The sequence below is a fragment of the Microcoleus sp. B5-D4 genome, from assembly GCF_036705145.1.
GTDB lineage: Bacteria > Cyanobacteriota > Cyanobacteriia > Cyanobacteriales > Microcoleaceae > Microcoleus.
Map to the genome: position 1 here is coordinate 35,961 of NZ_JAUBTV010000018.1, position 57,671 is coordinate 93,631.

43 protein-coding genes and 4 pseudogenes (1 of these 47 only partly in view) are annotated in these 57,671 nt (G+C 45.4%); 18 read left to right on the forward strand and 29 right to left on the reverse strand.

Going from position 1 to position 57,671, the window contains the following annotated elements:
- Positions 1–655, forward strand: a 655-nt coding sequence (locus QUB10_RS11410) for a hypothetical protein (protein WP_333202133.1), incomplete at its 5' end; no start/stop codon positions are given.
- Between the two features lie 108 nt (positions 656–763).
- Entirely contained in the window at positions 764–1,279 is a 516-nt protein-coding gene (locus QUB10_RS11415) for a hypothetical protein (protein ID WP_333202135.1), read from the forward strand.
- Between the two features lie 268 nt (positions 1,280–1,547).
- Here the strand turns inward: QUB10_RS11415 and QUB10_RS11420 are convergent, their stop codons facing one another.
- Positions 1,548–2,141, reverse strand: a complete 594-nt coding sequence (locus QUB10_RS11420) for a Uma2 family endonuclease (RefSeq protein ID WP_333202137.1) — start codon at positions 2,139–2,141, stop codon at positions 1,548–1,550.
- Positions 2,142–2,332: 191 nt separating this feature from the next.
- On the opposite strand from QUB10_RS11420, the gene QUB10_RS11425 reads away from it, so the two are divergent.
- From QUB10_RS11425 to QUB10_RS11435, 3 genes are all read left to right on the forward strand, one after another.
- The gene (locus QUB10_RS11425; protein ID WP_333202138.1) at positions 2,333–3,733 is read left to right on the forward strand and encodes a DUF2157 domain-containing protein; all 1,401 of its coding nucleotides are present in this window, start codon (positions 2,333–2,335) and stop codon (positions 3,731–3,733) included.
- Positions 3,734–3,842: 109 nt separating this feature from the next.
- Positions 3,843–4,559, forward strand: coding sequence for a GDYXXLXY domain-containing protein (locus tag QUB10_RS11430; protein WP_333202140.1), 717 nt, complete (start codon positions 3,843–3,845; stop codon positions 4,557–4,559).
- A gap of 366 nt (positions 4,560–4,925) precedes the next feature.
- Positions 4,926–6,050, forward strand: a complete 1,125-nt coding sequence (locus QUB10_RS11435) for a hypothetical protein (protein WP_333202141.1) — start codon at positions 4,926–4,928, stop codon at positions 6,048–6,050.
- Between the two features lie 60 nt (positions 6,051–6,110).
- Here QUB10_RS11435 and QUB10_RS11440 read toward each other — a convergent pair whose 3' ends face one another.
- Entirely contained in the window at positions 6,111–6,368 is a 258-nt protein-coding gene (locus tag QUB10_RS11440; protein ID WP_333202143.1) for a hypothetical protein, read from the reverse strand.
- 421 nt (positions 6,369–6,789) lie between these two features.
- Between QUB10_RS11440 and hemH the strand changes: the two genes are divergently transcribed.
- On the forward strand, positions 6,790–7,953 hold the full coding sequence (hemH, locus tag QUB10_RS11445; protein WP_333202145.1) for a ferrochelatase: 1,164 nt from the start codon (positions 6,790–6,792) through the stop codon (positions 7,951–7,953).
- A 215-nt stretch (positions 7,954–8,168) separates the two neighbouring features.
- Here hemH and QUB10_RS11450 read toward each other — a convergent pair whose 3' ends face one another.
- Complete coding sequence (locus tag QUB10_RS11450) at positions 8,169–8,780, reverse strand: DUF4126 domain-containing protein (RefSeq protein ID WP_333202147.1); 612 nt, start codon at positions 8,778–8,780, stop codon at positions 8,169–8,171.
- A 407-nt stretch (positions 8,781–9,187) separates the two neighbouring features.
- Here QUB10_RS11450 and QUB10_RS11455 point away from each other — a divergent pair, with 407 nt between their 5' ends.
- Entirely contained in the window at positions 9,188–10,474 is a 1,287-nt protein-coding gene (locus QUB10_RS11455) for a Glu/Leu/Phe/Val dehydrogenase (protein WP_333202149.1), read from the forward strand.
- Positions 10,467–10,631 (forward strand): hypothetical protein, encoded by a 165-nt coding sequence (locus tag QUB10_RS11460; protein ID WP_333202151.1) that lies wholly within the window; start codon positions 10,467–10,469, stop codon positions 10,629–10,631. The genes QUB10_RS11455 and QUB10_RS11460 overlap by 8 nt, the downstream gene beginning before the upstream one ends.
- A gap of 70 nt (positions 10,632–10,701) precedes the next feature.
- On the opposite strand, the gene QUB10_RS11465 is transcribed toward QUB10_RS11460, so the two are convergent.
- The 11 genes and pseudogenes from QUB10_RS11465 to QUB10_RS11510 form a co-directional block, all read right to left on the reverse strand.
- Positions 10,702–12,201 (reverse strand): hypothetical protein, encoded by a 1,500-nt coding sequence (locus tag QUB10_RS11465; RefSeq protein ID WP_333202153.1) that lies wholly within the window; start codon positions 12,199–12,201, stop codon positions 10,702–10,704.
- Between the two features lie 164 nt (positions 12,202–12,365).
- Positions 12,366–15,653, reverse strand: a complete 3,288-nt coding sequence (gene nrdJ, locus QUB10_RS11470) for a ribonucleoside-triphosphate reductase, adenosylcobalamin-dependent (protein WP_333202155.1) — start codon at positions 15,651–15,653, stop codon at positions 12,366–12,368.
- 208 nt (positions 15,654–15,861) lie between these two features.
- On the reverse strand, positions 15,862–16,149 hold the full coding sequence (locus QUB10_RS11475) for a hypothetical protein (RefSeq protein ID WP_333202236.1): 288 nt from the start codon (positions 16,147–16,149) through the stop codon (positions 15,862–15,864).
- Between the two features lie 143 nt (positions 16,150–16,292).
- Complete coding sequence (locus QUB10_RS11480; protein WP_333202156.1) at positions 16,293–18,455, reverse strand: DUF4394 domain-containing protein; 2,163 nt, start codon at positions 18,453–18,455, stop codon at positions 16,293–16,295.
- Positions 18,456–19,042: 587 nt separating this feature from the next.
- The gene (locus QUB10_RS11485) at positions 19,043–20,707 is read right to left on the reverse strand and encodes a hypothetical protein (RefSeq protein WP_333202158.1); all 1,665 of its coding nucleotides are present in this window, start codon (positions 20,705–20,707) and stop codon (positions 19,043–19,045) included.
- 77 nt (positions 20,708–20,784) lie between these two features.
- A complete protein-coding gene (locus QUB10_RS11490; protein WP_333202160.1) occupies positions 20,785–21,738 on the reverse strand; it encodes an ABC transporter ATP-binding protein in 954 nt (317 codons plus the stop codon).
- 442 nt (positions 21,739–22,180) lie between these two features.
- Entirely contained in the window at positions 22,181–22,303 is a 123-nt protein-coding gene (locus QUB10_RS11495) for a hypothetical protein (RefSeq protein ID WP_333202162.1), read from the reverse strand.
- 54 nt (positions 22,304–22,357) lie between these two features.
- Positions 22,358–22,921: pseudogene (locus QUB10_RS34225) on the reverse strand (DUF6745 domain-containing protein); the annotation flags it as partial.
- 528 nt (positions 22,922–23,449) lie between these two features.
- Positions 23,450–24,694, reverse strand: a pseudogene (locus QUB10_RS34230) (leucine-rich repeat domain-containing protein); the annotation flags it as partial.
- Positions 24,695–24,757: 63 nt separating this feature from the next.
- On the reverse strand, positions 24,758–25,798 hold the full coding sequence (locus tag QUB10_RS11505; protein WP_333202166.1) for an ABC transporter permease: 1,041 nt from the start codon (positions 25,796–25,798) through the stop codon (positions 24,758–24,760).
- A gap of 232 nt (positions 25,799–26,030) precedes the next feature.
- Positions 26,031–26,543, reverse strand: a complete 513-nt coding sequence (locus QUB10_RS11510) for an adenine phosphoribosyltransferase (protein ID WP_333040475.1) — start codon at positions 26,541–26,543, stop codon at positions 26,031–26,033.
- A gap of 237 nt (positions 26,544–26,780) precedes the next feature.
- Here QUB10_RS11510 and QUB10_RS11515 point away from each other — a divergent pair, with 237 nt between their 5' ends.
- Positions 26,781–27,947, forward strand: a complete 1,167-nt coding sequence (locus QUB10_RS11515) for a pyridoxal phosphate-dependent aminotransferase (protein WP_333202168.1) — start codon at positions 26,781–26,783, stop codon at positions 27,945–27,947.
- A gap of 333 nt (positions 27,948–28,280) precedes the next feature.
- Here the strand turns inward: QUB10_RS11515 and QUB10_RS11520 are convergent, their stop codons facing one another.
- Positions 28,281–29,054 (reverse strand): RNA polymerase sigma factor SigF, encoded by a 774-nt coding sequence (locus QUB10_RS11520; protein ID WP_333202170.1) that lies wholly within the window; start codon positions 29,052–29,054, stop codon positions 28,281–28,283.
- Between the two features lie 463 nt (positions 29,055–29,517).
- Positions 29,518–30,360, reverse strand: coding sequence for a photosystem II manganese-stabilizing polypeptide (locus QUB10_RS11525; RefSeq protein WP_333202172.1), 843 nt, complete (start codon positions 30,358–30,360; stop codon positions 29,518–29,520).
- A 401-nt stretch (positions 30,361–30,761) separates the two neighbouring features.
- On the opposite strand from QUB10_RS11525, the gene QUB10_RS11530 reads away from it, so the two are divergent.
- The gene (locus QUB10_RS11530; protein ID WP_333202174.1) at positions 30,762–31,124 is read left to right on the forward strand and encodes a hypothetical protein; all 363 of its coding nucleotides are present in this window, start codon (positions 30,762–30,764) and stop codon (positions 31,122–31,124) included.
- 67 nt (positions 31,125–31,191) lie between these two features.
- On the opposite strand, the gene QUB10_RS11535 is transcribed toward QUB10_RS11530, so the two are convergent.
- The 7 genes and pseudogenes from QUB10_RS11535 to QUB10_RS11565 all read right to left on the reverse strand — a co-directional run bounded on the left by QUB10_RS11535 (position 31,192) and on the right by QUB10_RS11565 (position 41,301).
- The gene (locus tag QUB10_RS11535) at positions 31,192–32,739 is read right to left on the reverse strand and encodes a calcium-binding protein (RefSeq protein ID WP_333202176.1); all 1,548 of its coding nucleotides are present in this window, start codon (positions 32,737–32,739) and stop codon (positions 31,192–31,194) included.
- 355 nt (positions 32,740–33,094) lie between these two features.
- Positions 33,095–35,017: pseudogene (locus QUB10_RS11540) on the reverse strand (ATP-binding protein); the annotation flags it as partial.
- Between the two features lie 444 nt (positions 35,018–35,461).
- On the reverse strand, positions 35,462–36,022 hold the full coding sequence (locus QUB10_RS11545) for a hypothetical protein (protein ID WP_333202178.1): 561 nt from the start codon (positions 36,020–36,022) through the stop codon (positions 35,462–35,464).
- Positions 36,023–36,091: 69 nt separating this feature from the next.
- Positions 36,092–37,411 carry an IS4 family transposase gene (locus QUB10_RS11550; RefSeq protein ID WP_333202238.1) on the reverse strand — a complete coding sequence of 440 codons (1,320 nt, stop codon included), beginning with the start codon at positions 37,409–37,411 and terminating at the stop codon, positions 36,092–36,094.
- 311 nt (positions 37,412–37,722) lie between these two features.
- Entirely contained in the window at positions 37,723–37,854 is a 132-nt protein-coding gene (locus QUB10_RS11555) for a hypothetical protein (RefSeq protein ID WP_333202180.1), read from the reverse strand.
- A gap of 64 nt (positions 37,855–37,918) precedes the next feature.
- A pseudogene (locus QUB10_RS11560) lies at positions 37,919–40,150 on the reverse strand (ATP-binding protein); the annotation flags it as partial.
- 164 nt (positions 40,151–40,314) lie between these two features.
- A complete protein-coding gene (locus tag QUB10_RS11565; protein WP_333202181.1) occupies positions 40,315–41,301 on the reverse strand; it encodes an AEC family transporter in 987 nt (328 codons plus the stop codon).
- 359 nt (positions 41,302–41,660) lie between these two features.
- Here QUB10_RS11565 and QUB10_RS11570 point away from each other — a divergent pair, with 359 nt between their 5' ends.
- Positions 41,661–44,192 carry a VWA domain-containing protein gene (locus QUB10_RS11570; protein ID WP_333202183.1) on the forward strand — a complete coding sequence of 844 codons (2,532 nt, stop codon included), beginning with the start codon at positions 41,661–41,663 and terminating at the stop codon, positions 44,190–44,192.
- Between the two features lie 95 nt (positions 44,193–44,287).
- Positions 44,288–44,632, forward strand: coding sequence for a hypothetical protein (locus tag QUB10_RS11575; protein WP_333153902.1), 345 nt, complete (start codon positions 44,288–44,290; stop codon positions 44,630–44,632).
- A 75-nt stretch (positions 44,633–44,707) separates the two neighbouring features.
- Here QUB10_RS11575 and QUB10_RS11580 read toward each other — a convergent pair whose 3' ends face one another.
- The 3 genes from QUB10_RS11580 to gyrA all read right to left on the reverse strand — a co-directional run bounded on the left by QUB10_RS11580 (position 44,708) and on the right by gyrA (position 49,735).
- Complete coding sequence (locus QUB10_RS11580; protein WP_333202185.1) at positions 44,708–46,000, reverse strand: ribonuclease D; 1,293 nt, start codon at positions 45,998–46,000, stop codon at positions 44,708–44,710.
- 248 nt (positions 46,001–46,248) lie between these two features.
- Positions 46,249–46,902, reverse strand: coding sequence for a Uma2 family endonuclease (locus tag QUB10_RS11585; RefSeq protein WP_333202187.1), 654 nt, complete (start codon positions 46,900–46,902; stop codon positions 46,249–46,251).
- A gap of 121 nt (positions 46,903–47,023) precedes the next feature.
- The gene (gene gyrA, locus QUB10_RS11590) at positions 47,024–49,735 is read right to left on the reverse strand and encodes a DNA gyrase subunit A (protein ID WP_333202189.1); all 2,712 of its coding nucleotides are present in this window, start codon (positions 49,733–49,735) and stop codon (positions 47,024–47,026) included.
- A gap of 396 nt (positions 49,736–50,131) precedes the next feature.
- Between gyrA and QUB10_RS11595 the strand changes: the two genes are divergently transcribed.
- The 4 genes from QUB10_RS11595 to QUB10_RS11610 all read left to right on the forward strand — a co-directional run bounded on the left by QUB10_RS11595 (position 50,132) and on the right by QUB10_RS11610 (position 53,812).
- A complete protein-coding gene (locus tag QUB10_RS11595) occupies positions 50,132–51,055 on the forward strand; it encodes a histone deacetylase (protein WP_333202191.1) in 924 nt (307 codons plus the stop codon).
- 314 nt (positions 51,056–51,369) lie between these two features.
- A complete protein-coding gene (locus QUB10_RS11600; protein ID WP_015175516.1) occupies positions 51,370–51,558 on the forward strand; it encodes a hypothetical protein in 189 nt (62 codons plus the stop codon).
- A 604-nt stretch (positions 51,559–52,162) separates the two neighbouring features.
- A complete protein-coding gene (locus tag QUB10_RS11605; protein WP_333202193.1) occupies positions 52,163–53,185 on the forward strand; it encodes an ABC transporter ATP-binding protein in 1,023 nt (340 codons plus the stop codon).
- A gap of 234 nt (positions 53,186–53,419) precedes the next feature.
- The gene (locus QUB10_RS11610; RefSeq protein ID WP_333202194.1) at positions 53,420–53,812 is read left to right on the forward strand and encodes a DUF433 domain-containing protein; all 393 of its coding nucleotides are present in this window, start codon (positions 53,420–53,422) and stop codon (positions 53,810–53,812) included.
- Positions 53,813–53,843: 31 nt separating this feature from the next.
- Here QUB10_RS11610 and QUB10_RS11615 read toward each other — a convergent pair whose 3' ends face one another.
- Together QUB10_RS11615 and QUB10_RS11620 are read right to left on the reverse strand one after the other, a co-directional pair.
- Positions 53,844–54,455, reverse strand: a complete 612-nt coding sequence (locus QUB10_RS11615) for a Uma2 family endonuclease (RefSeq protein ID WP_333202196.1) — start codon at positions 54,453–54,455, stop codon at positions 53,844–53,846.
- Between the two features lie 34 nt (positions 54,456–54,489).
- Positions 54,490–55,923 (reverse strand): NB-ARC domain-containing protein, encoded by a 1,434-nt coding sequence (locus QUB10_RS11620; protein WP_333202198.1) that lies wholly within the window; start codon positions 55,921–55,923, stop codon positions 54,490–54,492.
- Between the two features lie 419 nt (positions 55,924–56,342).
- On the opposite strand from QUB10_RS11620, the gene QUB10_RS11625 reads away from it, so the two are divergent.
- Both QUB10_RS11625 and QUB10_RS11630 read left to right on the forward strand, forming a co-directional pair.
- The gene (locus QUB10_RS11625) at positions 56,343–56,843 is read left to right on the forward strand and encodes a hypothetical protein (RefSeq protein ID WP_333202200.1); all 501 of its coding nucleotides are present in this window, start codon (positions 56,343–56,345) and stop codon (positions 56,841–56,843) included.
- A gap of 33 nt (positions 56,844–56,876) precedes the next feature.
- Positions 56,877–57,401 (forward strand): hypothetical protein, encoded by a 525-nt coding sequence (locus tag QUB10_RS11630; RefSeq protein WP_333202202.1) that lies wholly within the window; start codon positions 56,877–56,879, stop codon positions 57,399–57,401.
- A gap of 90 nt (positions 57,402–57,491) precedes the next feature.
- On the opposite strand, the gene QUB10_RS11635 is transcribed toward QUB10_RS11630, so the two are convergent.
- Positions 57,492–57,671, reverse strand: the 3' portion of a protein-coding gene (locus QUB10_RS11635) for a type II toxin-antitoxin system PemK/MazF family toxin (RefSeq protein WP_333202204.1). The gene runs 183 nt beyond the window's last position; 180 of the gene's 363 nt are visible here — the last part of the coding sequence; the start codon falls outside the window, past its right edge; the stop codon is at positions 57,492–57,494.

A 57,671-nucleotide genomic window follows, 5' to 3' on the forward strand; every position in this document is an offset into this window, starting at 1 on the left:
ACAACGAGAAGAACAGAGACAACGAGAAGAACAGAGACAACGAGAAGAACAGAGACAACGAGAAGAACAGAGACAACGAGAAGAACAGAGACAACTAGAAGAACAGAGACAACTAGAAGAACAGAGACAACGAGAAGAACAGAGACAGAGACAACTAGAATTACAGAGGATAACAGTAATTAATCTTGCTAGGAATCGAGTCCAACAGCTCTCAGTACAGGGAGTGGTAGAGTTAGAGCTTGCTAAAGAGTTTATTAGGGAATCGGCGTATTGGGATCATCCTACTGGTTCTCTAGTTCGTGCGCCGAAACACGCTAACCGCATATATGATAACAATCGAAATAATTGGGTAATCGATTTTGGAGCTAATTCATTTTTAGTTGGTGCTGCCATCTATCGTTGTCAACAAGTTTTATTAGAGTTTCTGGAAAAAGCTGAATGTAGAGACGTGATGCCTATACTTCAACTTCGAGAAAAATTAGAACTTATTGTTCGAGGGTCAGTATCTAATCACGGAGGTGATGAATACAATGGTTATTATCCTGTGGATGACAATTTCATGCGATTTGGGACTCAAGCTATCAATATTTACGATTTTGTGAATTTGATTTTTAGCAAAGGTGGTATTGATAACCGCTTAACGAGTTTGATATAGATAACCTCGGTATAGGTTACGAGAGATGAGGAGAAGTGTTATTTGAATGACAGTGTTATAAGATATACTTGAAAGACCATTTAAAAAATAGAGGCAATTCGGAAACAAATGCAACCACAAGAACACAAGAAAGAAGTAGTTAAGGCTGTCAGAGCTAAAGTCCAACAGCTCTCAGTACAGGGTGAGGTAGAGTTAGAGCTTGCTAAAGAGTTTATTAGGGAATCGGCGTATTGGGATCATCCTACTGGTTCTCTAGTTCGTGCGCCGAAACACGCTAACCGCATATATGATAACAATCGAAATAATTGGGTAATCGATTTTGGAGCTAATTCATTTTTAGTTGGTGCTGCCATCTATCGTTGTCAACAAGCTTTATTAGAGTTTCTGGAAAAAGCTGAGTGTAGAGACGTGATGCCTATACTTCAACTTCGAGAAAAATTAGAACTTATTGTTCGAGGGTCAGTATCTAATCATGAAGGAGATGAATACGATGGTTATTATCTTGTGGATGACAATTTCATGCGATTTGGGACTCAAGCTATCAATATTTACGATTTTGTGAATTTGATTTTTAGCAAGGGGGGTATTGATGACTCCTTATTCGATTCGGATCGAGAGAACTAAGGTAGAGGTTGCTACCCTAGATTACTTTATAGATGTTTGACGTTCTAAATCAGGATATGAAGGTTTCCTGATGTGGTTTCAATACTTACAGGCTCTAGGCGGGGAAATACCCCAAATTCTCTCATAGAGCCTTGAACGGATTCAGGTTGCAATCAACCTAAATCCCTATCAGGGATTGAAACATGGCCTTAATCAGGTCGAGGGTGGAGATTTTCACTAATCGGTAGGTGGTTAGATGAATGCTAACCAATTAGCTATCGATCCGCCCTTAAACCTCTCCACTCAAAATCTGTTGAACCGTCAAACTTAGCTGTGGAAACATCGGAGATACGATCGCCTCTCCATCCCGAAACACCCCAACCTCAACATATTGCCCATCCTCAAGCCGCAAAACCGTCACCAATTCTTCTATTGGATCGATCGCCCAATACTCTGCGATGCCCCGCGCTGCGTACTGAGCTCGTTTGCGCTCGTAATCCCGATCCCTGCCCACTCTACCCGGACTCACTACCTCCACAACCAACCGAGGAGGCAGCATATCGAAGGTGATAGTTAGCCTGATTGCTGTCAGCGGAATGTGTTCAGGTTCCAGAATTATCAAATCCGGGTAGCGGTTGGCCGCATCTCCCGATCGCAAAACGGCAACTTGAACCTCGCAATTATGCGTTTTGATCAGCCTGAGTGGCACTAGCCCGCTGCTAGCAAAATAGAAAAATAGATAGTTAGCAATGAAATTATTAGGTTCCGATTCTGGTGGCAAAGCTATTAACTCCCCATCAATTAACTCATAGCGTTGACCCGTATCATTTGAGTAATTAAGGTACTCGTCAAAAGTTAATTTTTTAGATTGAGCTTGTACCATAATATTACATTCCTTGATTTATTCGTTCCTTTCTGCTGGGAGTTTGTTTATGTAGAAACGGTTGGAACAGCCGAAGGATCTCAATCAAATCTGCTGTGCAAGTTCAGCAGGTGTCCCAGCCTCCATCGACAATCAACCCACAAGTGACATATTAATAACTATCACAGTTCAAATCCTCTGGAATATTAAAAATGATTTCAGATAAATTTCGGCGCGAGTTGCGAGAACAAGCCAAACTCTGGCAAGCAGAAGGACTCATCGACACTTCATTCTACCAACAACTTTCGGAACGCTACCAATTCAACACACTCGAAACCGCCTCCCGCAACCGATTCCTCAGCATTCTGATGAGTCTCGGCGGCATTCTCCTCGGTATAGGAGTCATCACCTTTGTAGCGGCAAACTGGCAAGTTTGGTCGCGCGAAGTGAGAGTTGCACTGCTGCTAAGTCTTTTCGTAGCAGTCAATGCAGCAGGTTTCTATCTGTGGCGAATTCCCCCATCCCGAAGCCAAAACTCCCATCCCAATATGCCCGCAACAAAAGGGCGAAACAAACTCCTAGGTGAAGGATTGTTGCTGTTAGGTGCTCTGATTTTAGGAGCAAATATGGCATTGATGGCGCAAATGTTCCATATTGGCGGTTCTTCCTACGGACTTTTCCTTGCTTGGGGAATCGGCGTGCTCGGAATGGCTTACAGTTTGCGGTTGACTTCCTTGGGCGTTTTGTCCGCACTTTTAATCGGTTTGGGCTATTGGCTGGCGGTGTTAGATTGGTCTTCCAAAGTCGAGTTTTCTTGGCTGGAAGTTTTGGTGCGGCAAATGCCGATCGCAGCCAGTATAATGTTTGTGCCGCTGGCTTATTGGTGTCGATCGCGTGCTATTTTTGCCATAAGTGCGATCGCGATAATTTTTTCCCTACAAGTTTCTATCGTCCAAGGGTTAAATCCAACCTGGGGTACAGCAATTTTTTGTGCTTTACCGCCCGCTTTGCTGTGGGGATACGACGATGCAATCTGGCCGAAGGTACGCAGCAAGCTGTTTCAACCTACCGCCCGCAGTTTAGCCCTGCTGTTTCTCGCCGGTTTGTTTTATGTTCTTTCTTTCCACTGGTTGTGGCAAGATTCGCCGAATCCTGGGCAAACTGAGCCGGATTGGGTTTTGCTGGCAAATGTGGCTATTTTGGGCGGTTTCACGGTGTTTGAGTGGCTGCGCTTGGGACGTTTGGAACTGCGGCGACCAAAACAAAAAGCAGTGGATTTGACTACAAGTGCGATCGGCATTTTCATCCTCGCCAGCGCCTTAATACCGCTTTTTCACCTCAATTTTACTCCCCTTCCTCAATTAGCAACTTTTCTGTTTAATGTTTTATCATTTTTGCTCGCTGTCGGCTTAATCCGAGAAGGTTTAGCTTTAGGAAACCGCCAGACTTTTTGGGGAGGCATGGTATTAATCACCCTGCAAATTATCAGCCGAGTCTTTGAATATAACACAGGATTGTTGCTCAAATCTTTTGTCTTTGTTTTGTGCGGAATCGGTGTTATTGCTGCTGGTTTGTGGTTCGAGCGCCACTTCGCAAAAATCCCCGATGAATAGCAGCATTCTACTATAGTGCGATCGTCCCCCTTGCACTGCACTCGGAAGATGATTATGCCGATTCAAAGGTCAACGATATTATTCTGCGAACCAATTCCCAATTCCCAATATGAACACCGAAAATCCAGATTTAACACCTCCAAGTTCCGAAATAGCAGATACCAGCGCTAATCCCCCATCATTCACCCTTCCCCCGGAAGCAAAACGCCTTCCCGCGTGGCGAATGTGGGTTCCTCTACTCTTGCAAATCGGACTAATTGCCGCCGTACCCGCCACCGCCGTTTACACTTTTATAACTGGCAAAACAGTTGTCCTGCAAACAGCACCAGTAGACCCTTACGACTTTTTGCGCGGATATTACCAAGTTTTGAGATATGATATTTCCGATCTCACAAATCTCCAAAAACTCCCCGACTGGAAAGATTTACCTACCGAAAAAAAACCTTGTCCGCCCGGAATTGTTTGTCCAAAAAATACGCACAATCTCAAACCACAAACCAGTTTTTATGTAATCTTAGAAGCGCCAAAAGCCGCGACTAATCTCGGCCGCCCCCAAGCTTGGAAACCCGTCCGCGTCAGTCTCAAAAATCCCACCAATTTGCCCGCCAATCAAATCGCAATTAAGGGCAAATATAACGGTTGGCAGATGGAATACGGCTTAGAAACTTATTATATGCCAGAGGATGAAAGGGAAAAAGTCAATCAGGAGATTAGCGAAGCTCAAAGGAAGCAGCGACAATCATTTTTGGTAGAAGTAAAGGTTGACAAAACAGGCCATGCTGTGCCTGTGAGTTTGTGGGTGCGCGATCGTAATTATCGATTTTAGCTGATATCTCGCACCATTGTCAGCAACAGGCAAGATGCCTGTTCCACAAGAAAATTTATATTTTGTGGAACAGGCATCTTGCCTGTTCCTAAACAAGTAATTGAGAACGGTGCAATATATGAGTTTTAGCCAATCAGGCCAAAAGGTCGATCGGTCTTTTGCCCTGGTTTTGAGTATTTTGGCTTAGGGAGGGGGCGGAGGTTGGGCGATACCCTACCGCAACGGGCCCGCAGGCGCGATCGGGATACCTTCGCTCGCGCGGACATTTCAATTGCCGACAACCCAGAAGAATCTATTAAGATATATAAGACTTGTGCAAATCTTGCCAGTTCAAGAGCGCAAGTCATGACTCTACTGGAGCTTCTCATGTTAGCCGAGCTAATCTCAGCCAGACGAATACTCAAGACCAAACTCCTCGACTTCTTAGGACTTCCCGAAAATTGCCAAGACCAAACCGATCATCTCGTCAACCGAATTGTATCCCTCCTGGAAGAAAATCCAGCCGAACAAGAAAGATTTTGGGAGACATTCAAAAGTGAATTAGCCGTCGATCCCGTTGAATTAGAAACAATACTCAAGTGTTCGCCCGCAGAACGCCAGCAGTGGATTGAACAAGACAAACTCCCTATTTTAGAATACCGCTCTTTCCGCAAATCAGGAATCCATCTAGAATATCCCGTTCACGACCGAAGATTCATCTTAAGTCTAACGCCAACCGATATTAATAATTGGCGCAAAGAACCCAAAGGGCTGATTAAAAATAATCACCAAATACCCACCCCAATCAATACAGAAAAGCCTGAAGAAAACGAACAATCACGACTAGCTTTTAGTTCCGAGTGGGAAAAAATCATTGCCGACTGGAAAGAACAAGGTTCTGCGGAAATTTCAGCAACCTTCCAGCTAGCTTACTGGACAGTGTGGGCGTCGCGGTGGGCCAAAGAAAATCAGCTTAACAGCTTTAAAGCAATTAATAAATATAAGGAAGTCTACGAAACTCACCAGCAGGAATGGTACCAGCGAAAAAATCAAGCAGTCAAGTTACTGATTGAAATGCCCTACGCCATGCTTTACTTCTACCGTCCGGCGGATTCTGACAAATTATATCTCGAACTGTGCGACGACCACCAGGAAATGATGAAAGATGGCTACTTTTGGGATAAGTGGGATTTTTTCTATCAGAACCGCAAACTTGTAAATAAGTGCCGCGAATGTGTGTACTGCGAAACCAAAGATTATTACTCGCTTTACTATCTCGAAATCAAAAGCGACAAGTTTCCCGACTTTAGCTTTTCTTTCCACACGCCGTACACCATCGGCAGAAAATTTTTGCCGCATCCAGAAACGCTACCTTATGTAGACCACGTTGAACAGGACGGCATTTTTCGCTTTGGCCGCCCGCTGCTGGAACAAGAGAAAGCTATTCACACAGAAAAGGATGTATTGCTAAAGTTTGAGGCGGCTTTGGCAGAAGCGAAAAAGTTTGTTTAGTCATTAGTCATTAGTCATTAGTCATTAGTTGACAAGTATAGTAAGATGCGCGCGCCGACCTCAGAAACCTGGTTTCTCCCGATATTTATCGTCACTCAACCCAAAATTCGTAGAAACCCGGTTTCTTCCCCGCGCACTAATGACAACTGTCAACTGACAACTGTCAACTGACTTTTGAACTTGGATTACTTGAATGCTGCCGTCAGCATAAAGTTTTGGTTGTGGAGTTCCTTCGGAATTGTACGATCGCCATCCCACCTCTGCCAACAAACTCCCCAAGTCAGTTTCAGTCTCAAACAACCACAAAAATACAGCCAACCCTGACCTAAATACCGGATTTGTATGCAGAGGAAAATCTACCCAAATGAATAGACCACCGGACTTGACCGCGCGGTATACTTCCTGAAAGATTGTCGCAATTGCGCCAGTTGCATTTCGTGCATCGCAACGCTGCTGTGTACTCCTGTCAAACTGACAGTCGGCAAAAGCTTCTAAATAATAATTGGCTGATGGTACATTTTTCCTTGGCCGTTGTGACCCAAACGAGCATTGCCGCCTACGCTCAAAGCAGCCAGAGGTGCGATCGCAATCCTAGAGACACTGATACCGATAACTTAAATCTCTAAAAATTGTTGCTATAGTCAAAATTATGTATACCTTGCTATCGACTTAAGATATTATTAAGTTATATCATAAAGATAAGTAACAGAACTGAGACGATGGGAGAGCTGTAACCGCTATGGGTCGTGTGGGAGTATTGCTATTAAACTTGGGCGGGCCAGATCAAATCGAGGATGTCCGTCCTTTCCTGTTCAACTTGTTTGCTGACCCGGAAATCATTCGCATTCCGTTTCCGTGGATGCAAAAACCGCTCGCCTGGTTGATTTCGACCCTGCGCTTTCAAAAATCCCAGGAAAACTACCGCCAAATCGGTGGCGGCTCTCCTTTGCGGCGAATTACCGAGGAACAAGCCGCTTCCCTGCAAGAACTCTTGCAAGAAAAGGGACAAGATGCTCGAGTATACGTGGGGATGCGCTACTGGCATCCTTTTACCGAAGAGGCGATCGCCAAAATTAAGCGCGATCGCATCGAACACTTGACAATCTTGCCGCTGTATCCTCAATTTTCCATCAGCACCAGCGGTTCTAGCTTCCGGCAGCTAGAAGAAATGTGGGGCAAAGATCCTGCCCTCAAGGATATACAATATACCGCGATTCCTTCTTGGTATAAGCGGCCTGGTTACATTCAGGCAATGTCGGAATTGATAGCCCAACAACTAGACCACAATCCGAATCCCGATCGAGTTCACATCTTTTTCAGCGCCCACGGCGTCCCCCTCAGCTACGTAGAAGAGGCTGGAGACCCCTATCAGCGCGAGATTGAAGATTGCACTCGTCTGATTATGGAACATTTGGATCGATCGAACGAACACACTCTAGCTTATCAAAGTCGGGTTGGCCCGGTGGAATGGCTCAAACCTTACACCGAAGACGCCATAACCGAATTGGCAGAAAATGGAGTCCAAGATTTGTTGGTAGTTCCGATTAGTTTTGTTTCCGAACACATCGAGACTCTACAAGAAATTGACATGGAGTATCGAGAATTAGCAGAAGAATCGGGGATTGAGAATTTCTACCGAGTGCCCGCCCTGAATACTCATCCGGTGTTTATTGAAGCCTTGGCTGATTTAGTCATCGAGTCGATCGAATCTCCCAGCGTTAAATTCTCCGATGTTATACGCCCTTCCAAAAAAGTGAAAATGTACCCTCAAGAGCAGTGGGAGTGGGGCTTGACCACGGGGGCGGAAGTCTGGAACGGTCGTGTGGCGATGATTGGTTTTGTGGCACTATTGCTAGAGTTAATTACGGGTCAGGGCCCGCTACACTCGATCGGATTGCTTTAAATTGACAGTTGACAGTTGACAGTTGACAGTTGACTGTTGACTGTTCACTGTTGTTAAAAAGGACTAATGATATAAAATCCGTTGGTATCGGAATTATTCATCTCTCTCTTCTCTTCCTCTGCGCCCTCTGCGCCCTCTGCGGTTAAATCATTCCGAAACAACCGTAAACGATATGACTAATCACCAATAACTAATCAGCAATAACTAATCACTAACTAATCAGGATCGCGCTTGTGGCGGCGGGGATTTCCCCTGTCACCCGGTATTCCCTGACTTTTGTACCAGCGATACCACTCTTTTGAACTGCGAATTGCCAGCCACAGCAGGATCATAGCAACTAACCCTCCCTGTCGCGGTGCGTCAAAGGCAAACAAAACCAAGGAAATGCACAGAACATCTTGGAGGAAAATCACCCAAATCGGCAAACCCTGCAACCGGTAAAACCATCCCGCTTGTACCAGTTGCAGCACTAAAGCCAACAAACCTCCGACAATACCAATTATCCACAGCATCCAAGGGTGAGCAATAATTTCCTCGATCGAACTTACCTGAGCGATCGAAATTCCCATAATTGCTCCTACAATGGGGCTGAAAATAATTTGCACAATTTGCAGTACCCGCTGTCCTACAAAGGTTTTAGAAGCAAATAACTCTAACAGCGACCAACTCACCAAGATGGTGATAGCCACCTGGGGGGGAACCCCCGACAATAAAGGTATTTCCGACCAAAGTTTGTCAATCCGCAACAAACCAATTAACAGCAGGGGCAGGGCAATTCTCATACCCCCTGCCGCAGACGCAGAGAGTGCGGCTAGGAGTCCAACCATAATAATAATTCAGTTTCTAACGTCAGCTAAAGCCTCGATCTATTTCAGAATTTAATTCCCCTGATGGCTGCCAGTGATTTGAGCGATCGAACTCAAATTGCGGCTTGAGCTTAAATATCACCCTCTATTGTAAGTGTATCTGCTTAATCCTGCTTGGCACTGCGATATTGTCGATCGACACAAGGCAGTTTGTGAACAGTTAACCGTTGACAGTTGACAGAATTCAACCTGGATTGTGATTAAATTAAAATGTATAGGAAAACCAGTAGATCAGCCGAGACACTTAAAATTAAGATGTCAGCTATTCTTGCTTCTTCCCTCTGACTTCAAAATCTGACGGACACTAAATAATTAATCCGTGTATCCGTGTCAAAATCCGTGTCGTGCTTTCCTTCTTCCTTCCAATTATGTCTGAATCATTATTTGCCGATGCCAGCCGCCGATTAGAACGAGCCTTAAAATATGTGTCCCTTTCCGAGGATACGATCGAAAGGCTGAAACACCCCAAATCCAGTTTAATTGTATCGATTCCCGTGCGGATGGACGACGGTTCCCTGCGAATTTTCCAAGGTTATCGGGTGCGCTACGACAATACCAGAGGCCCGTCTAAAGGAGGAGTGCGCTATCATCCGGGAGTATCCCTTGATGAAGTGCAATCCTTAGCATTTTGGATGACGTTTAAATGTGCAGTTTTGAACTTGCCCTTTGGAGGAGCAAAGGGCGGAATTACTCTCAATCCCAAGGAATTGTCCAAACTGGAATTGGAACGGTTGAGCCGGGGCTATGTCGATGCGATCGCAGATTTCATCGGCCCCGATGTCGATATTCCCGCACCGGATGTCTACACCAATCCCATGATTATGGGTTGGATGATGGATCAGTACAACATTATTAAGCGGCAGCTTTCTCCAGCGGTGGTGACTGGAAAACCAGTGACAATTGGCGGCAGTTTGGGCAGAGATACGGCCACAGCAATGGGTGCTTTTTTTGTAATACAAACTATTCTACCCAAATTTGAGCTAACTCCTCAAGATACGACTGTAGCAGTACAAGGTTTTGGTAATGCAGGTGCAGAAATAGCAGAACTGCTCTGGAAAGCAGGTTACAAAGTTGTTGCTGTCAGCGATTCCCAAGGGGGAATTTATGCTAAACAAGGTCTGGACATCCCCAGTATTCGAGGATTTAAAGATTCTAACAAAGGTATCAAAGCTGTTTACTGCGAAGGTTCTGTTTGTAATATTATCGAACACGAAATCTTGACAAATGAGCAACTTTTAGCATTAGATGTAGACGTGCTGGTTCCAGCAGCTTTGGAGAATCAAATAACAGAAGCCAATGTTAATGATATTAAGGCTAAGTTTATTTTTGAAGTAGCTAACGGGCCGATTGATTCGGCTGCTGATTTGATTTTAGAAGCGAGGGGAATTCAGGTAATTCCTGATATTTTAGTCAATGCCGGAGGTGTAACGGTTAGTTATTTTGAGTGGGTGCAAAATCGCAGCGGGCTTTATTGGACGCTGGATGAAGTCAACCAGCGGTTAAAGCATAAAATGGTCGAAGAAACTGAGGCAATTTGGAAAAAATCTCAGGAATTGTCAGTTTCCATGAGAACTGCGGCTTACGTGTACGGGTTAAATCGACTCGGAGAAGCGATGAATGCGAAGGGAACGCGGGATTATTATGTGAATGGTTGAGGGAAGTGCGGTAAGATTGTGCGATCGTACAATCTTACCGCAGTTATTCGAGAAGACTGCAGTCTACGAACCGACTTGGCAAAACTTGGCTTTGAATTATTGGCAAATTTTAGGTTTGCACGCCGCAGTTTATTTGACCGCCACTTTGCTGCTTTAAAAGACGAAAGATGTTTTTAAATAGAGATTTTACATAGAGATAAATGATATTACTGTTGATTTGTGAGTAACTAGCTGCGTATACTATCTAATGTGAACGAGAACTTTAGCTTAGGTATTCCGCTTGCCTGTAAGCGACTTGTGATAATATCTACAACTGCTTTATATGACATATCATCTTTAGAACCAAATGGGATGCCTGCTTTCCATTTCCCATTTAAGGTGACAGTCAGTGTCGCAGGTACTATAAATCTTCGAGGCGATACATAGGCTTTGCTTGTATATCTTTCTTCTGCGTTTAGGTTTACTTTAGTAAAATCCGACAGGTAAGTTTCTAGCAGTAACCAAAACACTCTATCTACTGTGGCTGCCAAATAAACTTCTGGGAGATTCCAAAGAAATGGCTTGATAAAGACAGTCATTCTTGTATCTGCGATGTTGTCTATGTAATTATCATCTTTTGGTATGGACTCTAAATACTTGTTAACCCGATAAAGATTTAAGTCAAGACCGCGTTCCGTTAACAATGCCGTCATATATCCTTTCTTATCAGCAAGGTTAGCTAGCCGGACAAGAAGACCCGTCTTACTATCGCGTAGATTTCTGGTATCTGTTGGCAATACTTGCGGCTTACTTACTAGAGCGATTTCTTCATTAAATAGTAGTTTAACCAAATCTTGTTTATAAGGATATATTCGTTCTATTGCCTTGCGACAAAACTCATGATATGGATAATCTCGGTTGTCAGGAGCTAAAAATACCCCTGCTTCGCAGTTAAGTAAACACTTATTTTTTATAATAACTAAAGAAGCTTCATCCACAGCCCTCATATCTACATTAGCCAGTTTAGTTAACTCATAGTCTTGAATGTATTTTAATGCTTCTTGCCATATTCCACATACTTCTATAACGAAGCCATTAACTAATAATACTTTGACTGAATATTCAGCCCTGTTTTTGTATTTAGAAGACGACTCCCAGTTTTTTGAATAATTACTGCGCTTCCTAAAAATATTTCTGATGAAACGTATCGCTGAGTTCCCGCTTGTCCCGGTCGATAATTCGCTTACATTTATGCAAATATGTATCACAGTCAAAGGCAAAATAGCCTTCTTAACTCTCCCATTATCTCGCCAATACAGAGAATCTTCTATGAACTTCAGGTCTTGTTTTCGGGCTGATTCTACACCTAATATAAAACTGTAAGGGGCAAGGTTAGCTAGCGTTTCCCGTAAAAGTGTTTCTGTTGGACGTAATTTCTTAACCTTGACTTTAGTTCCATTCAACTGCGGGCTGTGCTGCTCAATACGCTCCTGTTCTGTAGCATCAAGTAGCGATTCAGGCACTAACTCGTAATAGATGGTAAACAGCTTTTTTCGTTGCTTTTGTAGTTGATCGAGTCTGTGGTGGCTGTCACCGGCCCAGCGGGTACGTAGATTCTTTGCTTTTCCTATGTACCAAATTATAAAATTTTCGTCTATAACGTAATATATTCCTGATAGTTCGGGAAGTATAGCTCTGTTCTTTAAACCGATATGGGGTAATTGCAGGATATCTTCGTCTACATTCATGTTTTTGTTCTATATTTGCTGCGACGTATTTCTATAGATCATATTCGCAAGTTCGCCAGCTAATGTCAATAGAGAGCGCAGTTTTTATTTAGCATTTTTGTACAACTCAAAAAAAGAAATCCCCAGGCTTTGGGGATTTCTCATAATTAAGCCGATCGCTAAATCTATTTAGTCTCCGGCATCAAACACTTATCAGAATCGCAGCCTGCCGGCCCCGAATCCATCATTTCACCTAAGTCATAGCGACTTAGTGCCGCGTGAAAAACATCAATTTCGCGGCGCGCTAAAGTCTCTTCCACCATCTTGGTGTAAATTTCCTTGGTCACTGGTTCAAAGGGCAGACGCGGGAAAGTTTCAAGAGCATCAAATCGAGCTAAAAGCGCTGCGGAAATGTAGCCTTCATCATCGCGAATCGCTTCATAAATTCGAGTGCCCAAACTTTCCACTTCATTTTCGCGCAGTTCAATCGTGGCCGAAGTGTTATGTCTGACATAGAACTTTTGCACTTGCATATAAAAGTCCATTTGTGCCGCCGCTGAGAACTTGTTAATGTCAATTTCATCAGCACCGGGCAAGTCAGCCCAACTTACCGCTACAGGTATTTCTACCAGCCATTCTGTACAGCGTTCATCGAAGGGATTGTTCAGCAAATTGCCGTTTTCATCCTTGTCAGATTGAGACGGAATCACGTTGTATCCGTAGTCGATGCAGGCGAGGGCTACGGGGTCGTTTTTGCCGAAAGTGATTCGGCGAATGAAACGCTGGGCTTTCGGCGGATGCCACCCCGGCGAAGCACCTGTCAGCAGAGATTTAGTACCCGATGGTTGAACGGTTGTGCAGCGATTTGGGCGTTTTAAGGAATGGCGATCGCAATAATCCCATACTACCCGATCGACAATCTCGCGCCAACCACTCAAATACTCTTCTTCCCGCTGTTTAAAAGCGATTCCTTGCGGAGTTTGCGGGCGGCCTTCCACCCACCAGCGCAGCCACTCAACGCCAAAAGCATGAACGAAGAAATCGAACAATCCCGTGAAAGATACGCCGACAATCGGGTCTAATTCGCGGCTGTATTGATAGCGGGGTTCAAGAAATGTGTGATTGAGAAGTACCGCGACAGATAGAGCCGCAGCCTTGAAAGCTTCCTCCTGTTCTTTGAAATTGTAAGGGTCAATTTGATTGAGGTGAACCTCCGCCAAATTACAGTTTCCAGTTAGGGTATTTCCGAAAACTCCCTTATGAAACTCTGGTTCGTTGAAGCAGTAAGTATCGTGCAATCCTGGTAATTCTTCGACACTTCTGACGACTTGCCATTTACCTTTGTGTTTAGCATGCGTCCCTTTGCTCACATCTAACCGCTGACAAGGAATTTCACCACAGTCAGTAATTTGCAAGTAATACAAATCCCGACTTCGGACGCCGTAATTAGTAATTGACCCTTGATGAGCGCAAAGATTTAGCGACGAACGAATACCACATTTGGTCAAAAGTAACTGAACTCTGAAAGCGCGATCGCGGTCAGAAATATAAATTCTGATACCATTACTGTGGGTATTCGAGCCGTCCGTATCAGCTAATCCAGCAATAAAATGTAAAATTGCTTGCCGATTCCAGCTCGCAATTACATTTAGTGCTTCTGGGTTAACTTTCAAACTTTTCAGCAACTCTCCAGAAAAGCTCAAGTTAGTTACATCGGTAAAAGCAGGTAAATAGTCATAGCTTCTTTCTGGAGACTTATTTCCTGCTACTGATAATGCCATTTTCTGTTCGTAAAGTCGAACTTTCGCATTGTCATTTTGGTCTGTAGTTCCATCTCCTACAGCCACCCCCAAAGTGTAAGCATAACTTGAATCGATATTCAAGCCATCTTCATACTGAATTGTAAAAGGTTCAGTATGAATGCTATATCGACTTGTATCCATCAAGTCTTTGGTTTGAACTTCTTGGTAAACTTTACCAAAGCGATCCTTGACAAAGAAACGATGATATTCTGTGGCATCCAGATAAGTACCATCAGCAAACTTTACACGATAAAGTTTGCGTCGCCCGCCATTGGTATCACTCGCTGTCTGAAATGGTGTGACTGAGCTCCATCTTTTACCATTCCAAATCTCGATTTCATTCCCAACAACGTCCTTTATTTTATGCAGTCCGTCTCTAGTAATTAGCAGAGTGTCGCCACTGACACAATGAAAATTAGAGCCGATGATTTCACCACACGGGTTTAAGCCCATACGGACTAACCGATGCTCTAACTCGCCAGCAGTCATATTAGGATGGCGTTCCTGCAACCACTCTTTAGCTTTTCCTTCGTCGTAAGCTTTCAAAAATTCAAGTTTAAGACTCGGTGTTGAAAGTAAATCAACGTTAGATCGAGCTACAGCTTCGCCGGCCCATTGAATCGCACCTTCGCCGCTATAATACTGTTTGCGGACAGCATCAATACATTCTTCTAGTGTAGGTTTGGTATGGAAAACTCGCGTATGGTTGGCCATCCGAAGGGCATCGCGTTCTGGATCTATTCTCCAGTTGCCGCTTTCATCTTGTTGCCACAGATTATTTTTAGCATTTGCCCCTAGTTCGTCATCGAAAGAAAACTGACGAATTCCCGCGCTTCGACGAATGTTGCCGGCGACGATCGTGACCGCAGCTTCATCTATCAACACGCAGCATTCAACTGAATTTAACTGCCGCCCTAAAGCTTTATTCAAAATTGCGGCGCAGCGCTGATAAAGGTCGGGCAATTTCACCGGATTTGCTACTCCGCCAAAACCTTTTAAAGGTTCTCCCACCGGGCGAACATCGCTCAAATCGATGAATACTTGAACTTCTCCTGCAAATCTTTCATCTGTGGATAATTCCAGCAAATTTTGATAGGATTGTACCCAACCTTGACGAGAATCTCCGACATAAATAGTTGCGGTTTTTTCGGCTATTTTTACTTCTGTTTCTTGACGGCGCGACTGGGCGGGTGTAGAGCCGATTTCGCCTTGCATGGTTAGGGTTAAACGGTTGCGAATCGGCGGCAGTTGGTTGATATATTGTGGTTCCAAGACTGCGCCGGTGCCGCAGCCCATCATTGCCAAATCCATTAACAAACCAAAGGAACGCCAGTCGAGAATATTTGTTGAGGAACAATTATATGCCCCGGAAAAATTCTCTGGTTGTTCGATCCATTTGCTGCCGCCTACCCACAGCCAGCGGCCTGAAGCGAGGGTTTTGAGCTGGTTTTGCATCCGGTGCAGCAGTTGTGTTTCTTCGGGGGTGAGGTTTCCCAGCTTTTGCAGCCCCTTGACAGTTCGATCGCACACTTCCTCCCAAGTCTCCCTTCCCGTCTCGGTACGGCGGCTGTAAGTCCTAAAAAATACGGGATTGGCGGCGGGTGCTGTTTCGGGGAAATCGGACAGGTTGCGTTTCTCGCTGGCACTCGATCGCTCTAATTCTCTAACCATAGGTTGTGTACTGACGTGTCGGAATAAATCAACAGACTACGAATATACAACAGGATTCAGATTTAGGGTAAAAGGTTAATATATTTGACAATTTGCACTAGATATGGGGCACAGAACTGTACAAACTCGATCGGGCGATCGGCTCAAAACTTGACAAAAAAACCCGATTTCTTCCTGAAACCGGGTGAATCGCAAATCTTGTCAATTGTCAATCCTTTGTCAATAAAAACTCAATATTGGGTAACAGCGGGTCTTGAACAACCCCCACGCCGTTAAAGCCCCAACGTTCGAGTAGCTTTTTTACCTGAGAACCGGAAATCGATTCTACTCCGAATCGATCGGCAACATCAGCAGCGTGGGCATTGAGATAGCTCAAAGCGTCATAGTCTTCGCGAAACATCAGCAGGTAACTCACTGCCGAATCTGGATTGGGATTCGCCGACAGATACTTGCCGTCACTGCGGGAACGTAGCAAGTAAAAAACTTGAGATAACATTTTATCTTGTTTGTCAAAATAATAGATTAACTCAAATTGGGCATTGGGAATCGGGAATCGGGAATTGGGCATTGGTAAATTAAAAAAGTTTAATTATTTTTCTTCCTTCTTCCTTCTTCCTTCTTCCTTATTCCTTCCCCTATTTAAATCAAAGTCAGTGCTAAACCTTTAATCCCTCGCCCGTCACCAATTTGACCGACAATCGAAGCTTGACCGGTCGTCAAATTGATATTGTATAGGCTGGAAACTCCGCCAACCTCGATCGCAGCCAAAGCCGTCTCGTTACCGCCAACACTCCTGACATCAAAGCCGAGAACGGTACCAGCATCAATGCCCAAAGATCCGATCGTATTCAACACCCCATTATTCGGCGGATCTTGCCGCACCAAAACATCTAAATTGGTGTCAATTGCAAACAGCGTTGTCGAATTTGCCCCTGCAAAGTTATTCACATACGCCGCAGCAGCAGCAGCGCCGGGATTGCCAAAATTACGATCGCCCGCAGCATAAGCCAAATTCGCATCGAGTTGAATTCCCCCCGTCAGCGTGTCAAAATCGACAATTGCCCCCGTATCCGGGTTGAGGCGGGCGTTTTGACCGGCTTGATTGACAAACCGAATTCGATCGACTGTCGGATTGAAATCAAAACCCGCAGCCCCCGGAGTTAGGGGAACAGCAAACTGCCCGCTACCGACTGCACTTGCAGCCCCAGTAACTGGATTGATCGCGTACAAGCGATTGCTAGAACCCACACCGTATAGCACACCGTTAGCGGGGCGAAAATCAATTCCCAGCAAACTTTCTCCCGGCTGCAACCCTGTAACTGCCACGTCGCTGAGAATCGCCCGCGGTGCCGCTTCGTTAAAACCGACAATTGTTTCAGCGCCATTTCTAACAGTTAAAGCGTAAGCTGTAGGCAAAGGCAAAGCCAAACCGTTAATCTGTCTCCCGTCGGCAATTTGACCGACAAAGGAAGCTTGACCGCTACTTAAATTAATATTGTACAAGCCGGAAATACCACCAACTTCCAGCGCCGCCACTGCCACCTCGCGGCCGCCAATACTCCTGATATCAAAGCCGAGAACGCTATTCGCATCAACTCCCAAAGATCCGATCGTATTCAACCCTCCATTATTCGGCGGATCTTGTCGAACCAAAACATCGAAATCGCTGTCAATTACAAACAGGGTTGTCGAAGTTCCCCCGGCAAAGTTGTTCACATACGCAGCCCCTGCCGCCGCTGGATTTGACCCAAAATTGCGATCGCCCGCAACATAAGCCAAATTCCCGTCGAGTTGAATTCCCCCCGCCAGCGTGTCAAAATCCACAAGTGCCCCGTTATCCGGGTTGAGGCGGGCGTTTTGATCGGCTTGATTGACAAACCGAATTCGATCAACTGTCGGATTGAAATCAAAACCCGCAGCCCCCGCAGTTAGAGGAACAGCAAACTGCCCGTTACCGACTGGACTTGCTTCCCCAGTCATCGGATTGACAGTATACAAGCGATTGCTAGAACCCACACCGTAAAGTCTGCCGTTAGCCGGTCGATAATCAATTCCCAGCAAACTTTCTCCCGCTTGCAATCCAGTCACGGGCAAATCTGAGATCACACTTCCGGGATTGGAAAGACTAAAACCGACAATCCGATTAGCAGGAGTTAAAGCATAAGCCGTTGTCCGCGCTGGAGGCGGGGGGCTGGGAACAACGCTGCCAATATTATTAGTGAAACTTGCCTGGTTAATTGCACTTTGCCTCACCCCTCTGAGAGTAGCGAGAAATTCTCCTGTTACCCGGTCTTGAATAACAGTATCGTTTCCAGCTTCCAGAATATTTAAGTCGCTAAAACTGACACCTTCGCCCAAACCGATTAAATCTGTACCTGGTACAAAATCGGCGATCAGGTCAGCATTTGCCAAACTAACACCGCCGCTGGTACGGTTCGGGTCAGCCTCCGCGTAGCGCCTCAAAACAAATAGGTCTGCCCCGTCTCCGCCTATCAGGACATCAGTATCTCTATCCCCGGACAAAACATCATTGCCGGAGTTGCCTGATATGGAATCGCTGCCTTTTCCGCCCACTAAAAAATCGTTACCTTCTCCGCCGTTAATAGTGTCGTTCTCTAAATCTCCAAAGAGCGAATCTTGACCTAAATTGCCCTCAATTAAATCGCTTTGTTTCCCGCCATAAATGCTGTCATTACCAGAGTTTCCGGCAATGGTGTCATTGCCCATCAAACCAAAAATCAGGTCATCTTCTGGAGTTCCTGCTAGCAAGTTTGCTTGTGCGGTGTCTCTAATTTCGGCCATTTTCTAATCACCCTCTAAATTTGATACTTCTGTTGCCTAACGGCGGTGGTATTCTCAGTCAAAATATCACAAATTCGCACTTTTAGGAGAGTTTTTCTTATTTTCTACTGTAGGGGTGGGTTGCCAGAAAAGTATTACACGCAGCTAAAATGATATATAAACCCGCCCCCCGATTCAAAGAAACTTACTCCTAAAGACAGATTACTTAGCCGTATTTTATAGTTATATGTCTAGCTGGCGGGCGATCGCAGCTCAACTGCAAACAGGCAAGCTGAAATTGTTAGCGGTGCGAACCTATGAAATTCTGTACTGCGTTCATTAGTAATATACGCTGACTCTCTAATTTTGGATCTGTCCAGTTAGAAAATATTTTTCAACTTTAATCTTAAAGCCTGCTAAGGTGGGCTTTGTCTGTGTAGCGGCCACTACCATCGCTCAATATATCGCTCAATATAAAGCGGATTATCAATGCAGAATTGGCATAATAAGTTAGTTGAACAGTCGTTTTCAGACGACTAAGCTTTCAGGCAGGGGTTTAAATCCCTGCCTGAATCGGAGTTTCATGTTTAATCTTTTCCCCAGCTTTTTCAAGCTTTCAGCAGTGCTTTAGAAGCTGATTCCCCTGCGAGTCTCAGTTGCGATCGCAATTTGAGATTCAGCAACACCAAGACACTCCACTGACTCAGTATGGAGAGCAAAATCGTATTTCCTGACGCTGCCAGAGACGACGAAGACCAAAAGCCACCAAATGTTGAACACAACCACAAAAGAGGAGCTTTTTCAGGGGTGAGCAAGAGCATAGATAAAATCAGAGGCGGCAACAAGATAGCGCCACCGACTGTGCAGGCAGCCCAAATTTCCTGATTTCGGGTTTTGGTAAATAGGAATAGTTGGGTGATGGCTGCGTAAATTAGGATAAGATTCAGACAGCCAATTACACCACAAAATCCCTTGATCTCAGGTTTTTCCAACAGCGCCCAAGGTGTTAAAATTATTACTGAGCTGAGAAAGTTGATCGCGATTGCAACTACAGCCGGGCTTTTATCGCTCCAAATTAAATCGAGTAGTGGGTAGCGCCGCCAAAGCTTCTGATTGCTGGGAACGATTTGTTTCCGATACCTCGCCCAATCGTACAATGATTGTCTGTCAGATGTTAAAGCTGCAATTAAAGCCAAGAACATCACCAAATTCAAGATAAGTAAACAGATGAGATTAGCGTTGTCTGGGGTGTCTGATTGGAGTGCAAACCCTAAAAATATTACCTGACAGCAGATAACTAGCAAATAACTTTGCCGCTTGCTCAAAACTGTAGCACTGGGATTTGGAAAGCGGCGCTGCCATCCCTGCCACATCCAGTAGGTTCCTGTACCACAAACCAAGAGAGACAAGGCAATTCCACTCGCAATATTTGTACCCACTGGTGAGTAAAACCATTGCAACTTGTCTAAGTTTTCAACTAACGAATCGAAATCAGTTTTATCAACTAGAAAAAGCTGATATCTCAGCATAGCAAGGGGAGACAAAAAATGTAACACATCCCAAGCAGCTCGCGTCAGGGGGAGACCAGAAATCCCAAACACAACAAAAACCGTAGCGCTAGCTAACCAAGGTTGGAATCCTCCCAACCAACTGGTTGTCAATCCAAATAGCATCGCACTGCTGTAAAATAAAGCACAGCTAGCTGCAACCGCTATGTAGAAACATAAAATTTCATTCAGGGGTATTTGAGCAGCTAATCCAGCGTACAGGTGCAGGGGTACGGCCAGAATTGTTGCTAAATAAAGTAAAATTGGTACGCCAAGAATTTTGCCCAGAAAAATTGTTTTTGCTGACTGGGGACTGAGGCGAATAAAGTTGAGCGTCCCGCGGCGTTCCTCCTTGTCTAAGTCACTGACAAGTAGATAAGTCCCCGCTACTAATAAAGCTAAGACGCTCAATATGCTCAGCCAAATGAATATCTCTAGCCACCACATCCGCCAGTCAATGACAAAGTTGCCCAAGGCATCTCTGACGCACCCCTTAGAGGAATTGGCAGTCTCTAAAGCGCAAAATCTGTCAAAGATCGGGTAAGTCTGATTCCAATTAGCAGGGGGAACGGGTATCTGGGCGCTGTAATACATGAACAGCAGCAGTTGAGCGCTTAGGGAAAGGGCAGAGGCGATCGCCATATTGCCATTATTCAAGCGGCCTTTGATTTCTCGAAATAACTGGGGATTCCAGTTGCCTATTTTGTCTAGTAAGTGGAGTGTCATTGGTTATTGGTGATTAGGAATGGGTGACGACTCAGTTATAACTCACTGTTTATTCTGGGAAACAGGAAACGAGCAAATTAGGATGCTTGCTGGTGCCCCATCTTGAGGAAGATGGTTTCTAAGTCTTCTTGAGTGCAGTGGAATTCGGTTAGGGGAATGTTGGCCGCGACGAGTTCGCGTAATAAATTTGCGGCATCTTCCGGGCTTCCTGAAAAATCTACGCACACCTGTTGAGTTTCCGGGATTATTGCCCAATTTTCCACCCAAGGAAAGTTTTTTAATGCCGATGTTAGCGCTTCTAATTTATTTCCTAAAACCGACAGGAAAATTTGCTGGCGGCTGAGGCGTTTGTAAAGTTCTTGTAAAGGTGCGCTTTCGACCAGATATCCGAGTTCCATGATGCCGACCCAGGTACAAAGTTCGGCTAAGTCGCTGAGGACGTGAGATGATATGACTACGGTCATGCCGGCTTCTTGCAAAACTTTGATAATTTCGCGGAACTGCATTCGGGCGATCGGATCTAAGCCAGAAACGGGTTCGTCTAACAACAACAATAGCGGTTCGTGGATGATAGTTCTCCCCAAACTCAGGCGCTGTTTCATCCCCCGCGACAGGGTAGAAATTAAGCTGTTGCGCTTGTTGGTTAGTTGCACGAGTTCTAAAACGGAGTTGATTCGCTCTCGGCGGCGCGGTTGCTGGAGGTTGTAGAGTCGGGCAAAATAGTCTAAATAATCCCAAACAGTCAAGTCGTCGTAGAGGGGAAAGTCGTCGGGAAGAAAGCCGATGCGCTGTTTGAGAATCGGGTGCGATCGATCGCGCAATAACCTATCCCCGTTGATGTAAATTTCCCCTATAGTCGGTTCCTCAGCCGCCGCCAGCATTCGCAGCAAAGTAGTTTTGCCGGCACCGTTGGGGCCGATCAGTCCGCATACTTCGCCTGCTGCTACTTGCAAATCGATGTCATTGACGGCTATATGGCGATCGAATTGTTTCGTGAGTCCGCGAGTTTCTATTGCTAGTGGTTTTGCCATGTTTGGAGGGTGAATGAAATTTTATCGGTGCATTTCTGGGAATAATAGGAGTTATATCGAGTCCGATTGATTTGAGGGGATTATTCGTGGGGGAGGGCGGGTTTATTTAACCTGTCTGCAAACGTTTAAGCCTACTGGCGAACCCGCCCCTACAGCTAATGGAGAACGCTGCAATATCTCAGATAGATCCGATCCGTTCTTACAAACGCCATGTCTTGTAGGGGCAGGTTCACCGACAATAATTGCCGAAAACCGACAATCTCATAAACCTGCCCCCACTCGACGACAAATCGCTAATCTACCGCACAGGATATTACGCATCAACACCAAAGAAACCGGGTTTTTGTCGGTTTTGGGTGCTATAACTAAGTATTCCCAAAAAAAAAACCGTTTCCGATCGCCAGTGCGTAAGTCCCGATTGAAATAGATGCCTACAGCTAGCCTAGCTCGTTCTTGCAGGAATTGTCATCTCGTTTCTGAAATTAAAACAAAGACATTCTCGATCGCTGAATTTCTTGCTAGTATTAAGTCTTCCTTCTTCCCGATCGCTGATTCGGTATGACATCTGATACGCGCACCCTTTAATCCGTGTAGTGCCTTCCTTCTTCCTTCTGCTATATCAAGTCTGCACGGAAAATTCCTCTGGATCGATATCCCAATTTACCCAGCGAATTGCCTCCCTCGCTGATGTCAGGTCAGGCGGCACTCTCAAAGCGTGAATGAATCCCGTACTTGGACAAGTCATTTTTAACAAAATAATCGGCTCGACATCATAGGCGTCATCTATATCATCGGCGTCATCTATTTGTAATAGTGCATACTCCTGCCAACTATCTATTTGTTTTGCTGACAATTCTTGAATTATGCGAGCGTAACCAATTTCTTCAATTAACACTCGCCGAACTTCGGCATTATCTTCTGCTAAAATCCATTGGGATTGCCATTGATTTGGGTGTACTTTGCCATATTCTTCAGGCAATCTGACACCGTGATAATAATAAAAATTCCATCCATCCGCAAACTCAATGGCAGGTTCTCCTTCCGCGTGCAAGCGGTTTTGACTGTCAAAGCGCAGGTGGCGCGGGCGATCGCACACCGCGCAAAAGTTTTCAAAGGGAAATATAAAACCGCAATGCTCGAAAAGCAGCTTTTGGGAGCGAAGTATTTCTTGTGCTTTTTCCGAAATATTGACGCCGAATGAAGAGATATACCATTGAGTCAAATAGATTTCTTTAAAGAAACTCGTGGGGGCTACAGGGGATTTCAGGAATAACAAATGAAGGGGAAAAAAATTCCCCATCGTTCGTTGCGATCGCGCATAGCTGCCAACCAATTCGTTGATAAGCGAACTCAGTGTGCTGTCTGCTTCCGGCTCGCTCGTCATGCGATCGAGTTCATACTTCCACACGGCCGGACTTGCAAAGTCTCCCACAATCGATGGGGACATCCATTTCCCGTCTAGCTTTTTCCCCAATCTATTTCTACCCCCTTCGTTTGAGCAGTTTTGTGAATGGTCGTGTTTGAACAAGTTGAAGATTTGGAGACAAACATCGCGGGGACTGCTGCAAACAATAACTTCTGGTTCTTCTAAACCAATAGCGGCATAGGCAACTTTGACTGCTTCTGTGGCTTTTTGAGCATCAATTGGTCTAGTCGAGAGAGTAAGACGTTTCTGTGGGAGTTCGCCTAACAGGCACATAGCGGTAATTTGATTGTTGGCGAGATTCAGTGTTGTCAGATTAGTGAGCGATCGCAAGGCGTTGATGTCGGTAATTTCATTGCCGCACAGATACAGTGTTGTCAGATTGGTGAGCGATCGCAAGGCGCTGATGTCGGTAATTTCATTGTTTTTGAGACCCAGTGTTGTCAGATTGGTGAGCGAGCCGAGGATGCTGATGTTGGTAATCTGATTGTTGCCTAGATACAGTGTGGTCAGATTGGTGAGCGAGCCGAGGATGCTGATGTCGGTAATTTGATTGTCGCTGAGATTGAGTGTTGTCAGATTGGTGAGCGAGCCGAGGATGCTGATGTCGGTAATTTGATTGTCGCTGAGATTGAGTGTGGTCAGATTGGTGAGCGAGCCGAGGATGCTGATGTCGGTAATTTGATAGCACCAGAGATACAATGTTGTCAGATTGGTGAGCGAGCCGAGGATGCTGATATCGGTAATTTGATTGTTGCTGAGATTGAGTGTTGTCAGATTGGTGAGCGAGCCAAGGATGCTGATGTCGGTAATTTGATTGCGCCAGAGATCCAGTGTTGTCAGATTGGTGAGCGAGCCGAGGATGCTGATGTCGGTAATCTGATTGTTGCTGAGATTGAGTGTTGTCAGATTGGTGAGCGAGCCGAGGATGCTGATGTCGGTAATTTGATTGTCACTGAGAGACAGTGTGGTCAGATTGGTGAGCGAGCCGAGGAAGCTGATGTCGGTAATTTGATTGTTGCTGAGATACAGTGTTGTCAGATTGGTGAGCGAGCCGAGGATGCTGAAGTCGGTAATTCGCTTGCCCCTGAGAGACAGTGTGGTCAGATTGGTGAGCGAGCCGAAGAAGCTGATGTCGGTAATTTCATAGCAGTCGAGAGACAGTGTGGTCAGATTGGTGAGCGAGCCGAAGAAGCTGAAGTCGGTATTTTGATGGCCCCTGAGAGACAGTGTGGTCAGATTGGTGAGCGAGCCGAGGAAGCTGAAGTCGGTAATTTCATAGCAGTCGAGAGACAGTGTGGTCAGATTGGTGAGCGAGCCGAGGGAGCTGAGGTCGGTATTTTGATTGGTGCCGAGAGACAGGGATGTCATGCTTGAAAGTATCTGCTCCGCTGCTTGTGCGTCATCAGTGCCAGCCTTTTCTAACAACACTTTAACTGTGTACCTTGCCTCTTGTGAAAGGCTGTCAATATGCCTGCCCCAGTCCGCAAAGCGGCTAAAACTCATTGGCTCGTTTGGTTGTTGTTCAGACATAAAACACTCCTAGAGGAACAAAATTTGAGTGACAGTTGACATCTTCTCACTGAGTGAATTCTGTTATTTCAAATCTTCCAGCTTAATCCGAGGATCGACAGCTTTTAGCAGCAAATCTGCCAACAAATTCCCAACAATCAACATCGTCGCACCCATCATCAAACTCGCCATTACTAAATACAAATCTTGATTGTTCACCGCATCCAGAGTCAGCTTTCCCAAACCAGGCCAATTAAAGAAATATTCGGCAATAAACGCACCGCTCAACAAACTAGCAAACTCAAAACCCAATAGCGTAATCAACGGATTAACTGCATTCCGCAAAGCGTGAATGTAAATTACTCGATCGTCCGGCAAACCTTTAGCCCGTGCTGTTCGGATATAATCTTGACGCAGCACGTCTAACAATTGTCCGCGCATCAATCTTTGCAAACCAGCAAAACCAGTAACGCTGAGGGCGACAGTTGGCAAAATTAAGTGCCAGCCGTAATCGAGAATTTGACCCCACCAAGGTAAGTCCGCGTGGTCGATACTTGTCATTCCTCCGACGGGAAACAGAGGCGAAGTATTCTGAGCAAAAAATAGCAGCAGCAAAGCTGTGATAAAGCTCGGAAATCCCTGTCCCGTGTAGCTGACTACTTGTAGAACTCGATCGACTGTGCGGTTTTGATTGACGGCGGCGACAATTCCCAAGGGAATCGCGATCGCCCAAGTTACAATCAAAGATGCGATCGCCATCAATAACGTCGCCGGTACCCGTTCCCACAGCAGCGAAGCTACCGATCGCTGATACACAAAACTCGTGCCAAAATTCCCCCGCGTCACAATTTGTTGCAGCCACAGCCAATACTGCACAATAGCTGGTTTATCTAAGCCGAACTGCTGTTCGAGTTGCTTGAGTGTCTCCGGCGAAATCTTGGGATTTTGGCTCAAAGTATCCAAGTAATTTCCCGGTGCTAGCTCAATAATTGCAAAACAAAGCATCGATGCCAAAAATAGGGTTAAAAGTGCCTGCAACAGTCGCTTGAAAACATAAGTAAATGTCTCGCTGCTAAACAGAGAATTCAACCTTCGCCAATTTCGATTAGATTTAATAGAAGTCATAGGATTTTAGTTTTTAGTTTTTAGTTTTTAGTTTTGAATAATTGTGAATGATATTAATTCCGGTTGCATCGGAATGATTTAACCACAGAGAACGCAGAGATCGCAGAGAAAGAGAAGAGAGAGATTAATAATTCCGATGCAAAGGTCAAGGCTATTATTTGTCAGTAGTTTTTACTCAGCAGTCAACAGTCAACAGTCAACTGTCAACTGTCAACAGTCAACAGTTAACTAACTAATACTCCACTAGCGTGACGATCGGCACATCGGGCAATTTCTGCCTGCCGCCCAAGGCCTGCAATTCAATGATAAAAGCAAAACCGACAAGCTCGCAGCCAGCTTGCTCTAACAATTTAGCCGTCGCCGCCGCTGTTCCGCCAGTGGCGATTAAATCGTCCACAATCAGCACCCGGCTGCCGGATGTCATCGCATCTCGGTGCATCTCCAGTCGATCGACACCGTACTCCAACTCATACTCAGCAAAATGAACCGCACCTGGCAGTTTCCCTGGTTTGCGGACAGGAATAAAGCCTATTCCCATTTTATAAGCCAACGGCGCGCCAAAGATGAAGCCCCGCGATTCCATGCCCACCACATAGTCAACAGACATTGCAGAGCATTTTTCCGCTAAGCTGTCAATGGTGTAGCTGAGCCCTTGCGGGTCGCGCAGCAAAGTTGTAATGTCTCGAAACAGAATTCCCGGCTTCGGGAAATCAGGAATGTCGCGAATCAGAGATTTGAGATCCATAAGCTTGCAGAGCGGCGTTGAGGGTAACGAGGCATCAAAAATGCTACAATGATAACGTCAAAATTGAAAAATTAAAAAATAAAAATTAAAACTAAGAGCTTTTTTAATTTTTATTCTTTAATTGCTTAATCCTTTACGTACTATGTAAACAAATGTCATAATTCCCTAACAATAGGGTTGAATATCAACATTTGTCACCCTATGATCTAAAGTCAAAAATCTAATATCTAAAATCCAATGATTAAGTTGGCAGCACGAGTGGGTGAGGTTCCTCCTTCTATAACCTTGGCGATCGCCGCTAAGGCTAAAGCCATGAAGGCCGAAGGGATTGATGTCTGTAGTTTGAGTACGGGAGAACCCGACTTTGATACGCCCGAACACATTAAAGCAGCGGCAAAACAAGCTTTAGACGCGGGGAAGACTAAGTACGGCCCTGTGGCTGGGGAACCGCAGCTAAAAGCTGCGATCGCCCGCAAACTCCGCGATGACAACAATCTCAACTATCAACCGGAAAATATTATTGTCACCAACGGCGGCAAGCATTCGCTCTACAATCTGATGATGGCTCTGATCGATCCGGGGGATGAAGTAATTATTCCGGCTCCCTACTGGTTGAGCTACCCAGAAATGGTGAAACTCGCTAGCGGCAAGCCAGTAATTGTACGGACTGATGCTTCTACAGGATATAAAATTACACCGGAACAACTGAGTAAAGCGATTACTCCCAAAACCAAGTTATTTGTACTGAATTCGCCTTCTAACCCGACGGGAATGGTGTATACTCCGGCGGAAATCAAAGCATTGGCCGAGGTGATAGTCGATCGAGATATTTTAGTCGTTGCTGACGAGATTTACGAAAAAATTATATATGACGGCGCCCAACACGTCAGCATCGGTTCCCTGGGCAAAGAAATCTTCGATCGCACCCTGATCAGCAGCGGTTTTGCTAAAGCTTACTCGATGACAGGCTGGCGAGTCGGTTATTTGGCCGGGCCGATTGAATTAATCAAAGCCACCAGCACCATTCAAGGTCACAGTACCTCAAATGTGTGTACCTTTGCACAGTACGGCGCGATCGCAGCTTTGGAAAGCAGTCAAGAGTCTGTCGAAACAATGCGTCTAGCTTTTGCCGAAAGGCGTCAGGTAATATTTGAATTACTCGATGCTATCCCTGGAATTAGCTGTATTAAACCAGACGGTGCTTTCTATATGTTTGTCAACATCAGCAAGACTGGAATGAATTCTCTGGAATTTTGCGACGCTTTCTTAGAACAGCAGCAAGTAGCAGTGATTCCGGGGATTGCTTTTGGTGCAGACGACCACATTCGTTTGTCTTACGCCACCGATTTAGGCACAATTAAAAAAGCCGTAGAAAGGCTCGATAAATTTGTCCGCAGTATCTAAAAATTAGTTAGTAGTCATTAGTCATTAGTCATTAGTCATTAGTCATTAGTCATTTGTTATTTGTTCTTGGTAGCAACTGACTAATTACCGATCGCTGTTGACTATTGACTGTTGACTGACTACTGCTGACTGTTGACTAATACCAATTTTAAAAAGTCTTGCTACAGTAATTCTCTTATATAAATTATCCTTCATTCGCTCTCACTACCGGCCGGACACGGCAGTGCCGTTTCCCTACAGACGATAGCTGATAATTTATATGTAGGACTATTGCTGAGCAATGACTGCTGACTGCTGACTAATGACTAATGACCAATGACTAATGACTAATAACTAAAGCTGTTTAGTCATAATCTCTTTGAGCAAATCCAGCCCCTTCTTAACTCGCCGAGAAACAGTCACCGCACTGATACCCAAGCGTTCAGCGGTTTCCTTCTGCGTCAAATCGTAGAGAAAAACAAACTCCAATATCTCGCGAGTCCGTTGTTCCAACATCGCCAAAGCTTGCTGTACGCGAATTTGATCCTCTTGCGCCAACTGAAAACTCCGATACTTGCTATCGGGCACCAATTCTCCCAGACAAGTCGCCCCCTCATCTTCATCTTGCATCGGCGCGTCCAAACTCAGAGGCGATCTGTTGAGATGGGCCAACTTAATTTCTTGCCATTCTTGTACAGAAACCTCAAGGGCTGCTGCTACTTCAGCATCCGTAGGTTTGCGGTTTAACTGCACTTGCAAATCCTTGATCGCGGCTACAGATTTGCGCTCCAGGGACTGCCAGTGGCGGGGAAATCGCACCGAAGGGCTTTTGTCGCGCAAGTAGTGTTGAATTTCGCCCCGTATGTAGGGAATTGCAAAGGAACTAAAAGCGTGTCCCTTGGCGATATCAAACCGCTCGATCGCCCTGATCAACCCAATACATCCGACTTGCAGCAAATCGTCGTAGCTTTCACCGCACTGGTTGATCCAGTGGTAAACTTCTTTTCTGACCAGTCCAATATTCAGTTTAACTAACTGATTGCGGATTTCATTCGATCCAGAAAGTTGGTACTCGCGCAACAATTGCAAATTTTCGCTTTTTAGCTCGTTCGGCACTGTGGTAGACATGGTGACATAAGGGTTGGTAGAGCAGAGGACTGAGGTTGCTTTATATCTAGTTTCCAATCTAGTCTAAAAAAACTCACTTTTAGGTAGTGTAATCCTAGCACTTAATCGGTGTGATAGCGGACACACCCGTTTAACTTTCGGTAAGGTGCAGGGATTTAGCTGAATTATCCGAAGGTTTTCCGCATAAGGCAGAACTTTATCAGGTAGAAGACCTTCGACACAAGCCCGAATTAAACCGGGATTTTTCCCAAGTATATTATAATCTGAAAGCGGTTTGAATACAATACTTTAATTAATTAAAAATCCCAACTTAATAACTTGCGAATGACCACAATTCAACCATAAATTTAGTCATTAGTCAACAGTCCTAAGTTATATTGCTCAAGACTGTTGGCTAATGAAGGGCGAGCAGGAGCTTTACGGCCAGAAACTGCTCAAGTTCGATCGATCTTGAAAGCCAATTTTATGGCACAGAAGGCTCAATGCGAGCGTAAAACAAACCCCGAATTTTCACGTCCAGAGCCGGTCTAGCTCCCAAATCCGTATCAGAAGGCTGCGTGCTCTCAAAAATCCCGCCAACTTCGCCAGTGGCGCTGTTGACTTTAGCAACTTGGAGAGAAATTTTGCCTGCCTTAGTGCGGGTGTCAGCTACCTTAACATTAGCCCGCACACGTTTGGAATTGTCAGTAGCCGGAAGCGCTACAGCATTGTCATAGCCAGTCGATACCCCACGACCTTTAGGGTCTAAAAAGCCTGCGCTGCGGTAAGAAGGAACGTTAAACTCGCCTCTCAAATCGGTGGAAGTATTGATAGCAACTACTCCGGGTTCGGAACTAGCTACCAGTTCTTTAATGGTAAACAAGAAAGGTACTTGCTCTCCGCCCGGTAATTGAATCGTAATAGCTTGAAAATCCAAGCCGTCTTCTTCTGTGAAAGTCAGAGTTCCATCAGTACCGACCTTGAGCGTACCTTGAACTTGGTCAATGCTCGACGTGAACCGGGTCAGCAATTTACCAGGCACAAATTCCGCCTCTTGGCGTTTGTTTGCTGGTTCTTCCTTCACAAAATAAGTTGTGGGCTGCAAACACAAACCAGTCAGTTTATAGGTTCCGCCCGCTTCGATGGGGATCGATCCCCTAGAAGTTTCTGCCAAGCTAGGGCAGTTATTAGCCAAGCCAGTACCTCTAATCTCGTCGTAGGTGAGCAACTCGGTAGTCGCCACCGTCGTGTCAGGAGCAGAAGAACAAGCAACCAGCGCACTCATGCAAAAAGCTAAAAGTGCAACAATTAAAGCACGATATTTCATTGCAAACCTCAATATCCAACATCGGATTATATTAAGAAAAAGCCCTACTTCGAGCAAAATATAATTGCCCGCCGGCAGGCTAGGCCAGCGCTTAGGGCAGCATTTAGATCCAGATCGCTCGCTTCACAGACACCGGCATTGACTCAAAAAATCAAGCTAGTGCGCCGTGAAAATAAGCATGAACTTATGATTTCTCAATCATGTTCCGATCGCAGCCCAATACACATGGTACGACGGGTTGTGCTCTTTTCCTGACTTGGACTGCAAATTAATATTGCTTAAGTCAACCTACTTAAGTTACTTTGCTTATGACCCCGAATGGCGATCGCGACTAGCTCGATTAGTCGGTTGACCAAAAGGCTGGGGACAAAGGCCTTGTAGATTTCAAAGGAAGCAGCAGTATGGACAACGGCAAAGATTTAGAGTCAGAAAAGTTGCAGTCTCAAATGCAATCGCTGACAGAGGCGATTCGGACTTTAGCCGAAAGTTGTCAGGGAGACAGTCTGCTGCTTTTGGCCCTGCTGCGGAGGCTGGAAGCTTCGCACCGGGAAATTCGGGACGGTTTGTTTCAAGCGTCTTTTCCCGACAACCGCCAAGCACTTTACAAACTGCTCAGGAATATTGAAGCCAATGGCGGCTGGCCTTACATCCACCGCATGAAACTTCGATCGCTCTTGGGGTACAGCCAACAATTATCTCCTCTAGAAGATTCTCCAGCCGAGTCGCCACAAGACTCGGCCGAAACTCCCCAGGACGTTAAATAGTTATGAGTGATGAGTTTAGTGAGTTTTACATTAACTCATAACTCATCACTGATCTGCGCGATCGCACCTAGAACCCGAAAGGTGTAGGAGGTAAGGGTAGCGGGTTCGGCACCGTCGGGAATATCGGCGTCGGGCCGGGCATGGGCAATAATAGTCCGGGAGTCGGAGTCGGGGGGATCGAACTAATTGATAGCAGAGGCGAATCAGGCACGCTAACTGTCGGGGGAATCGGAATCCTCGAAGCAGTCGGCGTCGGAGTTGGAGCCGGAGTCGGACTCGGAGTTGGAGTAGGAGGCGGAGTTGGAGTAGGAGGCGGAGTTGGAGTAGGAGGCGGAGTTGGAGTAGGAGGCGGAGTTGGAGTAGGAGACGGAGTTGGACTTGACTCTGTAGTTGCAGTTGCAGGTTGAGTTGGATCTGTATTTGTGCTTGTAACTGTAGTTGTAGTTGTAGTGGTAATGGTGGTTGGCCTGGTAGTAACCGTCCCAGTCACAGCGATAAAATCATTCGCCTCGATCAGCGCCGCCGGAGTGTCGATCAAAATTGCTAAAAGCTTGCCGTCGAGCGTAGTAATTACTGTATCCCTGACATTGGCACCGTTACCTTGCCGAACTTGCAGTTGAGCGAAAGATAAATTGCTCGGCAGTCCAAAGAAATCCTCTGTGTCATTGTAATCAGTAATTAAAGCCAAACTGCCAGGCCCAGCTCCCAATCCAAAAACATCGCTGCCGCTGCCGCCAGTCAGAGTATCTGAACCCTCGCCTCCGATTAAAGAATCATTACCCTCTGCCCCAAATAAATTGTCATTGCCGAAACTGCCCAAAATTGTATCGTCGCCGATACCTCCTGCCAAGGAGTCATCGCCAAAACCGCCGTCGATACCATCATTACCTTTGCCACCAAACAGAAAGTCATTACCTTCATCTCCCAGTACCGAGTCGTCGGCTTCATCGCCGCGAAGGGTATCCGAACCGGTGCCGCCAAAAACTGTATCGTCAGCCTTGCCGCCGAATATCTGGTCATTACCAGCATCTCCGAAGAGCGAATCGTTGTCGGCATTGCCGTACAAAGTGTCGTCGCCGTCGCTGGCACTTAAGTAATCGTTGCCCTCACCGCCCAACAGTTGATCCCTGCCGCTACCGCCGTTGAGAGAATCGTTCCCCGCATTCCCGTAGAGAAAGTCATCATCAGCATTCCCGAACACGGAATCGTCGCCGTCATTCCCTGTGAGGGTGTCGTTGCCAGTACCGCCGGCAATCACATCAAAGCCTGCGTTGCCACTAACTAAGTCGTCCCCTGCGTCTCCCACCACGCTGTCTATCCCGTCGTTGCCTTCGAGGATGTCGTTGCCCAAACCGCCACGAATCGAGTCGTCGCCGTTCCCGCCTGCAGCAAAATCGCGGCCTTGGTTGCCAATGAGTTCGTCATTTCCTTCACCCCCAATCAGCGAATCGGCTCCGTCAGCTCCAAGAAGCTGGTCGTTGCCGCCGTCGCCCTCTAGGGTGTCATCTCCTCCCGCACCCAGGAGCGAATCATCGCCATCTAAGCCGCGAATTCGATCGCTCAGCGGAGTTCCTAGAATAAAGTCGTTGCTGTCTGTGCCGATCAGATTTGCCATACGGGATACACCGCTCCTCAATAAAATAAATTGTTTGAAATTATGTTAATCGCCTTCGTGACAAGGGATTGCTGCTTGCCTAGGTTAGCATAATTGAGATTTTGGCAATCTGGCGAAGGGGCGCTGGAAGTTTTGCTCGTGTCCGCAGTTGCGATCGGGGCTGGTATAATGGCCGATTAGTCATTAGTCATTAGTCATCAGTCATTAGTCATTAGTCATTAGTCATTAGTCATTAGTCAACAGTTAACACTCCGCAGTCAACAGTCAACACTCCGCAGTCAACAGTCAACAGTCAACAGTCAACACTCCGCAGTCAACAGTCAACACTCCGCAGTCAACAGTCAACAGTCAACTTTTATTCAGTAACAGGTAACACTATCTCAAATTCACTTCCTCCCCCCAAGGTTGAATTCACATTAATTGTTCCGCCGTGGGTTTCGACTACAATCTGGCGGGCGATCGCCAATCCTAACCCAGTGCCTTTTCCTACTGCCTTCGTTGTGAACAGATGGTCAAAAATCCGCTATTTCACTGCTTCTGTCATGCCCACACCGTTATCGGCAATCTGAATTTTGATGTGTCGATCGCCCAACAGACTGGTACGAACTGTGATACAGTGTGGAGTTGCTTTAAGAGCCTCGAAACTGCGTCCTTGGTTTGATTCTTCTAGAGCATCGATCGCGTTAGCAAGCAGGTTCATAAAGACTTGGTTCAGTTGACCGGGAAAGCATTCGATGGGGGGGAGATTGCCGTAGTCTGTGACGACTTCGATCGCCGGATGGTGCTCGTTGGCTTTCAGCCGATGTTTCAAAATTAAGATGGTGCTGTCAATGCCCTCATGGATATTAAACGGAACTTTGTAGTCTTTATCTGCTCTGGAGAAGGTGCGGAGGCTGGTGCTAATGCCGCGAATGCGATCGCACCCCACTTTCATCGACAACAGCATTTTTGGCAAATCTTCTAAGGCATACTCTAAATCAATATCCTCAGCATCTTGTTCGATTTCCTCGCCGGGATTTGGCAGTTTTTCTTGATATAATTTTAAGTGACCAATCAGATCTTTGATCGTGGTAGTTGCTTCCTCAATATTGCCGCTAATAAAGCCGACAGGATTATTAATTTCGTGGGCTATTCCTGTGACGAGATTGCCCAAGGTGGACATTTTTTCGCTTTGCACGATCTGTAACTGTGCTTGCTGCAACTCAAGGAGCGATCGCTCTAATTCTTTTGCATAAGCTTGAGATTGTTGGTACAATCGAGCATTTTCTATAGAGATAGCCGCTTGGGCGCACAAAAGTTGAATAACTTCTGTGCGATCTTCTGTAAATGCACCAATTGTCAAGTTATTTTCTAGATATAGCAACCCGATTAATTTACCCTGATTTAAAATGGGCGCGCACAGCACACTTTTGGGCTTTTTCTGCATCAAATACGGCTCGGCAATAAAATCGTTTTGTACTGCTGCATTATCCAAAACCACAGTTTTCCAAGTCCGCTTAACATAGTTGACCACAGCAGCGGGAACCTCGTCGCTGGCTGACAGCGGTACAGATATTGAGATGACATCTTGATTGAAGGAGGCCACAGCTTCGATGGCGAGATTCCCATCCTTAAGCAACAGCAGAACTGCTTTTTTTGCCCCGGCATTTTCCATCACCACACACATCAGTGCAGCCAGCAATTTTTCTAATTGAATTTCACTCGATAAAGTTTGGGAGGCTTTGAGAATAGTAGCGAAATCGAGGGCTTCGTAAATACTGCTACTGCTAGATAGAGTTGTGTGCCAGGTTTGATGTAAAACTGACAATTTATTGATTGTGTGGAGGCGAGTTTCGCTGATTACAAAACGGTTTTCTCTTGCCTGCAATATGGGAGCAAGAAGTTGGGGATAGCGTTTTTCTAAGTCATCGATTTTGGCTTTCGCACCCCAGCGAGCATAACAGTAGTAGGCTTCTTGCATATAAGCTTGCGCCACTTTTTCTTTGCCCCAGTCGAGGTAGAATTTAGCTGCTAGTTCGTTAGCAAGAGCTTCTTCTTGGATGTATTCGTTTTCTTTCGCTCCAGAAATGGCGCGATCGTACATTTCAATAGCTTCTGCCCTCTGTCTGGCAACTCGGTATTTCTCTGCTTCTACCAACTGCCACTTATGCAAATAATTCATGGGGGCGTGTTCTGCCCAATGCTGCAACTTCCTTTGATTTTCCTGAACTCGTTGCCCCTGCGTTTCTAACTTTGTCTCGGACTCAGGAGTGGCCAGGGCTATGAGTGAGTCATAGAAATTTGACACTCCCCGACCTAAAAGTGCGAGGATTCTTAATTCAGCGACTAACCTTTAAGTGTTGCGTCATGAAAGGCAATATTCAGACCTTTTAACCGTAGAAAACTACCAATTAACGAGCCTGATTCGCAGCCACCCCAGCGGGTCTATCTCCAAAAGCGTACTAGGATATTTACAAGCGAGTTTGGGTATGCCCTACCCTACTTAACAATCCTAAAAGAATAGTTTGTTTTAACTGGTTTAAGGTTTAATTCAACCTCTAGCTGTTTAAAGAGTTTTCGCTGCTCTGCGTCCCCCGGTTTATACCTAAAAGTGTGTCTTAACTGTTTCACGATGGTAAAGGAATTAAACCTTGACTTTTATAGTATATCACAAATATAGGAACTTACTGGACTTGTTGAAAGAAGTTTTAAGAAATTAAAGCCGTCCTAGAAGGACAGGGTTTTAAACCCAAATTTTTGATAAATTTACCTGTAAGGCAGTCACCAGCGCAAACAAAGACGAACCGACCAGATAACAAGCTGCCGCCATACTTGCCGCCACTTGCATGGTGGCCAGTTTTTGGGCATCCACCATCGCTGGCAGATCGAATAACTCTTCAATAGATCGATCGCCGATCGAGCTATTAATTTCCTGCACTGCTTGCTGAATATCTTCTAATGTAGGGCGATCGGGCAATTCTACTCCTAATTCTTTGAGACTCAACAAACCGATAGCAATTGCTTCTAAAAACTTGTTCTGGGACGATAATGCCTGAATTTTGACGGTGTAAACGCTCACTCGCTCTAGGGGAGTTCTGGTATGATGAATCACAGTGTCAATCCACTGATTCATCTGGTCAAATTCGCCACAAAGTGAAGCCACTTCTGCTGCTATGTCGTGCAAGTTCAAGGTCATCTCGTACTGTCGTTGCCAAGCGCTCTCTCCAAGCAAATTTAGCCCGATCGCAGCATACTCGCGAGCAGCTTGATAAGCAGTAGCGGCTCTGGCTTTGCGGCAAGCCATGAGGTTAAATCGCACCAAATCGGATCGTTCTGTTTGGTCTTCAATCAGCGCAATACCATTCGTAACAAGTTAAGCTTGGATGGCAGTTGTCAAGGGGATTTGAGAAGATACTTCAAAGAAAAAGCAGTCAGACCCTCGCTGTCGATCGGGGAAAGGTGCCACAATTAACTTAACGTTGGGTTTTCGTTGAGATTTAACAATACCTAAATCTCGATTTTCGGGTGCGGCAAAATACTCGATCGGATCGGTGGCCTTACCTTGTTGGCGGGCTACATAAAAATGGTAAAGACCCCGGTAAATCATCTCTAACGAAATCGAATCTATTGGTAAAGAGAGTTGGTCAGCAACGGCATCACCTAAATCGACCAAGATTGCATAAAATATCCAAGTCCCCCAAATTTGCAGCTGAATCCCGTTAAGAGAACCAGTCCACAAATAGCTTAATCCCAACAGCCTTTTTACGGTATTGAAAGCTTCTTCAATCCTCCAGCGCCTGCGATATAAATCTGCCACGACGTAGGGTGGCAGCACTTGAGGATCTAGTACGCTTGTCAAATAAGAATGCCAAGCTTTACCCGAACGAACTTCAATCAGACGCAAGGTAATGAATGGAGTTCTTGCTGTTCCCGAACCCAAGCGTACCAGACTATCTTTCAGGTCGTAACTTTTGGTAAATACTCGCTCTACTTGAATGGCTGCTCCTTTTTTTAAACGAGTAATTAAATGGATATCTCGTTCAATTAATTTCAGCCAAAAGCTAAAATGGTAAAATCCTCTATCCAGTAAGAGTAAGGTTTTAGTTGGTACTAATTGCAGGATGTTTTCTTCAAGCTTAACATCAGAAGCTCTTGGGTTTTCCTGAAACCAAATATCAACCGGGAGCCTGGTCATTAAATCTATGACTGTTGCCATTTTCCCTGCCAACTGCCCTTTAGGTAAATCTTCCAGGCTTTTGAGCTTGCAAAACAATGCTTCTAGCGTTGAACTATCTACTATCCAAATTCTCGAAAATCTGGTCAAGGTAAATTGAATGCTTTCTGGTAGAGGCCGTTGGTTTCTCTGGTACCAAGCAGTTCTTAAACTTGGTAATAAATTTTTGAATACTCCCTCAAATAATGTGGCAGGAAAACTTAAAAATCTTTGAGACATTGCTTGTTGAGTAACTGTCGTAGGCCGGCACCACAAAAAACCCGATCTTGCCAGCATTCTTGTGAGCTCTGTTACTCCCGCTACATCTCGCCATAGCAGGGTTAATACCGCTGCTACCATCAACGGCAGGTTAAGAATTCTTCCTCGTAAACCCAGTTGACGGTAGTAATTTTCTTGTGAGGTGATGGCTGGTGTTAGTAATGCCGATAGTTGTGAGGTAATCTCCTCGTCTTCCACCATCGGTCTGGTTGTTTTTTTGGCGTGGTCACGGTTGGTTTTTTGATTCTTGGCCATATTTATTGACCTACACAATCACTCAATTATTTGTCAATTATAGCGGTTCTCAAAAAAGTGAGGTATGCCCACGGAGGCCTATGCCCTATGCCCACGGAGGCCTATGCCCTATGCCCATGAGTACCTCATCTTTCTGAGAAAGGCTATATATCGCGCGCTCGTACCAGCGCTCGCCATCGATCGCCCGCGATTATGATCGATCGCCCGCGATTATGATCGATCGCCCGCGATTATGATCGATCGCCGATTGCCTGCGATTATGATCGATCGCGGTGCCACGCCAATCGAGCCAACAACTTATTAATAATGATAATCGCGATCGGGTGGAGAGTCAGCCACAGGCTGACTCTCCCACCCTTACCCCTTTTTTGATTATCATTATTATTCACTGAGATTTCTATACAAAGAGGTATTGACAAAATCTACTCCCTTCTAACTTGTTACGAATGGCGCAATACCATAATTCAACTGATTGACAACTGAAAAAATTTGCTCTTCTATAGCTGCGGGTGAAATTTGCTGGATCAGCAATTGTCCAATCTGATAGTGAACGCGCGATCGCTCTTGTTCGGGAATTAAAGAATAGGCAGCTTGCTGAACGCGATCGTGCAAAAACTTGTAATTCACCACCTCCGAATTTTCGGTCTCCTCCCGTCTTTCTCGCCCCATATAAAACTTATAGATTTCACTTTCAGGCAGGATTAACCCCTCTTGCAAAGCCTTCCACAAATCCGTCGCCGTTTCCGTTTCCAATTGCTCGGAAACAACTGCCAAAGTCCCCAAATCAAACTGATTCCCAACACACGCAGCCAACTTCAACACATTCTGAGTCGCTGGCGGCAATTTTTGCAACTGCAACGCCATAAACTCGACCACATCATCCGTCAGCGCTGCCTCCCGAACTCGCACAAGATCGCACTGCCAAAAACCCGCAACCCGGTCAAACTCAATCAGCCCATCCTGATGCAGTGCTTTGAGAAACTGCGTTGCAAAAAAGGGATTTCCCTGGGTTTTTTGTGCCACCAACTCCGCCAACGGTCTTGCCCAAGATGGATCGCAATTGAGCGTATCAGCAACCAAATGATTTAGGCTTTCGGAACTCAAGGGTTCCAGCGTAATAGTATCCACCGTTGCCCCAGCTTTTACCGCTGCATCCAGTGTCAGCATCAACGGATGTGCTGCAAATACTTCATTATCTCGGTAGGCACCAATTACTAATAAATAGCCGATTGTCGCATCGGCCACCAGCATTTCCATTAACCGCAGCGAGGCGGAATCTGCCCACTGCAAGTCATCCAAAAACATTACCACGGGATGTTTGGGTTTTGTGAACACCTTAATAAAGTTTTGGAACAGCAAATTAAACCGATTTTTTGCCGCATTTCCTGATAATTCTAGTACGGGTGATTGTTTGCCAATAATTTTTTCGAGTTCGGGAATTACTTCAATAATGACTTGACCGTTATCGCCCAGTGCTTGGAATATTTGAGTTTGCCATTTTTTCAACTCCTCGTCACATTCGCTCAGCAATTGTCCGATTAAATCTCGAAATGCTTGGACAAAAGCTGAGAAAGGAATGTTGCGGTTAAATTGGTCGAATTTGCCTTTGATAAAATAGCCACGCTGGCGGACAATTGGTTTTTGAACTTCATTCACAACTGCCGTTTTTCCAATCCCAGAAAAACCCGCTACTAGCATCATTTCAGTTGTGCAACTACTGACGCGATCGAAGGCTTCGAGTAGGGTTTCTACTTCAGTTTCGCGACCATAGAGTTTTTCTGGTATAATGAATCGATCGCCCACATCCCTCTGTGCGATCGCAAAACTCTTTATCCTACCGTTTTCTTCAAGTTGCTCCAAACAACATTCTAAATCGAATTTCAGCCCTAACGCACTCTGATAGCGGTCTTCGGCATTTTTCCCCATTAATTTGCTGACAATCTCCGAGAGTAGGGGCGGGATTTCAGGATTGATTTCATGCAGTGATGGTGGTTGCTTGGCAATATGACAGTGTACTAATTCCATCACATCGTTGGATTGAAACGGCAATTGTCCCGCCAGCAATTCGTAAAAAGTCACGCCCAAAGAGTAAAAGTCACTGCGGTAGTCTATGCCGCGATTCATCCTTCCCGTTTGTTCGGGAGACAAATAGCCGAGTGTCCCTTCCAGCAGGTTAGGATTCATCAAGGTTTGAGTTTCCCTTGGTAGCAAAGATGCAATACTAAAGTCAATGAGTTTGACTTGTTTTGTTTGGGGATGAATTAAAATATTGGCGGGTTTAATATCTTTGTGAATTATCCGGTGGCGGTAGAGTATATCTAATGTATTGCTCAGGTCGATCCCCACTTGCAAAAACTCCATCAGAGACGGCCGAGTTTCCCCTTTTTCCGTCCATTCCTTCAGAGAAATTCCCCCAAAGTCTTCCATTACCAACGCATAGCTGTTGTGGTAGGTTTCCAAGCTGTAGGTTTCGATGATTCCGGGCAAGTTGAGGTTTTTGGCGATGGTGTACTGATTGCGAAATTGCACCAGTTCGCTGAAGCTGGGATACTGACTCCGCAAGACTTTGATGGCGACTGGCTGTTTGTCGTCAATACGGAAAGCTCGATAAACTAGGGTGCGAGTTCCTGAGTAAATGCGATCGAGAATTTGATAACCTGTCAATGTAAAATTTATACTTGCCATACTTTTATTCTTCCCGTCCTCCGCCGGCTATTTCCACATTAGCAGAAGCCAATACACTTTCCCTGTCCAGTGATTGTTAAATTAATATGACATATAGCGCTCAAAAATTGTGATGGGTATCACTGAAATAATACACTTTTTAAACTTACCAAATGCTATTTTTATTAAAAATTAAATAGCCTCATCCATAGGGGAATAGTGAATAATAAACTAACGCAGCCGAGACCGATCGCAGTTACGGCTAATTCGCGATCGAGATTGAAAGCTTCGGCCAGCAATGTAGTACCAAAAGCAGGAGGCATTGCCATTTGCAGCACTAGCACAAGTCGCGGCGCGCCTGCGATGCCAAAAAACGTTAATCCCGTGCCAATTACCAAGGGAATTAACAACATTTTAATCGCCAGACAAGCCACAACTTGTTTGAGGTTGTGCAAGGAATTCAACTTGCTCAACTGCATCCCGATCGTAATTAAAGCTAAAGTAATTACCGTCCAAGCGCCTGCTGTTAACAATTGTGCGATTTGTGCCGACAGCGGCAAGCTACGCGAGACAAATCCTAGACCAAAAGCCCACAATGCCGGATTCTGAAAAATTGCTCGCAGGGGACTTAACCAACTGTGAGGGCGATCGCTTTTACCGCAGTGAGAAGCAATAGCAACTCCCAGTATATTCATTCCCACGGTAGTGCCTAGCAAGTCGTAAAACAACGCCCAGCCAAAGTGTTCCGAACCCAATAAGGACAAGGTGACGGGAATGCCTAAAAAACCCGTATTACCCACCATCGTTGCCAATAAGAAGCTGCCTTGAGTGGGCAAACTCCAAGCGCTGGTGTGTTCCCGGCTATTTTGGGCGATCGGATTAAGAGTCTTGAAACGTTCCTCCCCCACACCGAAATTGATCAAAATCCAAGCGAGTCCTCCACCTGCTAGAATTGCCGCCCAAGCTATCAGCGGCGCCATCCAAATAGCGCCCGACAAATTGGCGCTGCGGATAAAAGCAACAATGCTCAATGGCGTGCCAAATAAGAAAAGAAACTTGGCTAAATATGTAGAATAGCTTCTCGGTAGCTGGCGGCCGAGGAAAAATCCCAACGCCACCCATGCGATTACATTTAGATAAAGTTTGAGCAGCGGATTTTCTAAATAAACCATGATTTACTAAATATTTACTAAATATTTACGCAGATCAACTACTTTTGCCAAAAAAGCCCACCTTTAGCCCAATACCGTTCAGTTAAAAATATTTATTCCTCGGAGATCCCCCTAAATCCCCCTTAAGAAGGGGGACTTTGAATAAGTTCTTGTCCCCCCCTTTTTAAGGGGGGCTAGGGGGGATCGAGCTTAACTGAATTGTATTTACCTTTACCCTACCGCCGCAGTTTTCCCTTGCACCGCAGCGCTAAATATTAATGTTTATTCAGCCTCCCAGATAATTTTCCACACAGGCCTTGACATCCACATAAGCGCGTGTCATGATTAAGTTGACGAATAAGTCAACACTGGTGAAAACTATGGCACGGCAAGCAAAACAATCATCTCAAGCCAAAAGTTCCAGCAGCCACGCAGCCTCCAATACTCGCACCAAGTTTACCCTCTACAATTTTGCCGGAAACGCCAAGGCATTCTATTTAGTCGATCGCATTAATTTAGAAAGAAAGCCCGGTGATCTCCCAGAAAAATCCGTCGCTCACAGCATCATCATCATCGACCGTTCCGGCTCAATGTATTATGACTTAGAACCGCTGAAAGAAACCCTAATCAAGCTTTTGACCTTAGACGAATACAACAATTACCAGCTAATTGTCAGCCTGATTTCCTATGCTGACAAGGGGGATGTAATTTGTCACTTCCAGCGAATTCCTATTCAAGAAGTGCTGAAGTTTGACTCTCAATACATCAAAGAAATTCAAAAAATCCACACGGCTGGCTGTACCTGCATATCGCAGTCGATGCAACTCGCTAAATCTCTGGTTAAAGCGGGAGAAATGACAGCGATCAATTTGCACACAGACGGCTATGCAAATGACCCCAGTGCCAATTCGGAAGCTGCAAAACTAGGGGAAATTTGCGAAGAACTTAAAAACATGGATGTGTTTGCTAACACGATATCCTATGCCTCTGCTGACTTCAAACTTCTCTCCAAAATCGCCAACACATTATCGGGAAATTGCATCCGCGCTGGCGAAGTCAAAATGGTTTATGATGCTCTTTACGACAGCACAAAACTGTTAGGCAGTTCCGTTGCACCGCCGTTGGAAGAACCGTTAATTAAGGAATATGATTATCAAGTTTTTGTTTCCAAAAGTGGCAAAAAAATTAACGGTTCATCGAGCACGCTGAAAATCATCGGGCTGAAAGCAGACGATCGGGGACTGTTTTACAAATATCAGAAAGTCGCCAAAGATGAGTATGACAAGCTAGATGTTCCCGTTTCTCAAACTGATGAGTCGGTGTTTGCTTTTGCGAAAGCTAACCTCGCTGACGGGAATTTAAATACGGCTAAGTATGGGCTGGCGAGTACCTTCGACGCTACTTTGACGGAAAAACACGCTAAAGCTTTGACAAATGCCCAAATAGCGGAGTTTACAGAAGATTTGGAACAGGCTGTTTTTGCGCCTGATGTGTTGAAAAATCATGAAATTGGCGATCGGGTAAAAGTCAGCGATAAAATTTCCCTGCTGGAGTTAATCAAGATTTTGGAGGAAAACAGCAACAGCATCATCATCAACTTGAAACACTTGCAAGAAAATTATCAGCGAAAAGGTTTGAAGCGAATTGAAGGAAAGCGAGACGAAAACGGCAACCTTGTCAAGCCTTGGCTGAAAACTGAATTCTTAGATGGTGGCGAATACGTGCAAATGGGTTCATTTGCCATCAATCAAAATACCGCTACCATCAATATGCTGATTACCCGAAAAGCTAAGCTGGTAAAAGTTGAGGATGGAACTTTTATCGCAGAAGTGGCGGGAATTCTCGTTACAGACCTCAATACTTTCAACAATTATACTATTGTCAGCGACGGCGAAGTTAATATTAAGTCGCTGCGAATCAAAATCAGCAGCCAACCAGTGTTTGATTTGCTCAAAAAATGCGGTGTCCTGGAAAAAGACGGTTCGCCCGTGCAAGAATTTGATTTCCGTTCAGAGTACGATATTAAGTTAGAGACTTTGCCCCTCGTGCCTTTTGACGGGCGTTACGGCCGCCTTGACGGAGTGTTTGAGGAACTCGCAGAAATCAAAATTCTCTCTAGCATTCTCTCGGCTCATTTGAAGGAGGAATCCGAGGCTTACACTGCGGAACAATTGGAAGAATTGAAACAGCATTATCTGTCAAAAAGCCTTTACATCAACTTTCCGACGACGACGGAATACACAGATTTAAAAAGTGCGATCGCCAACGGTTCAGTAGATTCGCGAGTCAGCTACAAAATCGACATCGGCAGCAAAAACATTCTCAACTTCGGCAAATTGCACTCGGCCAACAAATTTCTCGATCGCCTTTATGAAGTTTACCACAAAAACACGGGCGAAAAGCTAGCAAAACCGACATTTGACATCACCTTAGATGAGCCTGTTGTCTTCGCACACAAAACGCTGTCATCCCGAACAAAAATCACCAAAGTTGACGACTTGATGAAACTGATTTTCGATGAATTTCTGGGATTAGAAAATAACGGAATTGTTAGCGCTACTTTAGCAAAAGTGGGTGCAGATAGTCTGCTGCGGCTTTTGCAAGCAAAATGGCAGGGAGAAGATGTCAAGCGAGACGAGTTTGTAGCTGCTTTAGCTAGTGCAAACGAGCAACTGGAAACCTACGCTGAAAAAGTTTATGGCGAGAAAGTTTCCCCGCTAGTTTTCTACATCGGTTCTACTGGACTTATCCCCGATGAAATGGAGGCAAAAGCGGCGACTGCTGAGGAAATTAATTCTAAATACGGCAACTTGCAATTTTCTAAAGATGAGCAAGAGGGGATGTTTTTTGAAGTTGGCGACTGCATTATTAGCGTGTATGCTAAGAATGAGTATTTCACGGTAGGGAAGTAGGAATTAGGGTGGGCAAAAGCCCACCTTGCTCAAATATGGCTGATTGAAATGAACTGCAAAGGCGCAGCCGATAGTAACAAATCAGGTCAAAAAATATGGATACACCACCACTCCCACAACCAAAACTCGATCGCACACCGATCACTTTCGATCAATATGCAGCCTACACCCCCGAAAAGCTAGAACTGCGGCATGGTTTCTATGGCTATGGAGGGCAAGACTTGACAGGTTTTTATCTTGCAGTATTGGCAAATATGGGATTACGGGAAGCTGTGCGCCAGGTACCGCTTTCACTATGGCTAGAAGCAATTCAAGAGTTAGCTTTCCAAAATCCTAAACTCAACTTTGATACTGAAACTGGGGAAGCTATGCTTAACAGCTTGAACCGAGGATTGGAAGATTTGCAAGCAGTTGCAGAGTATTTGGAAGAACAAGCTTAGTCACGGTACACCCAGCAAAAATGAAACGCGATTCGTTTATACTGTAAGGGCGGTATCCCCGTACCCGCCCTCTACTTAAAACGGAATTTCCTCATCTTCATCTTCCACAGTCTTAGCCGTCATCCGCCAACTGGTAATATACTCAATTTGCACATCAATTTTGTTAATCGCTTCCCCTAACCGCTTTTGGATGTATTGAGTCAGCGTCACCATAAAATCTAACTCAACTCCCACAGATAGGGCAAGTTTTGCCAAGCTAGCAAAATCTACCTTCAAAATCGAGGAACTGGATAACTTAAAATGGGGGGTATTTTCCTGATTTTGCACCAACATTGCTTTTTTAATGCGCTCTTTCAGATGCTCAACTTCTGAATCCAGCAACTTCCATTCAGGCAAAATTTCTTTGTACCTTTCCCCCAATACTGTTAAATCCTCACTCTCCGGTTCCGGCACAATTTTCTTAGTAGATTTCCGGCGCTGCTGTACATTAGAATTCAACCGCCAACTAGCAATATCCTCAACTGCCAAAGATGGATCTGCGATGAGTTGGCCTAACTGTTTTTGAATTTCTTTCGTCAGCGTCACCGGAAAATTTAACTCAATTCCCTGAGTTTGCGTCAGTCTTGCTAGCGTCATAAAATCAACTTTCATCGTTATCGAACTGGAAAGCTGAAAATAAGAACTATCTTTGAGATTTTGCGCCAGCATCCCCGCTTTAAATCGTTCTTTAACTTCAGCGATTTCTGAATCTAGCGGCTTCCACTGAGATTCTATTTCCTGATATTTTTCCCCCAATGCTGTCAAGTTTTCCGTTGCGGGTTCGGGGTAACATTGGGCAAGGATTTCTAGCAGGCGGCGATGCACTCCAGCTAAATAAACGGCGTCCATCTTGGCATATTCTAGCTGCTTCTGGGTGAGGGGACGCTTTGCCCAATCGCCGCTTTGTTCTGTTTTATCTACATAAGCAATGCCACAAAGTGTTTCTATTAAAGTTTTGAGTTGTCGGTTAGGTAATGGCAGAATGTAATCTGGAATCTTTCTCGCCATTTTGAATGTGCAAGTGACATTTTGAGCGTCGTCATTGCCTAGAAATCGGATGTCATAGCTGGCGTTGTGCAAGACTTTTTCAATATCGGGATTTACCATGATTTGGTTGATGAAATCTTTGGCCAATTCTGGTTGATCCAAGACATCTAGTAGAAAAGTACCATCTCCCGTGGAATCTGTGGAGTCAGCTAACACCTGAATCAGAGATAATCTGGGGTTGGATTTATAGTCTGCTATTTCTGTATCAACCCACAGGATTTTAGTTTGGGCAAATTTAGCGATGAGTGCTGTGATGTCGTTTGCGGCTGTTAAATAAGGCATTTTTACCGACTTTTGCTATTAACTTTTTGATTCTATTATGCTATAGCAATTATCGGCTCGATTGTCAACGATTCAAGCGCCGGACATGGCTTTTCCGTGTCCTGGACACGCGCAGAAACCCGGTTTCTTACTCGTACCCAGGCTCTGCCTGGGGACGCATATCAGGAGGCTCTGCCTCCAATTTTCCTGGTCACAAGCGCAACCGGGTTTTTAGCCTTCAGTTTAACAAAAGAATGCAGTCGATCGCACTATTGACGATTCTCGCGAACTTCTTCTAAAAACCAGTTGCCTACTTCTGTATTGTCCTTCTGGCGACTGCGGCGCAAACCTTCCTCTAATAAAGCAACTTTTAGCCCCGGCAAAACTTGAGATTCCGTCAGACGTTCGCTTCCCCGGTTAGCAATTATTGTGAAAGCAATAACTTGCGCTTTTTGTACGTCTACTACCCAATATTCAGACACTCCTAATTCTTCATAAATCATTCTTTTTGTCCCCAAATCGTCAACGAGAGAACTGTCGGCAATTTCAATCGCTAAATCTGGGGAAACTAGGCTATCCAAATTCACTACCGAACTGCCGCGAGGTGCCGTTTGCACCCGGTCTCCGATGTAGTAAGAAGCATCAGGTTGAGCGCCTCTGACACCTGTTTTGGCGTAGCTACAGTTGACCAGCAGTCTCATTTTTATACCTTTAGCAATGCCAAATAAATTGATTAAGATGACGATAATTCCGTTGTCATCAGCACGATCTGGCCCGACTGCTGCCATTTCAATCCTCAACTGTCCGTTGTAGTAGTAGCATTTTGCTCGATCGTACTCCGGCTGTTTAATAATTTCTATATATTCATCCCAAGTCGCTGTAACCCAGGTATCGTTTAGTAGTTTGGTTTGGAGTTGACTCATCATTACCTCACCGGAAAAAATCTTTGACTTTTGAGGGAAAACTTCTGAGTAGGGGCGATCGCATTTTTACCATTCAGCAGTAAGGTACGCAGGGCGCACCTTACAAACTATTAACCTAGGACTATTCTGCCACTTCCTCAGATTCCGATTCTTCCGCCGATTCTTCACCCGCTGCGGGCACTAAAGCCACAGCTACGATCGAATCATCCTCATCTAACCGCTGCACCCGCACACCCGTTGCAGTGCGCGATTGGGTGGAAATTGCACTTACAGCCTGACGGATAATAATACCTCGGTTGGTAATAATCATCAATTCGTCATCTTCGTTGACAATTCGCAGCGCAGCTACCTGATCCTTACCCTTTTTAGATTTGAATTTAGTAGCCGTCAATCCCTTGCCAGCCCGTCTTTGTAGGCGGAATTGAGAAACTGGAACCCGCTTGCCATAGCCGTTGGTGGTAATTACCAACACTGAAGGAACTTCGCTGCTAACTGCCGAAATTTCTTCGACCTCTTCGCCTTCAATTTCCTCAGCTTGCAATTCTAATTCTTCATCTTCCAATTCTGCATCTTCCGTTTCCAATTCAGCAATTTCTGCTCCTTCAAATTCCGATTCGCCAGTTTCTAATTGAGCAATATTAGCTCCCTCAAGTTCCGACTCTTCCGTTTCCAATTCAGCAATTTCGGCAACAATTGAACTGGGCAAAATGTCCATGCTAATCAACTCATCGCCCGATCGCAATTTCATTGATTTTACACCCCGCGTCGCGCGGCCGACTGGGCGCAACTGTTCGTGATTGGTGCGGAAATGAATTGCCATGCCTTGGCGCGTACCGATGATGATGCTGTCGCCAACTTTTGCTCTCCGTACCCAGCGCAGTTGGTCGCCTTCTTCTAGAGAAATCGCGATTAATCCATTAGTGCGGATGTTGCCAAAAGCGGAAAGTGCGGTTTTCTTGATGTAGCCGCCGCGAGTCAACATTACCAAGTATTCTTCGCTGGTGAATTCTGTGACTGACACCATAGAAGTGATTTTTTCTTCTATAGGAATCGGCAGCAGTTGCACCACGGGAGTGCCACGGGCCGTCCGGGAACAGACGGGGATTTGATAAGCTTTGACAGAGTAAACTACGCCCCTGTCGCTGAAGAACAAAACGCTGTCATGATCGCAGCAGGAAAGGAAATGTTCTACTCCATCGTCTTCTTTCATTTTCGCGCCTGCTTTGCCGCGAGTAGCGCGACTTTGGGCCTCGAAAGTGCTGACCGGCATCCGCTTGATGTAGCCTTGCTCTGTGATCAGAATAATTGCTTGTTCGTTGGCAATTAAATCTCTTTCATCGATTTCTCCTTCGGCGTGTTCGATGACACTGCGCCTAGGAGTGGCGATTTTTGTTTGGATTTCGACTGCTTCAAATTCGGCGATTTCTAAGATGCGTTCCCGCCGCGCTAAGATATCTTCCAAATCTTCGATTTTTGTTCGCAATTCTTCGTGTTCTTGCTGAATTTTTTGCGCTTCCAATGCTGTCAAACGCCGGAGCTGCATTTGCAGAATTGCGTCGGATTGCTGTTCGGAAAGACCGTAATTATCCATCAATTCTTGTTTCGCTGCTGCGGAGTCGGCTGCGGCGCGAATTAGGTGAATAATTGCATCTAAGTTGTCTAGGGCAATTAATAAGCCTTGCAGAAGGTGGTCGCGTTCTTCTGCTTTGCGGAGCTCGTATTGAGTCCGGCGAGTAATTGTCTCAATGCGGAAGTCTAGGAAGACATTGAGGAATTGGGAGAGCGTAAGTAGTTGGGGTTCCCCATTTACTAGCGCTAACATATTGGCTCCAAAGTTGGCTTGGAGGGGTGTTTGTTTGTAGAGGTTGTTGAGGACGACGCGGGGATAGGCGTCGCGCTTGAGTTCGATCACGATCCGCATTCCGTCTCTATCGCTTTCGTCGCGAATGTCGGAAATTCCATCTAATCTTTTGTCGTTGACAAGTTCAGCAATTTTCTCAATTAGCCCTGCTTTGTTTGTTTGGTAAGGCAATTCGGTGATAATAATTGCTTCTTTGTCGGGGCGGCCGGGATGTTCAATGGTTTCAATGCCGGCGACTCCGCGCATTGTAATCGAACCCCGCCCGGTGGTGTAAGCATCGCGAATGCCGCCTCTACCCAGAATTTGCCCTCCGGTGGGAAAGTCCGGGCCGGGGATGTACTGCATCAATTCCAGGTCAGTAATTGCTGGATTGTGAATTAGTGCTACTAAACCGTCAATTATTTCGCCTAAATTGTGCGGCGGAATGTTGGTGGCCATCCCTACAGCAATCCCGGAGGAACCGTTGAGCAAAATTTGGGGGATGCGTGCGGGGAGTACGAGGGGTTCTTGCTGGGAACCGTCGAAGTTGTCGCCAAAATCAACTGTTTCCGAGTCGATGTCGCGCAGCATGGAGTCGCTAGTCAAGGCTGTGAGGCGACATTCGGTGTACCGCATGGCAGCGGGCGGGTCGTTGTCAACGGAGCCGAAGTTGCCGTGGCCGTTGATCAGGCGTTCCCGCATGGAGAAATCCTGAGCCATCCGCACCAAGGCGTCGTAAACCGCTGTATCTCCGTGCGGGTGATACTTGCCCAGCACCTCCCCCACGACGCGGGCGCATTTGCGGAAAGGTCGATCGGGAGTCAAGCCCAATTCGTTCATGGCGTAGAGAATGCGTCGGTGAACGGGCTTGAGACCGTCCCTGGCATCTGGTAGCGCCCGACCGACTATTACGCTCATGGCGTATTCCAAGTACGATCGGGACATCTCATTACCCAGATCCGTCGGGATTATCCGCGACTCAGAGGTGCTCATAGGTTGAAAAACTCCGTTAAAAATTTAAATTTGACGGCTATAAATCTCAAAAATGCGATAAAATCGGTTTGGATTCAGTAGAGCTGCCAAATATTGCAAATTACTCCTGAAATTATATCACAATTTGCCTTGGAATTTATGGGAAAGTTGCCAGAAAATTTAAGGGACGAAACAAGCACAATTGATAATTTGTCAGTTGGTGATTTTGTCAGCAGTTGGCAAAAGCTAGAAAGTTTTTTTTAGGCGGTCGCTTTTCATGCTTTCGTGAGTTTTTTTGACGGCTATATAAGAAATTAAAATGGTTACTCGATCGAAATTTTAATTTCACAAAACCGAAGGCCTTCTTAAAGCCAACTAAAAATCTAAAATCTAAAATCTAAAATCTAAAATCAGCCGATGCTACCCGTCATCTACTCCGAAGATTTCTTGCTGCACAAGACTGGAATGCTTCACCCAGAGCGACCAGAACGTTTAACGGCGATCGTCAATGCTCTGAAAGCTGCTCCTTGGGCGGATCAAATTGAATGGCAACTGCCCACCCCAGTGGCGCAGCGCGAACAACAACTGTTCTCGGCTATCAAAAAAGTTCACTCGCAAAGATACATCAAAGAAATCGAACATTTGGCTCATCGGGGAGGCGGCTACCTCGACGGTGATACGCCGATTTCTGCTGAAAGTTACGACGTAGCGCTGCTAGCGGCGAGTGCTTGGCTCGATGGGGTCGATCGAGTGGTGGCTGCGGGGGAACCGGCTTTTGTGCTGGCCAGGCCGCCGGGACACCACGCCGAAAACGCCCGCGCGATGGGTTTTTGCTTGTTTTCCAATGCTGCGATCGCCGCTCACTACGCCCTGGAACAGCCGGGAATCAACCGCGTCGCTGTCCTCGACTGGGACGTGCACCACGGCAACGGCACTCAATCTTTGGTGGAAAGCTGCCGGCAAATTGCCTACTGTTCCCTGCACCAATCTCCGTGCTATCCGGGAACAGGAGATGCCGAGGAGCGCGGTGCCTACGACAACGTGCTGAACATTCCCCTCTATCCCGGCAGTGGCATAGCTGAATACCTGAGCGCCTTTGAATCTCTTGTCGTGCCTTTTTTGTCCAAATTTGAACCGGATTTGTTGATTGTCAGCGCCGGTTATGACGCTACTGCGTCCGATCCGCTGGCGAGCATGACTCTGATGCCGTCAGATTTCGGTACTTTCACCGGATACTGCCTGCAACTCACCCGCCGCATCGCCTTTGGTTTGGAGGGGGGTTACGCGCTGAAAGAGTTGGGAGAGTCGGTTGTGGCGACTATTGACCGATGCCTCAATTAGCTGGAAAATTGGCATAGGGGAAAATGAGGTTGAGAAGCCATGAGGACGAGATGGAGAGTTTTTGAGGGCGATCGTGCTGCAAGGGCCTTTTTCCCTCTGACTTCTGACTTTTCCCCTCTGACTTTAGTGACAAGCATCACCAATTTAAGAGATCCAAGTCACTGGGCATCAAAGTCTCGGTCACAGATTTTTAACCAAAAAATCACACGGTGTCAATGTTTTCGATCGCCTTTGAAGTCGCTCCCAGAGTGCATAATACAAATACAACAAGCCTGTTAAAATTTTATCTGTCTCAATCAACTAGGAGGTTTATCATGTCAGTATCCCAAATGACACTCGAAGAGTTATTTGGTCAGGTCATGTTCTCCAGCGTCGTGACTCGCCACGACCGGAGACAGCTCAGATCTGCACTCTTAGAAAGAACACTGAATGAAGATGAGTATGCCATCATCAACCGACTGCTGTACAACGTTCGCCGCGGTTGGGTAAAAATTGTCGATTAAAGACCTGGCAGCCACTCTCTGTAAAGGAGTTAATACCATTTTCGATTTTCGATTTTCGATTTGCGATTAAAGAATTGGTGATGACTGATAACTATCGGGGTTGAGACCACGGGCCTACAGTTACATTTTTTGGGAACTCGTTACAAGGAGAACTTGCCAATTCGGGAAGTTTTTTGTGTTTAATAGTTGGCTCGAAAGTGTGATGTGTTTGACCAGTGTGTTAATTATCAAAATCTCGCTACACATCAGCCTATAGGTAGAGATAATTATAAAATAACAGGTTTCGGGTGCATCTCTACTTGTTGAACAATTGTGAGTTTTGAGTTGTTAACTGAAAAGTTATAATTAACTCAAAACTCATAATTTTTTGGAGGTGAGATGGGAGATGGGAGAGTGGGAAAACTGATGAATATCAGGGTTGAGAGCCGTTAAAAAGTTGATATTTTATAAACGGGTATTAAAAATCAAAACTATAAGCTGTTTCCGGTTGAGGAGGAGTGTGCGATCGTTACAAGCACACCGAGTCGCATGGGTCGATCGAGCATTCCGGCAATTTGAGCTCAGAAGTGTCAAAATATTAACAACCAGTTCATCCCCAAAATATATGGCTCCCGCCGTTTTAATTGAAAATCTTCAGAAACGCTACGGCACTGTAGAAGCCGTTAAAGATGTTTCCTTCAAGGTAGAACCGGGGGAAATATTTGGTTTGCTAGGCCCCAACGGTGCAGGCAAAACCACAACCCTGCGGGTACTTTGTACTTTGAGTGCGCCCGATAGCGGGCGCATTGAAGTGTCTGGCATTTCTGCTGTCAGCCAGCCGAGAATTGCCAGACAAAGACTAGGCTACGTCGCCCAAGAAGTGGCTCTTGATAAGGTGCTGACGGGGCGGGAACTCCTGCAACTGCAAGCAGCGCTTTACCATTTGCCGCGCCCTACGATTAAAGGGCGGATTGACGAAATGGTGAAACTCCTCGGTTTGGAGGAGTGGGAAAATAAAAAGACGGGCACTTATTCCGGCGGTATCCGCAAACGCCTTGACTTAGCTGCTGGGTTGCTTCACCAGCCGGATGTTTTGGTGTTAGACGAACCGACTGTCGGGCTCGATATTGAAAGCCGGGTGGTTGTGTGGGATTTCCTGCGCCGCTTGCGGGAGGAAGGTACGACGGTTTTGATTACCAGCCATTATCTCGAAGAAGTTGACGCTTTAGCCGATCGCGTGGCGATTATTGACAAGGGTACGGTGATTGCACAGGGTACGCCGGAGGAGTTGAAAAATCGGGTTGGGGGCGATCGGGTGACTCTGCGGATTCGGGAGTTTTCGCCGATGGAAGAAGCCGAAAAAGCTAAAACTCTGATGCAATCTTTGCCTTTTGTGCAGGAAGTAATTGTCAACGCGGCTCAAGGAAATTCTCTCAATTTAGTAGTAACACCGCAAAGCGATGCGCTGGTGACTATTCAGCAAGCTTTAAAAGATGCGGGACTTCCTACTTTTGGGATTGCTCAATCTCGGCCGAGTTTGGATGATGTGTATTTGGCGGCGACTGGTAAGACGCTGTTGGATGCGGAGTTGGCTGCTGCTAGCAACCGCGATTTGAAGGCTGAGCAAAAACAGGCGATGCGATCGTAGTTTGAGGGAAGAGGGAAGTTCGGCAACGGATTTTGACACGGATACACGGATTAATTGAGGAAAGTTGGGGGGATGCTCTTTGGGATAACTCCGCGCGACTAAAGAAACCGGGTTTTTTACCGAATCTGCGGGCTGCAACCTGTGTATTTTCGTAAAAAAACCCGGTTTCTGACCACCCGTGGGTAAGTCCTATAGAATCTAAAATACGATCGTAATTTGGGGGGATATTAATAGATGAATCTTGTTTTGGAAGTTGAAGCGCCTCCTTTTCGAGAAGATGCAACAGGTGCTATTCGGGTGGGAAACTCAAGAGTTTTGCTGGAATTAGTGATTCGAGCTTTTCAGGATGGTGCGTCGCCGGAATCTATTGTGCAGCGTTATTCAACTCTGTCATTGTCCGATGTCTATAGTGCGATCGGCTATTATCTCCGACACCAAGAAGCAGTAGAAGCTTATCTCAATTATCGCGAGCAATTAGCAGATTCCGTTCGTCAGCGTTTGTTAGGCATTCAACCCGATCTGGGCGTTGTGCGATCGCGCTTGTTAGCCCAAAAACAATCTTGTTTACTGAACCCGGTTTGTAAGGTGCGTCGCTGTGAGATGGTCGCTCTTTTTGAGGGTTTTTGATAGCGACGCACCCTACAGCAACTGTCAACTGCTATACATCCAAGATTTGTTCTGCTGTCAATGCTAATTCGGGAAAAGTTCGAGATATAATTCGCTCAGTTCCTCGGTAAGCAGTCATTTGATAAACCCGATTTTCATCGAGCAGGTAAACAAAAACAGTCGGTTCTTTCGGGTTGCCCAAATAGTTTCTGCTACCCAAAGCTAAATAATCGACAATCCAATATTCAGAAATTCCTAGCCGCTGATATTCATCCAGCTTGTCGATATAATCATCTTCCCAATTTGTTGAGACAACTTCTACCACTAATTGTGGGGGTTCAGTTAGTGCTGTATAGGCGAAAGGCTTCGATTTCCAAACAGTTTTGTCTACTACTGTAACATCAGGATGTCGGCCTTGTTCTTTACCATTTGAGGTTAAAGTCCTCAGCATAAATCGACCAGATACCCTATAATTGAGGGGGATGCGATCGACCTCTCTATCAAACTGTTTGATAAGAAAATCGGCAACATCCTCATGCAGTCTTATTGGTAATATTTGCACAATTTCTCCATTTACCAGTTCATAACGGCCTTCATCTGGAAGTTGCTTGATAAATTGCTCAAAAGTAAGCAGTTGCTTCGTTTGGATTGGTGCTATAGTCATGGTTGGCTCTCATTTAGCTACATCTTTAAAACTATTAGCTAACCATTTTAACATATTTTTTCAAGATATGTTGAATGTTGAAAACGGTTTCAGCTTCATAGCTCAATTTTTCTAGCATTCCCCGTCTTGTTAAAGATTGAATTGCTGTGAATAATTCGCCTTGCGATCCTTGACATTTCGCCATCAATTGAGTAAGCGAGAGCGGTTCAGTTTCATTGCTGATTAGAGCGATCGCCTGTTTTTCTATTTCCGACAACCGCTGATATTGCTGCTGCAATATCGGTGTCAATTCATCGCTTAAAAATACTGGTTGATAACTCAAATATTGAGATACTCTACCGCTAAATAAGTTGTTAATAGTTTGAGCGACTAATTTTAACCATAGGGGATTGCCTTGATAAAGTTCAATCAATTCTGGCCAGTATTCTTCATCTAATAAACCTTTTTCTCTCAGAATTTCTGTGGCGACTTCACCTAAACCAGTTAACTGCAATAAACGTACTGCTGAATTATCGTCGGTGAATGTGATGATGTCTGAGGGAGGTTCCCAACTATTGAGGATTAAGCAGCTATTGTGGGTAATTTCGCCGATGAGTTTAAATAAGGTTCCGTAATTTTCATATCCGGGTTTATAATGTCCTGCAAGTTGCCCGCTGCTGAGAATTTGCTGCACGTCATCGAGGATGATTAGACAGCGATTGTCTCGCAAATATTCGATTAGGATTGATAACTGAACATCGGTGTTTGTGGGGACAACCCTCTCTTCGCCCCCCCTTGGTAAGGGGGGGTTGGGGGGGTGTTGATTTGAGAGAAATTGAATGAGGGTTTTGAGGGTGGTTTCGAGGGGTGGGGAGGTGCGGAGACTGCGCCAGATGATGCGATCGAATTGAGTTTGAATTTGGGGGATGAGGTTACGGGCGATCGCACTTTTGCCGGTGCCTGCCATGCCTGTGATGGTGAGGAGGCGGCAGTTTTGGCGGGCGATCGAGTTTTCGAGGGCGGTGAGAGGTGAGTTGGGGTAGTTGTAGAAGGTTTTGATCTCCGGTGCATCTCTTAAATCGAGTCGCAGTTTCTCTTGGGTGTCGTCTTCAGTTGAGGTTTGTGTTGGGGGTGAGTTTTGGGGAGTTGTTGGAGGGTGTGGCGTTTCTGTGCAGAAGTTGATGTTACCCTGTTCTAAAAAATTATAATTGAGGAAATTAGAATTGTGAGAAACTTGATACCTCTCCATCGTGGAGCGCAAATTTGATTTCATTACATCTTCATCTAATATTTCTGAAAGAGTTTGCCATAACTTTGAGGCAATATTTCTGACATGGCGTTCAGTACAATGAACCTCTTTAGAAATTTCGGAGTATCTTTTACCTTGCCACGTTCCCCGTACTACTGCCTGTTGCAGATCGTCCAATCGTTTGCCGGTCTTAGCGAACACCAAGCCATCGGCAAACCTTAAGAGTTCTTGAACATCCATTTATTGGGTAGGTGTAGGAGGTTTTATCTATTGTATCAGACTTTTTCTGACGTTTTATGGCTAAGAAGGACAAAATATGACTTTTAACGGCTAGCTAATTTTATTAACTCCTGGCAAATTGTGACATTATCCTACTTTACACTACATAAAAATTAAATTAAAATTTAATCAGGGGCGTTAAAACAATCTTAGGCAACCTAAAAGATTTTAACAATGTAAATCTGACGGGCGCAACTATGCCAGATATCACCGTGCATCCCTAACGGTTAAAAAAGTTGCTCAAACTGTGGCTACATCCGTTACTTCAGCGGTCAAAGAAGTTGCTCAAACTGTTGCCGCATCAGTGATTGATGTTTAGGGGCTTTGAGACTCGTGAAATGTTTGTAAAAATTTTGTAATTTACAATAGGATAAAAAACCATGTCTAGTGCATTATCCCTACCGCAAGCTAATTTAAAAATGGCTCTCTGGCAAGTCGATGCTGATGCAATGAGTAGCAGCGACTTGTATGTGTGGTTAAATGATATCGGCTTGCCGCATGAAGTCTCGATGCGGCTGCATGAACTTGCCACATACACGAAAAAAGCTGCTAACAAAGTTTTATTCATCGGTAAAATTCTCCTGATTAAAATCATAGAATTTGTCAAAGCGCATCCCAATTTAGTTATAGGGGTTGCTGTTGGTGTCGCTGTAAGAATTTTGGCAAGTTCGATACCATTTGTCGGCCCGTTATTAGAACCTTTGGCAACAGCGCTGGGTATCCCAATTGGTGCAATAGCAGGCCACCGACTCGATCGAGGCAAAGAGGTGTCTGATGGAATTATTGGAATTGCTCAAAACATTATTGAGATTGCCAAAGATTTTTTTCAATTACTGATAGACGTTTTCAATACAATTTTCCGCAACGTCATCACTGCTTAACTGCCCAAATTAGCAAAAAGATTGAGGTTTAATATGTCGGCAAATAAAACGCCAACCAAAGAGCAAATTCTGAAGTCAATAGAGCAACTGGAAAAAAACCCACACGATAAATTAGGGATTTTAGCAGATATTGGCATTGGTGTAGTGGGGGCTGTCGGTGCTGGTGCGGCAGTGGCAGCTTTCGGTGGTGTACCACTTCTATTGGGGTTGTGGGTCGTTGCACCTCCCGTAGGATTAGTTGTTGGCGGTGCAGCTTTAGGTGCTGCTGCTCTTGTAGGGGTAAAACGAATATTTGAGGGCAATTATAATGAGGGAAAACAAGAAGAAATGCTTAAAAACTTAAAAGAACAGCTAAGAGATGTTGAAGCCAAAGAAAGAGCCTCCAAGCTGGAAGACAGCGATAAAACTAAATTTATTGTTTCCTTGAAAGAACCCGTCAGGCTCAATTTAATTAGCCCGAAAGACGCTCAGGATTTAATTAGGGCCGTAGAAAGCGGTCAAATTGCAATCAAAGAGGCGATTAAAATGGTTGAAGATGTTAAAGCTGCTAAACCATAACTGCCTTCTGACTGCGTAACCTGGGAATGCTAAGTTGTAAGTCTGCGATCGCCCTTACTTAACCCAAGAGCGATCGCTCTTGATAAATAACTACTGATACTCTACTACAGCCGCGATCGCCCTAGCAATTTCCTCCATATCAGTAGTCGAAAGTTCTCCTATTTTACGAATGAATCTTTGTACATCCATACCCCGTAATTGCAACAGATCCACTGCCGAAACTTTCGTTAAACCATTAGCAATATCTGGCTCAATCTTAACGTGCCAGAT

Coding starts and splice junctions, on each gene's coding strand:
- QUB10_RS11415 (WP_333202135.1), top strand. CDS start 764: ATGCAACCACAAGAACACAAGAAAGAAGTAGTTAAGGCTGTCAGAGCT.
- QUB10_RS11420 (WP_333202137.1), bottom strand. CDS start 2,141: ATGGTACAAGCTCAATCTAAAAAATTAACTTTTGACGAGTACCTTAAT.
- QUB10_RS11425 (WP_333202138.1), top strand. CDS start 2,333: ATGATTTCAGATAAATTTCGGCGCGAGTTGCGAGAACAAGCCAAACTC.
- QUB10_RS11430 (WP_333202140.1), top strand. CDS start 3,843: ATGAACACCGAAAATCCAGATTTAACACCTCCAAGTTCCGAAATAGCA.
- QUB10_RS11435 (WP_333202141.1), top strand. CDS start 4,926: ATGTTAGCCGAGCTAATCTCAGCCAGACGAATACTCAAGACCAAACTC.
- hemH (WP_333202145.1), top strand. CDS start 6,790: ATGGGTCGTGTGGGAGTATTGCTATTAAACTTGGGCGGGCCAGATCAA.
- QUB10_RS11450 (WP_333202147.1), bottom strand. CDS start 8,780: ATGGTTGGACTCCTAGCCGCACTCTCTGCGTCTGCGGCAGGGGGTATG.
- QUB10_RS11455 (WP_333202149.1), top strand. CDS start 9,188: ATGTCTGAATCATTATTTGCCGATGCCAGCCGCCGATTAGAACGAGCC.
- QUB10_RS11460 (WP_333202151.1), top strand. CDS start 10,467: ATGGTTGAGGGAAGTGCGGTAAGATTGTGCGATCGTACAATCTTACCG.
- QUB10_RS11465 (WP_333202153.1), bottom strand. CDS start 12,201: ATGAATGTAGACGAAGATATCCTGCAATTACCCCATATCGGTTTAAAG.
- nrdJ (WP_333202155.1), bottom strand. CDS start 15,653: ATGGTTAGAGAATTAGAGCGATCGAGTGCCAGCGAGAAACGCAACCTG.
- QUB10_RS11475 (WP_333202236.1), bottom strand. CDS start 16,149: ATGTTATCTCAAGTTTTTTACTTGCTACGTTCCCGCAGTGACGGCAAG.
- QUB10_RS11480 (WP_333202156.1), bottom strand. CDS start 18,455: ATGGCCGAAATTAGAGACACCGCACAAGCAAACTTGCTAGCAGGAACT.
- QUB10_RS11485 (WP_333202158.1), bottom strand. CDS start 20,707: ATGACACTCCACTTACTAGACAAAATAGGCAACTGGAATCCCCAGTTA.
- QUB10_RS11490 (WP_333202160.1), bottom strand. CDS start 21,738: ATGGCAAAACCACTAGCAATAGAAACTCGCGGACTCACGAAACAATTC.
- QUB10_RS11495 (WP_333202162.1), bottom strand. CDS start 22,303: ATGTCATACCGAATCAGCGATCGGGAAGAAGGAAGACTTAATACTAGC.
- QUB10_RS11505 (WP_333202166.1), bottom strand. CDS start 25,798: ATGACTTCTATTAAATCTAATCGAAATTGGCGAAGGTTGAATTCTCTG.
- QUB10_RS11510 (WP_333040475.1), bottom strand. CDS start 26,543: ATGGATCTCAAATCTCTGATTCGCGACATTCCTGATTTCCCGAAGCCG.
- QUB10_RS11515 (WP_333202168.1), top strand. CDS start 26,781: ATGATTAAGTTGGCAGCACGAGTGGGTGAGGTTCCTCCTTCTATAACC.
- QUB10_RS11520 (WP_333202170.1), bottom strand. CDS start 29,054: ATGTCTACCACAGTGCCGAACGAGCTAAAAAGCGAAAATTTGCAATTG.
- QUB10_RS11525 (WP_333202172.1), bottom strand. CDS start 30,360: ATGAAATATCGTGCTTTAATTGTTGCACTTTTAGCTTTTTGCATGAGT.
- QUB10_RS11530 (WP_333202174.1), top strand. CDS start 30,762: ATGGACAACGGCAAAGATTTAGAGTCAGAAAAGTTGCAGTCTCAAATG.
- QUB10_RS11535 (WP_333202176.1), bottom strand. CDS start 32,739: ATGGCAAATCTGATCGGCACAGACAGCAACGACTTTATTCTAGGAACT.
- QUB10_RS11545 (WP_333202178.1), bottom strand. CDS start 36,022: ATGGCTTGCCGCAAAGCCAGAGCCGCTACTGCTTATCAAGCTGCTCGC.
- QUB10_RS11550 (WP_333202238.1), bottom strand. CDS start 37,411: ATGGTGGAAGACGAGGAGATTACCTCACAACTATCGGCATTACTAACA.
- QUB10_RS11565 (WP_333202181.1), bottom strand. CDS start 41,301: ATGGTTTATTTAGAAAATCCGCTGCTCAAACTTTATCTAAATGTAATC.
- QUB10_RS11570 (WP_333202183.1), top strand. CDS start 41,661: ATGGCACGGCAAGCAAAACAATCATCTCAAGCCAAAAGTTCCAGCAGC.
- QUB10_RS11575 (WP_333153902.1), top strand. CDS start 44,288: ATGGATACACCACCACTCCCACAACCAAAACTCGATCGCACACCGATC.
- QUB10_RS11580 (WP_333202185.1), bottom strand. CDS start 46,000: ATGCCTTATTTAACAGCCGCAAACGACATCACAGCACTCATCGCTAAA.
- QUB10_RS11585 (WP_333202187.1), bottom strand. CDS start 46,902: ATGAGTCAACTCCAAACCAAACTACTAAACGATACCTGGGTTACAGCG.
- gyrA (WP_333202189.1), bottom strand. CDS start 49,735: ATGAGCACCTCTGAGTCGCGGATAATCCCGACGGATCTGGGTAATGAG.
- QUB10_RS11595 (WP_333202191.1), top strand. CDS start 50,132: ATGCTACCCGTCATCTACTCCGAAGATTTCTTGCTGCACAAGACTGGA.
- QUB10_RS11600 (WP_015175516.1), top strand. CDS start 51,370: ATGTCAGTATCCCAAATGACACTCGAAGAGTTATTTGGTCAGGTCATG.
- QUB10_RS11605 (WP_333202193.1), top strand. CDS start 52,163: ATGGCTCCCGCCGTTTTAATTGAAAATCTTCAGAAACGCTACGGCACT.
- QUB10_RS11610 (WP_333202194.1), top strand. CDS start 53,420: ATGAATCTTGTTTTGGAAGTTGAAGCGCCTCCTTTTCGAGAAGATGCA.
- QUB10_RS11615 (WP_333202196.1), bottom strand. CDS start 54,455: ATGACTATAGCACCAATCCAAACGAAGCAACTGCTTACTTTTGAGCAA.
- QUB10_RS11620 (WP_333202198.1), bottom strand. CDS start 55,923: ATGGATGTTCAAGAACTCTTAAGGTTTGCCGATGGCTTGGTGTTCGCT.
- QUB10_RS11625 (WP_333202200.1), top strand. CDS start 56,343: ATGTCTAGTGCATTATCCCTACCGCAAGCTAATTTAAAAATGGCTCTC.
- QUB10_RS11630 (WP_333202202.1), top strand. CDS start 56,877: ATGTCGGCAAATAAAACGCCAACCAAAGAGCAAATTCTGAAGTCAATA.